At 40.6% G+C, this 46,921-nt stretch carries 35 protein-coding genes and 2 pseudogenes; 29 read left to right on the top strand and 8 right to left on the bottom strand.

The window, feature by feature from the left end; genetic code table 11:
- Window positions 1-405 precede the first annotated feature (405 nt).
- Window positions 406-4,695 (bottom strand): EAL domain-containing protein, encoded by a 4,290-nt coding sequence (locus Q4600_RS19580; RefSeq protein ID WP_303517954.1) that lies wholly within the window; start codon window positions 4,693-4,695, stop codon window positions 406-408.
- A gap of 272 nt (window positions 4,696-4,967) precedes the next feature.
- The gene (locus Q4600_RS19575) at window positions 4,968-7,781 is read right to left on the bottom strand and encodes an insulinase family protein (RefSeq protein WP_303517956.1); all 2,814 of its coding nucleotides are present in this window, start codon (window positions 7,779-7,781) and stop codon (window positions 4,968-4,970) included.
- Window positions 7,782-7,973: 192 nt separating this feature from the next.
- On the opposite strand from Q4600_RS19575, the gene sixA reads away from it, so the two are divergent.
- On the top strand, window positions 7,974-8,447 hold the full coding sequence (gene sixA / locus Q4600_RS19570; RefSeq protein ID WP_303518017.1) for a phosphohistidine phosphatase SixA: 474 nt from the start codon (window positions 7,974-7,976) through the stop codon (window positions 8,445-8,447).
- A gap of 169 nt (window positions 8,448-8,616) precedes the next feature.
- Here the strand turns inward: sixA and smrB are convergent, their stop codons facing one another.
- The gene (gene smrB / locus Q4600_RS19565; protein WP_102529496.1) at window positions 8,617-9,144 is read right to left on the bottom strand and encodes an endonuclease SmrB; all 528 of its coding nucleotides are present in this window, start codon (window positions 9,142-9,144) and stop codon (window positions 8,617-8,619) included.
- A gap of 80 nt (window positions 9,145-9,224) precedes the next feature.
- Between smrB and prmB the strand changes: the two genes are divergently transcribed.
- From prmB to Q4600_RS19535, 6 genes and pseudogenes are all read left to right on the top strand, one after another.
- Window positions 9,225-10,169: a 50S ribosomal protein L3 N(5)-glutamine methyltransferase gene (gene prmB, locus Q4600_RS19560; RefSeq protein ID WP_102529495.1), complete on the top strand. Its 945-nt coding sequence runs from the start codon at window positions 9,225-9,227 to the stop codon at window positions 10,167-10,169.
- Window positions 10,170-10,212: 43 nt separating this feature from the next.
- Window positions 10,213-11,307, top strand: coding sequence for a chorismate synthase (gene aroC, locus Q4600_RS19555; RefSeq protein ID WP_102529494.1), 1,095 nt, complete (start codon window positions 10,213-10,215; stop codon window positions 11,305-11,307).
- Window positions 11,308-12,480 carry an MFS transporter gene (locus tag Q4600_RS19550; protein WP_102529493.1) on the top strand — a complete coding sequence of 391 codons (1,173 nt, stop codon included), beginning with the start codon at window positions 11,308-11,310 and terminating at the stop codon, window positions 12,478-12,480.
- Window positions 12,481-12,563: 83 nt separating this feature from the next.
- Complete coding sequence (locus Q4600_RS19545) at window positions 12,564-13,733, top strand: ATP-NAD kinase family protein (protein ID WP_303517966.1); 1,170 nt, start codon at window positions 12,564-12,566, stop codon at window positions 13,731-13,733.
- Window positions 13,734-13,736: 3 nt separating this feature from the next.
- Window positions 13,737-14,012 carry a YfcL family protein gene (locus tag Q4600_RS19540; protein ID WP_102529492.1) on the top strand — a complete coding sequence of 92 codons (276 nt, stop codon included), beginning with the start codon at window positions 13,737-13,739 and terminating at the stop codon, window positions 14,010-14,012.
- Window positions 14,013-14,065: 53 nt separating this feature from the next.
- Window positions 14,066-14,578, top strand: a pseudogene (locus Q4600_RS19535) (RNA methyltransferase); the annotation flags it as partial.
- A gap of 78 nt (window positions 14,579-14,656) precedes the next feature.
- Here the strand turns inward: Q4600_RS19535 and Q4600_RS19530 are convergent.
- Both Q4600_RS19530 and mnmC read right to left on the bottom strand, forming a co-directional pair.
- Window positions 14,657-15,121, bottom strand: coding sequence for a hypothetical protein (locus tag Q4600_RS19530; RefSeq protein ID WP_303517970.1), 465 nt, complete (start codon window positions 15,119-15,121; stop codon window positions 14,657-14,659).
- 30 nt (window positions 15,122-15,151) lie between these two features.
- The gene (gene mnmC / locus Q4600_RS19525) at window positions 15,152-17,122 is read right to left on the bottom strand and encodes an FAD-dependent 5-carboxymethylaminomethyl-2-thiouridine(34) oxidoreductase MnmC (RefSeq protein WP_303517972.1); all 1,971 of its coding nucleotides are present in this window, start codon (window positions 17,120-17,122) and stop codon (window positions 15,152-15,154) included.
- A gap of 327 nt (window positions 17,123-17,449) precedes the next feature.
- On the opposite strand from mnmC, the gene fabB reads away from it, so the two are divergent.
- The 11 genes from fabB (at window position 17,450) to Q4600_RS19470 (ending at window position 31,638) form a co-directional block, all read left to right on the top strand.
- Window positions 17,450-18,661, top strand: coding sequence for a beta-ketoacyl-ACP synthase I (fabB, locus tag Q4600_RS19520; RefSeq protein ID WP_102529488.1), 1,212 nt, complete (start codon window positions 17,450-17,452; stop codon window positions 18,659-18,661).
- Window positions 18,662-18,877: 216 nt separating this feature from the next.
- On the top strand, window positions 18,878-20,026 hold the full coding sequence (locus Q4600_RS19515; protein WP_303517975.1) for a 4-phosphoerythronate dehydrogenase: 1,149 nt from the start codon (window positions 18,878-18,880) through the stop codon (window positions 20,024-20,026).
- A 2-nt stretch (window positions 20,027-20,028) separates the two neighbouring features.
- On the top strand, window positions 20,029-21,045 hold the full coding sequence (locus Q4600_RS19510) for an aspartate-semialdehyde dehydrogenase (RefSeq protein WP_102529486.1): 1,017 nt from the start codon (window positions 20,029-20,031) through the stop codon (window positions 21,043-21,045).
- Between the two features lie 179 nt (window positions 21,046-21,224).
- Complete coding sequence (locus Q4600_RS19505; protein ID WP_303517977.1) at window positions 21,225-25,121, top strand: FimV/HubP family polar landmark protein; 3,897 nt, start codon at window positions 21,225-21,227, stop codon at window positions 25,119-25,121.
- Between the two features lie 115 nt (window positions 25,122-25,236).
- Window positions 25,237-26,022 carry a tRNA pseudouridine(38-40) synthase TruA gene (gene truA, locus Q4600_RS19500; RefSeq protein WP_102527174.1) on the top strand — a complete coding sequence of 262 codons (786 nt, stop codon included), beginning with the start codon at window positions 25,237-25,239 and terminating at the stop codon, window positions 26,020-26,022.
- A gap of 144 nt (window positions 26,023-26,166) precedes the next feature.
- Window positions 26,167-27,471 carry a bifunctional tetrahydrofolate synthase/dihydrofolate synthase gene (gene folC / locus Q4600_RS19495; RefSeq protein WP_102527173.1) on the top strand — a complete coding sequence of 435 codons (1,305 nt, stop codon included), beginning with the start codon at window positions 26,167-26,169 and terminating at the stop codon, window positions 27,469-27,471.
- Window positions 27,472-27,484: 13 nt separating this feature from the next.
- Complete coding sequence (gene dedD / locus Q4600_RS19490; protein WP_102527172.1) at window positions 27,485-28,126, top strand: cell division protein DedD; 642 nt, start codon at window positions 27,485-27,487, stop codon at window positions 28,124-28,126.
- Window positions 28,127-28,241: 115 nt separating this feature from the next.
- Window positions 28,242-28,730, top strand: a complete 489-nt coding sequence (locus Q4600_RS19485) for a CvpA family protein (protein WP_102527171.1) — start codon at window positions 28,242-28,244, stop codon at window positions 28,728-28,730.
- 33 nt (window positions 28,731-28,763) lie between these two features.
- Window positions 28,764-30,275, top strand: a complete 1,512-nt coding sequence (gene purF, locus Q4600_RS19480; RefSeq protein ID WP_303517983.1) for an amidophosphoribosyltransferase — start codon at window positions 28,764-28,766, stop codon at window positions 30,273-30,275.
- 93 nt (window positions 30,276-30,368) lie between these two features.
- Window positions 30,369-30,614: a DUF2164 domain-containing protein gene (locus Q4600_RS19475; RefSeq protein ID WP_102527169.1), complete on the top strand. Its 246-nt coding sequence runs from the start codon at window positions 30,369-30,371 to the stop codon at window positions 30,612-30,614.
- A gap of 118 nt (window positions 30,615-30,732) precedes the next feature.
- A complete protein-coding gene (locus Q4600_RS19470) occupies window positions 30,733-31,638 on the top strand; it encodes a dienelactone hydrolase family protein (protein ID WP_303517986.1) in 906 nt (301 codons plus the stop codon).
- Window positions 31,639-31,806: 168 nt separating this feature from the next.
- On the opposite strand, the gene Q4600_RS19465 is transcribed toward Q4600_RS19470, so the two are convergent.
- Complete coding sequence (locus tag Q4600_RS19465) at window positions 31,807-31,989, bottom strand: hypothetical protein (protein ID WP_102527167.1); 183 nt, start codon at window positions 31,987-31,989, stop codon at window positions 31,807-31,809.
- 414 nt (window positions 31,990-32,403) lie between these two features.
- Here Q4600_RS19465 and Q4600_RS19460 point away from each other — a divergent pair, with 414 nt between their 5' ends.
- The 6 genes and pseudogenes from Q4600_RS19460 (at window position 32,404) to Q4600_RS19435 (ending at window position 38,067) form a co-directional block, all read left to right on the top strand.
- Window positions 32,404-34,419: a DNA topoisomerase III gene (locus tag Q4600_RS19460; RefSeq protein WP_303517989.1), complete on the top strand. Its 2,016-nt coding sequence runs from the start codon at window positions 32,404-32,406 to the stop codon at window positions 34,417-34,419.
- Window positions 34,420-34,502: 83 nt separating this feature from the next.
- On the top strand, window positions 34,503-35,288 hold the full coding sequence (locus Q4600_RS19455; RefSeq protein ID WP_303517992.1) for a heparin lyase I family protein: 786 nt from the start codon (window positions 34,503-34,505) through the stop codon (window positions 35,286-35,288).
- Between the two features lie 352 nt (window positions 35,289-35,640).
- A complete protein-coding gene (locus Q4600_RS19450) occupies window positions 35,641-36,093 on the top strand; it encodes a hypothetical protein (RefSeq protein ID WP_303517995.1) in 453 nt (150 codons plus the stop codon).
- Window positions 36,094-36,151: 58 nt separating this feature from the next.
- Window positions 36,152-36,363: pseudogene (locus tag Q4600_RS19445) on the top strand (hypothetical protein).
- Window positions 36,363-37,349, top strand: coding sequence for an HlyD family secretion protein (locus Q4600_RS19440; RefSeq protein ID WP_303517998.1), 987 nt, complete (start codon window positions 36,363-36,365; stop codon window positions 37,347-37,349). The pseudogene Q4600_RS19445 and the gene Q4600_RS19440 overlap by 1 nt, the downstream one beginning before the upstream one ends.
- A gap of 217 nt (window positions 37,350-37,566) precedes the next feature.
- On the top strand, window positions 37,567-38,067 hold the full coding sequence (locus Q4600_RS19435; RefSeq protein WP_102527162.1) for a hypothetical protein: 501 nt from the start codon (window positions 37,567-37,569) through the stop codon (window positions 38,065-38,067).
- A gap of 227 nt (window positions 38,068-38,294) precedes the next feature.
- Here the strand turns inward: Q4600_RS19435 and Q4600_RS19430 are convergent, their stop codons facing one another.
- Window positions 38,295-39,593 carry an alpha/beta fold hydrolase gene (locus Q4600_RS19430; protein ID WP_303518001.1) on the bottom strand — a complete coding sequence of 433 codons (1,299 nt, stop codon included), beginning with the start codon at window positions 39,591-39,593 and terminating at the stop codon, window positions 38,295-38,297.
- Window positions 39,594-39,936: 343 nt separating this feature from the next.
- On the opposite strand from Q4600_RS19430, the gene Q4600_RS19425 reads away from it, so the two are divergent.
- The 5 genes from Q4600_RS19425 to Q4600_RS19405 all read left to right on the top strand — a co-directional run bounded on the left by Q4600_RS19425 (window position 39,937) and on the right by Q4600_RS19405 (window position 45,372).
- Window positions 39,937-40,581, top strand: a complete 645-nt coding sequence (locus Q4600_RS19425) for an MBL fold metallo-hydrolase (protein WP_102527160.1) — start codon at window positions 39,937-39,939, stop codon at window positions 40,579-40,581.
- A 359-nt stretch (window positions 40,582-40,940) separates the two neighbouring features.
- Window positions 40,941-41,999, top strand: coding sequence for an XdhC family protein (locus Q4600_RS19420; protein WP_303518004.1), 1,059 nt, complete (start codon window positions 40,941-40,943; stop codon window positions 41,997-41,999).
- Window positions 41,999-42,655: a nucleotidyltransferase family protein gene (locus tag Q4600_RS19415; RefSeq protein WP_303518007.1), complete on the top strand. Its 657-nt coding sequence runs from the start codon at window positions 41,999-42,001 to the stop codon at window positions 42,653-42,655. The genes Q4600_RS19420 and Q4600_RS19415 overlap by 1 nt, the downstream gene beginning before the upstream one ends.
- 3 nt (window positions 42,656-42,658) lie before the next feature.
- The gene (locus Q4600_RS19410; RefSeq protein WP_102527157.1) at window positions 42,659-43,126 is read left to right on the top strand and encodes a (2Fe-2S)-binding protein; all 468 of its coding nucleotides are present in this window, start codon (window positions 42,659-42,661) and stop codon (window positions 43,124-43,126) included.
- Between the two features lie 2 nt (window positions 43,127-43,128).
- Window positions 43,129-45,372, top strand: a complete 2,244-nt coding sequence (locus tag Q4600_RS19405) for a molybdopterin cofactor-binding domain-containing protein (RefSeq protein ID WP_303518013.1) — start codon at window positions 43,129-43,131, stop codon at window positions 45,370-45,372.
- Window positions 45,373-45,545: 173 nt separating this feature from the next.
- On the opposite strand, the gene Q4600_RS19400 is transcribed toward Q4600_RS19405, so the two are convergent.
- Window positions 45,546-46,502, bottom strand: coding sequence for an integron integrase (locus Q4600_RS19400; RefSeq protein WP_303518015.1), 957 nt, complete (start codon window positions 46,500-46,502; stop codon window positions 45,546-45,548).
- Window positions 46,503-46,921 lie beyond the last annotated feature (419 nt).

Below are 46,921 nucleotides of genomic sequence, written 5' to 3'. Positions count from 1 at the left end.
TGCGTGTTTGTGTTGCTGAATTTGATGTTTGGCAGACCAGCAACTTGTGTGTTTGTGTTGCTGAACTTGATGTTTGGCAGGCCGGCTACTTGCGTGTTTGTGTTGCTGAATTTGATGTTTGGCAGACCAGCAACTTGTGTGTTTGTGTTGCTGAACTTGATGTTTGGTAGGCCAGCGACTTGGGCATTTGTGTTGCTGAACTTAATGTTTGGTAGTCCTACTGTCTTAACCATTTCAGGGTGAATAGTAGGGAGTACTTCCATTGTAGTGTTAGCAGCAGAAGTCGAAGTTAGAAGTGCAGCTATGATAATTCCGTTAATCATTGTTTTAGTCTCTCAGTTCAGGGTTAATAAAAAAGTTTTTTATTTGACGTCTGAACTGCTAGTTGCACTTGTTGTGCCAATGTTAACTGATAATTTGCTTTTCTTCTTGTTTGTTGAAATTGATATTCAATAACTTGGTAAATTCAACTTCTGGTACTGGCTTACTAAAAATGTAACCTTGGATCTCTTCACATTTTAGCGCTTTCAATATATTGAGTTGAGCATCATCTTCAACCCCTTCACCGACAACTGATAAGCCCATGTTATGTGCGATGGTGATAATACTGTCTACCATTTTCAGATCTCTATCTGATTTACTGATGTCATCAACAAATGACTTATCAATTTTTAAACAGTGGATTGGGAAACGCTTTAAATAAGATAATGATGAATAACCAGTACCGAAATCATCCAACGCTAAGGTCACGCCCATTTGGGCAAGTTGGTTCATAACTTTAATTGCATTTTCTGGGTTTTTGATGATTGTACTTTCAGTGATCTCCAATTCTAAATGACAAGCAGGTAGCTTAGTAAGCTGTAAGACGCTGGAGATACGTTGTTGTAGATCGGGAAGGGCAAACTGTCTAGATGATAAATTAATGGCGACACGGCCGTTAAAAATGCCTTGTTCACGCCATTTCTGTGCTGCAAAGCAAGCTTTTCGTAAAACTAAATCACCGATTTCAACAATAAGACCGTTTTCTTCAGCTAATGGAATAAATTCATTAGGAGCAATAATTCCGTGTTCGGGGTGAACTAGCCTAACCAAAGCTTCCATGCCAACGAGGCTGTCTTGTTTCAAATCCACTTTAGGTTGGTAGTAAACTTCAAAGAGATCCTCTTTAAGACCTTCTCGAATTAAGTTTTCAATTTCCAGTTGACGTAATGCATTCTGATTTAATGATTCTGAATAGAATTGATAACGATTGCCACCGCCTGACTTTGCGTGATACATGGCAATATCTGCTTTACGTAGCAAGGCTTGTTCATTTTGTTCGTCTTCTGGATACAGCACAATACCAATACTCAAGCCCACAACTAATGACTCATCGTCAATTTTAAACTCTTCTTTTAAAGCATCAATGATCCGTGAGGCAATTGCTGCACAAGACCCAATATCAGGGTTGTGATCAACTAAAATTGCAAATTCATCGCCGCCTAAACGATATAAACTCACATGTTTAGGCACATTGTTTTGAATACGTTTGGCAACATCAACAAGTAACTCATCACCAATTTGATGACCAAGAGAGTCATTAATCCGCTTGAAGTTATCCAAATCTAAAACCATCAAAGTGTGATGAATATCTTTTTTAACTAAATTATTCAAGGTAACTTGAAGGCTAGAACGGTTAGGAAGGCCCGTTAAAATATCACTGTTAGTGAGCTTTCTTAATTCTTCTTCTTGTTGTTTACGACGGGTAATGTCTGAGAATACACCAACATAATGAGTGGTTTCGCCTTGTTGGTTGTATATTGCATCAACAGTGAGTTCCATCAGGAAATGACTACCATCACCTTTATTTGCTTCTAGTTCATTACTCCAACAACCTTGTTGTGACAGTGAAGCATGGATTTGATTTGAATATGATTCAGGGTAGCGGCCAAAGCTGAATAGTTGACCAATAAACTCTTCGCGTGATTGGTTTGTAAGTTCACAACAGGCATCATTGACTTCAACAAAACGATATTTTTCATCGAGGATAAACATACCCTCTGAGATATTTTCAATGGCGCGCTCAAACAAACGTAATTGTTCTTCAGTTTGTTTTAAATTATTAATGTTTTTTATTGTTCCTGTCATTCGAACAGGGTTTTCTTTCTGATCTCTTTCTACTATTTTTGCTCTATCTAAAATCCACATCCAAAGGTTTTCACGACTTTTGACACGATAAGCAACTTCAAAATGATCTGTAAGGCCTTTAAAGTGGTCATTAAGCGCTGTTTTAACTCGGTTTTGATCTAATGGATGAATATTACTTTCTTCGCCAGGTTTACCTGAACGTTGACCATCTTGAGGGAATTCTAAAGTTCCCCAGATATTAGAGCGGTATATCTCTCCCGTTTCGATATCCCAATCCCACATTTCATCGCCACTCCCCCAAAGAGATAGCTTTAATCTTTCTTCGCTTAGTGCGATTTGTTTTTGTATTTGACGACGGCGAAGAATTATTTTAGTTATAATAAACAGTACAATAAAGCATAGTAATGTATAGGAAAGTTTTGCTTCAAAAGAGTAATACCAAGGAGGGGTGACCGTTATTTGAATAGACTTGGTCTCACTTTGTTTTCCTGAAAGTTTATTAATAGCATAAACATGGAAGTTATAAATTCCAGCAGAAAGGTTAGTGTATGTTGCTGAGTTTATATTTTGCGAGGGCAACCAACTATCATTTAATCCTTCCATTTGGTAATAAAAGTCAAACTCTTCTAGAGGTTGTCCTGGAGTAACAAACGTGAAGGTAAAAGGGTAGTCAGAGTATTTTAAGGTGATATTGCTCTGTTTGTTTATTGGTTTGTTTAAGATTGTTCCACCAATTTTTTCTGAAACATTAAATAATGAGAAATCAATCAAAGCTGCATTAGTGCTTCCTGACATTAAAATATCATTATATATTTCATTCGGGTTTACAATGCTGATTCCTTTAGTGCCTCCAAATAAAGAATAATCTCCAATATGTAATGAAGCTAAAGAGTTGTAATCGCTTTGAGAACCGTTTCTATTTGTTAGTTTTAAATTTTTAAAGCTGGTTTTATTCGTTATATTTAGTTCCATCGCTGAGGCTGAAACTAAAAAGTTATCGAAAATCTCTATCGAATATATTAGTTTGTTATGTCTAAATATTTCTTTTAACTCGTTAGTTTTGATATTCAGCTTTAATAAAGAGTTTCTTGTACCAAAGTAGAGATCGTTTTCATCAAATTTTAATGTGGTAACCATGCTTTCAGAGAATATTTTCTCTGTATTACCATCTTTAATTTTGAATAACCCACCTTGAGATGCTATCCAAAGTTCATTGTTTTTTTCAATTAAATCGAATATTGGATATCTTTCACCAGTAGTAAGCGTGTTGATAACTTTAGAGTTTTTTATAACAAATACTTTGCCATTGATAGTCGAAGCATATATTTTATCTTTACTCTCACTTATTTTTACGTTGCTAATATGTCTATTTAATATTTGAACAGTCTCTAAAGTCGAAAGGTCTGTTTTAGTTAAACCTGTAATATTTCCTGTATAGAGTTGGTTGTTTAAAACTTTTATCGATTTTGGGCCTGATGCGTTTTCAATCGTTACTGAGTATAAATATTTTAGCGATTTATCTAAAACTCTAACATCCAAAGAGTCTGTTGCTAAAAATATATTTTCATCTGTTTGTGTAATAGCCCAAATGTTTTCTTTAATAAATTTTGAGTTTTTTATAAGATTTCGATTTCTATCTATTTTAATGACACCTAAATTGACATCGGTTATAAATATGGCAGATTTAGTTTCTTTTATATAAGGACGTTTTCTTGATGCATCTTGATCGATAAACCCTATTTTCTTTATTCTGTTAGTACTATCTATCCTTACAATGTCAGAGTCTATTATTGAAGTTAACTCATCACCGCTTCTTGATGGTTCAAGGTAGGTCATAACAATATCTGACACTTTTTCTTTGTTATTATTTTTTATACTGTACAAACCATCATTAGTAGATATAAATAATTTATTTGAAATGATTCCAATGTCATTAGATTTATAAGCAACCGTTGATAGCTTATTATCTTCCAACTTAAAAACAATACCATTATAATTTCGAATAAAGAGGCTGTTACCTACTTCAATGACCTTTTTGACCTCTTGTAAAACCTCACTATTAAACTCCCATAATACTCTAGTAAGGTTATCACTTAATATTATAATTTTATTATTTAAACCTATAGCTATCCCCTTAGAAAGAGGTGCTATTGACCAAATGGCTTCTGACAAAGGCTTATTATCAATTTCTATTGTTGTAAATGATTCGGATTCATCATCGTACATTGCTAAACCTAAATCAGTACCAACAATTATCCTGTTTTGGTTGTCTACAATTAAAGTTTTAATGAAAGAGCTTGGTAAGTTTGAGCGGCCATCTTCAGCAAAAAAGTGTTTAAAATTTGTTCCGTCAAAACGATTTAACCCGTTTACAGTTCCCAACCAGACAAAGCCATCTTTGTCTTCAATAATGCTAGTAACTGTGACTTGTGATAAGCCATCTTCGGTATTATAAATTTCGGTATTAAGAGTGAGATCATAATTAGTACCAGAATCAGCAAAAGCGAGCCCCGTTAAAGCATGGGCTAGGAGAAATGTACAAATTACCAACCGACTTATCATTTGCATAAAAATTATACTTTTATCTTCTGTAAACGAGATTTATTCAATGTAATACTCCACTTTTTCAGAAAGTTAATAGTTTGTCAAAAATTGGTAAGAATAAAAAAAGTCCCACTCGAACACTTGTGCTTATTTTGTACAACCAATGTGTTTGTTTGATTCAAAAACATCCTTAAAACACTGTATTTTGATGTCTAATTAGATTTTTATACTGCAAATTTATTCCCATTGGTGTTTTTATAAAACTTGTAAAAGTTTATAAACGCTAGGCTGTTTTTCTAGAACTCAAATTTATCAGCGTCATGTTTAAAGCCTTTTAAATCTGTAATGACCTGTGCTGTTGGCATTGGTTCTAACTGATTATGCTGCTCACCAGCATTAAACATCACTAATCTGTCACTGTGTTTACTACGCATATTACTAACAATAAACTTAATCAAATCTGCACGGGTAAATTGCTTAATTTCTTCAACGACTCTTTCACGCTGTTTGAAGTCGTAATCTCTATTGCCAAGACAGACCCAGTAACGCTGGCTTCGACTCTTAAGATTGGCATCTTTCTCTAAAATTTGATTTATTAATCCAAGCTTAGTGGCTTCCCATTGCTCTTTGGTTATTTGCATAACAGCGTAATTAAAGTCTGCAATGAACTCATCGATAGCTTCGAGTAACTTGCGAGGTCCGGTGGTTGGAGATTGTATGTAGAATATCATCCCTGGATGGCGATTGAGTGGCAGATATCCTGTTCCTACCATGTAACCAAGCTGTTTCTCTGTCCTAAGCTCATGGAAAAAAGTAGACGACATTGTGTGGTTTAGCAAACTAAATAAACCAATATTATGAGCGCTAGTTTCATTTGATTGGTAGTAAACAATAATGGCGCTATCTTGATGTTCGACTGAGAGTTCACGCATTAACGTGCCTCTATCGGTAAGATTAATCAGTTCTCGGCTTGATTCTGAACTGGGTTTTGTTACCAGTGAAAGCACGAGTTTCAAACGTTTTGCTAGCTGCTGCGTTTCACTGACTAGCCAATCTCCATAAACCAATCCTTCGACATAGATTTTCTCGTAAAATGCGCTTACATGGTCATGTAGTTCATCTAAGGTGACATCTTCAAGCATTTCGGCCATCTTAGCGGGTTCATATGAACGTTTTTGCAAGGTAACCGTTAAGCTGGAGAATAATTGAGCGATAGGTTTTGCTTGTGCAACATTAGTCCAGCTTCTGAGTAATTGTTTTTTGATGAGTTTAAAACGGTCTTGGGTAAAGTTTCTTTCTCTAGCTTTATCTATGACCAAGGCCAACAAAGTTTCTTGATTACCGGTAAACCCAGTTAAATGTAAGGTAATGCCACCTTGATGAGGATATATATTGTAATTAAGTCCTGCTACTTCAGCTTGATAGGTTGACTCAGTTAAATAATCTAAAACCATTTCAACATACAAACGGGTTAACGCGGCATGCTTAGGGGTAGGGCTTGCATTTTCAGAGTCTAACGAAAGATATAAATGACCTTTAGGAACATTAAACTCATCATCTTTACGATGCCAAATTCGATAACCTTCATCTTCAGCTACAACTACAGGTACATCACTCTTACTCGATTCAATACGTGATTGTGGATCGCTGACGATGAAAGGATTTTTAGTCGGCAGTGATAACTCTTTTCTTGGTTCGGCTTGTTGCCAGAGAGCAATTTTGGTTTCAGGTATTTCCTCAATTGAGTAAGGTGTGAAATACCATTTAGCTTGCTGGTTAGTACTGACTTCTCTTGAAACAAGCTGAGTACGCATATTGCTTGGTACGAACATAGCTAAAAGAGCGAGTGCTTCATCTGCATCTAATCCATCCATGCGATAATCACCAAATACAATATCTTCAACCTCATAGTGCTGCATGTTGATACTGAGATGGCTGGCTAAATCAAGGATTTTAATTTGTTCTTGGTATTTAAACGCGGTAGACAAAAGGCTCGCTCTTTCATCATAACGCCAAGACTCTATTCCTGAAGTACGAATTAATTGAATATACTCGAAAGTGCACTCAATTATGGAGTCTATTTGCTGTAACCCTTTCTCAGTAAGCTGAATACTGATGCTGTAATCTTTGAAGTTATAACCATTGACACCACCACCCGCTGACAGGTTGTTTGCCAAGCCTTGCTCTTTTAAATAAGAAAGTAAACTGCCAGGGCTTTCATTGCCGAGTAAATGACTAATAAACGTCAGTGGTTTACGTTGATAAAAGGGTTCAATGCAAGGGAGCTCAAAACTGATATTTAATCTTTTTTGATCTTTAACGGGGGCGATGTTGATATGTTTTAACTTTGCATTGTCATCGAGATAGGGAGTATCAGGATAGCTTGCTTTAACATTTCGATTGTTAATTGAACTGAAAAAATGTTCCGCATATTCAGCCTGCGCATCCAGTGACAAGGGGGATACCAAGCAGAGCGTCATAATATTTGCACTGTATTTCGATTGGTAAAAGTCTAATAACTCTTGTCTCACTTCAGCTTCATTTCCTGCAAGGGTTTGCAGGTTGCCCACAGAAAACTTACTAAAAGGATGAGCGGGGTTAACGGACTCTTTTTGAACTTGATATACCCGTCGAATATCATCTTTAAGCTTTAAACTATATTCAGAGTCAATGGCGTGTCTTTCTCTGTCTACTAGTTCTAAATCGAATTTGGGTGCGATAAAAAATTGACTGAATCTATCTAATGACTCTTCAAAGTGGTCAGCATCGATACTGTAAAAAAAGTTTGTTTGCTCGGTGCCTGTCCAAGCATTATTTGAACCACCATGTTGATTAATAAACTGATGGTACTCGCCAGAATCCGGAAACTTATCTGTGCCTAAAAACAGCATGTGCTCTAAAAAGTGAGCCATACCAGGACGTGATATCGGATCATCAAAATGACCAACAGAGACTGTCATCGATGCAGCAGCTTGAGTCGCTGCTTTATCCTCAACGAGTAATACCCTTAATGCGTTATCAAGCACAATATGTCGGTATTGGCGATGATCATTTGGGCTGGTGACTATGCTATTTAGTTTGTTTTGTGCTGTGTCTGGTTTTATGGTCAAGATAATGCTCCAGATAAGAAGGCTTGTTATATATTGATCTCGTTGGCGGCTTTTAGCAAATATCTAATGAAAATATCGACTAAAGACTAATTAAATTTACTTCATTGTTACTTTGTAGATGCGATATTTAAGGCTACAATTGGAAAACAAACACAATAATAATGAGTAGCGATAATGAGCAGCAATAGAAGTATGCAGCTATTTTTGATGCGACATGGTGAAGCTGGTTTTGATGCACCATCAGATAGAGAAAGAATGCTATCACAATTAGGGCGCACTCAATCTAACGCCATGGCCAATTGGTTAACTGAAAAAGTCAGCAGTGTAGACTTAGTGATTGTTAGTCCTTACTTACGAGCTCAGCAAACCTGGCAAGAAGTTGCTAAACATCTACCTGAACCAAGTAAATGGTTAGTGTTAGATGATATTACACCATCAGGAAGCCCACAAATTGCTGTCGATGCTATTTTGGCATATGCCGAACATTATCAAGCTAAGAAAGTGTTAGTGATTGCACACATGCCTATTCTTGGCTACATGGTCAGTGAGTTAGTCGCAGGCATGGAACCGCCCATTTTTGCAACGTCAGCCATTGCCTCAATTAAGCGTAATGAGCATGGCGGTCATTTTGACTTAATGCAGACACCCGCTCAAATAAGTGCATAAAGCGAATTGTTATGTATTTAATACTGAATTCATGACCTTAAAATTCATAAGCCTAGAGCTCATAACCTTTGAGTTCATAACCTTTGAACTCATAAATACAGAGCTCTTAAAGTAGAGCTCTTAAATTAAGGGATCGAAATTAAGAGCACTGGTAAATAAACATCACAGCTTATCTTCGATGCGCATGCTCGCCAATATCAATCAAAATCAATAATGCAGCATCCGCTCCCCATTCTTTAGGGGCTTGATGAAACGCTTTAACTTTAGGGTGTTGAGCCAGCCACATCGGTAATTGCTGTTTTAATATTCCCGAGCCATAACCGTGCATGACACAGCAACACAAAATGTGCTGTTTTACACAAGCCTGTAGCAATGCAGCCAATTCCAACTTAGCTTCTGCTTGGCGCATGCCATGTAAGTCCAGTAGCAAATCAGGCTGATAATCTCCGCGGCGCAAACGCTTTAATTCAATTTTCTCTACGCCTTCATTGAGCCAACGCATAGGGCCTTCAACAGGTAATATCGGATGATAATTATCTGAAAAATAGCTATCAGCGTAAACTTGTTGTTCTTTTACTTCGACTTGTTGTTTGGATTTGACCGACTGCTTAAAGTGATGTTTATCTTGATTTAACGGCTTAACACCGCCAAATTGCTCTGAAAACAGTGCAAAGTCAGGATTATTTTCTTTATTCATGGCGCTATTGTATTGAATTCTAGGTCATCTTAATAGACTTCAGTTACAATGGTCAGGAACAATTTTTCAGGAGTTATGTTTTGGATAAAATCTTTGTAGATGAAGCTGTCACCGAATTAAGAACCGTTGGCGATATGTTGCGTTGGGCTGTAAGCCGTTTTAATGATGCGAACATTTATTATGGGCACGGAACTGATAATGCTTGGGACGAAGCTATTTCTTTGGTTTTCCATGCTTTACATCTTCCTGAAGAAATTGGTCAGCAGGTGGTTAACTCCAACTTGACCAGCAGTGAAAAACACAAAATTGTTGAGCTAATTATTCGTCGTGTTCGTGAGCGTTTACCCGTTCCATATTTAACCAACAAAGCACGTTTTGCTGATTTAGAGTTTTACGTTGATGAACGTGTGTTAGTGCCGCGCTCGCCAATCGCTGAAATGATCAACAATGGTTTCAGTCCTTGGTTATATAACAAGCCTGTTACTCGAGTGATGGATTTATGCACCGGTAGTGGCTGTATCGCCATTGCATGCGCTTATGCATTTGAAGATGCTGAAGTTGATGCGTTAGATATTAGTGAAGATGCATTAGAAGTGGCACAAATAAACATCGAATCACTGAATGTATTAGATCGCGTGTTCCCTATTCAATCGGATATTTTCTCCGCAATTGAAAAAGGCCCACATTACGATTTGATCGTATCGAACCCACCATACGTAGATGAAGAAGACATTGGCGATATGCCAGATGAGTATCATCACGAGCCAGCCATTGGCTTAGCATCAGGTCGTGATGGTTTAGATTTAACTAAGCGTATTCTGGCTAATGCTGCTGATTATCTGACACCTGATGGTTTACTTGTTGTTGAAGTCGGTAATTCAATGGTGCATTTGAATGAGCAATTCCCTGATGTGCCATTCACCTGGGTTGAGTTTGAACATGGCGGAGACGGTGTGTTTGTACTTACATATGATCAGCTAGTTGAAAATGAATCACTTTTCGCCATCTATAAAGATAGTGAATAATAACGATTAGAAAAAATAAATTACGTTGAGGTTATCAGATAGCATGTCGGGAAATAGCATAGGTCAAAATTTTGTCGTGACGACGTTCGGCGAGAGTCATGGTGTTGCATTAGGTTGTATTATTGATGGTTGCCCACCAGGTCTTGAACTTACCGTTGAGGATATGCAACACGATTTAGATCGCCGCCGACCTGGTACCTCACGTTATACCACTGCGCGCCGCGAGCCTGATGAGGTGCGTATTTTATCTGGTGTGTTTGAAGATAAAACCACAGGTACTTCCATTGGCTTATTGATTGAAAATACCGATCAGCGCAGTCAAGATTATTCCAATATCAAAGATTTATTCCGTCCGGGCCACGCTGATTACACTTATCAGCAAAAGTACGGTTTACGTGATTATCGTGGCGGTGGACGTTCGTCTGCTCGCGAAACTGCAATGCGTGTTGCTGCTGGCGCTGTAGCGAAAAAATACTTAAAGCAAGTTCATGGTATCGAAATTAACGGTTACATGTCTCAGCTCGGTCCTATTTGCGCAGAATCAGTAGATTTAAATGAAGTTGAACAAAATGCTTTCTTCTTTCCTGATGCGTCTAAATTAGAGCAACTGGATGAGTACATGCGTGATTTGAAAAAATCAGGTGACTCAGTCGGGGCTAAAATTACCGTTGCGGCAACAGGCGTACCTGTTGGACTCGGTGAGCCAGTATTTGACCGTCTTGATGCTGATATTGCTCATGCATTAATGGGCATTAATGCTGTTAAAGGCGTTGAAATCGGTGATGGTTTTGGTGTGGTAACCCAAAAAGGTTCTGAGGGGCGTGATTTAATGTCTCCAGCAGGCTTTGAGTCAAACCATGCTGGTGGCGTGTTAGGTGGTATTTCTTCTGGTCAACCTATCGTTGCTCATATTGCACTTAAGCCAACTTCAAGCATTTCAGTTCCTGGTCAAAGCATGACTGCTCAAGGTACTACGGCTGATGTGGTCACAAAAGGGCGTCATGATCCTTGTGTTGGTATCCGTGCTGTGCCGATTGCAGAAGCAATGCTTGCAATTGTATTAATGGATCACTTACTTCGCCACCGCGCACAAAATCAGGACGTGGTTTCTGAAACTCCCGTTATCGGTATGAAATAAATGCCTAATGCGTCATCAGCTGAGCCTAACGTTCGTTGGCTCAGCGCTTGTTACTTTTTCTTTTTTTCAATTCTTGGCTTAATGGTTCCATACCTTGGTGTGTTTTTTGATAACCGAGGTTTTAATGCCCAAGAGATTGGCTTTCTGATGGCAATCCTTATGGGAACGCGAATTATTGCTCCCAATGTTTGGGCTATGGTTGCCGATAGAACCGGTATGCGTTCTGAGTTAGTTAAATTCGGATCTGCAGCCGCTGCGATTACCTATGTCAGCTTTTTCTTTGATGGCAGCCTCACATATTTAGCTATCAGTTTGATGGTATACACCTTTTTTTGGAATGCGATTTTGGCTCAGCTTGAGGTCATAACGCTCGAAAGTTTAGGGGATGAGTCCCATCGATATGGTGCAATACGTAGCTGGGGAAGTGTCGGGTATATTTGCTTAGTCATCATTGCAGGTTTTTGTATCAGTGAGTTCGGTGCTGAAATTGTCCCTTCAATTGGGATGGTACTTTTTATCGGCATGTTCTTATGTGCTTTGGCATTACCCAATAATAGAGCGTCCTTAGCTGACGTAGGCTCAAGACCGCCTTTAACACTGTCTCCTTCTATCATTTGGTTTCTTATATCAGCGATATTACTGCAAATGAGTGTAGGGCCTTTCTATGGCTTTTTTGTTTTATATCTTAAACAAGCAGGTTATACCGAGGGCATAGCAGGTTTATTCGTTGCTTTTGGCGTGGTGGTTGAAATTTTAATGTTCATGCTTGCGCCAAGATTATTGGGTCGGTTTGGGGTTAAATTACTCTTGATAGTCAGTATGGGTTTTACGGTTGTAAGGTGGATCTTATTGGCATATGGCGTAGATAATATTTTACTGTTGTCCATTAGCCAAGCACTTCACGCATTCACTTTTGGTTTAACACATGCAGCGTCAATTCAGTTTATTCATCGTAATTTTGATATTGCGCATCGAAGCAAAGGCCAAGCGCTCTATGCTAGTTTAAGTTTTGGTTTAGGCGGCGCGATTGGAATATGGGTGAGTGGTATGATTTGGGGTGATGGTTCAGGTGCTAGTCAAACTTGGTTATTTGCTTCTTTTTGCGCTGTGTTAGCATTATTAGCTACATTGGCTATTCGTGAGCCAAAACCTTATTTGAAAGTCAAAAGCTAATACATAACATATTGCCCGTGAATAAGATTAACTTAACTAGCATTGTTAAAGTTCATTAGAAAAGTGATAGAGGATTGATTGCAGTGAAGCGTTTTCGATTAGGTTTGATTATTAACCCATTAGCAGGATTAGGTGGCAGTGTAGGCCTCAAAGGTTCTGATAATGTGGCGCAATTGGCAATTGAAAAGGGCGCAGAGCCAAAAGCTAACTTAAGAATGGAACAAGCATTAGCCGTAATTGAGCCGTTTAAAGATCAAATTGATATTATTACCGCATCCGGTGATATGGGCCAAAACCTCGCGCAGAAAATGGGGTTTACAGTGACCTGTGTGCATTCGACTGCGGCAAACGAGACTTTGACACCAGATAAGCAAGCACAACATCATCAACTTACTCACGCTCGAGATACACAACTCACAGTAGAAGCGTTAATGAACGAGTCACTCGATTTATTACTTTTCGCGGGTGGCGACGGTACTGCGCGAGATATTTTTGCCGTAGTTGATGACGCTATACCAGTACTTGGCGTGCCAGCTGGAGTGAAGATTCACTCTGGCGTATACGCGATAACCCCGCATGCTGCTGGTGTGGTAGTCAATATGCTACTTAAAGGCGAGTTAGTGAGCTTGATGACGGCTGATGTGATGGATATCGATGAGCAAGCATTTAGGCAAGGCACAGTTAAAGCGAAACGCTTTGGTGAAATGCTAGTACCTGCCGAGCCACGTTATATTCAAGCAGTTAAAATGGGCGGTAAAGAGGTCGACGAGTTAGTGCTTGCTGATATCGCTGCTGATGTTATTAATCAAATGGAAGATGAGCTTTATATCATAGGCAGTGGCTCAACGGTTGCTGCGTTAATGGAAGAGCTTAATCTAGACAACACATTATTGGGTGTGGATGTTATCCAGAATGAGCAAGTGGTTGCTGCTGATGTCACCGCTAATCAGTTACTTGAATTGACGACTAATAAACCGACGAAGTTAGTCATTACCTTAATTGGCGGTCAGGGGCATATTCTTGGTCGTGGTAATCAGCAACTCTCGCCAGAGCTAATTAAGCAGGTCGGAAAAGACAATATTATTATCTTAGCAACAAAAACTAAGCTAAAAGCACTTGAAGGACGGCCATTAATTGTGGATAGTGGCGACCCTGAATTAGATAGTGCACTTACTGGTTATTATAAAATTACCACTGGATACCACGATTACGTGATGTACCAAGTTGCCAACCCAGATTTATCGGAGAGTTAGACCATGTTAGAGAAGTATGATGCAGCTTTAGAAGGTTGGATTGAACACACTGTTGCCAATGGTAATGATGACGCGCTATTTGCCAGCGGTTACTTACAGGGTCATATTGCAGTGGTTTTTTCTCAGCTTGAACAAGAACAACTTAGCGGTATTGATGCCCTAGATGACAAAATGGTCGATTGTTTAGCATTGGCAGATGATGAGTTAGAAGCTGCCGACTTTGCTTTAGTGCAAACGGCTTGGCAACAATTACGTCAAATCATCAGCGATATAAAATAAGTATTAGTAAGCGAATTGGCATGACAGAACAAAAGAATATATCAACAGCTTCAATCGGGCTGGTTAATCCTAAAACACCTGTAAATGTGGGTGGGATTATGCGCGCAGCAGGTTGTTATCAAGCGAATGCGGTATTTTATACGGGTAATCGTTATGAATTGGCGGCTCGCTCAGGTGAAGCACAATATGATGTTGATACTAAAAATGCAGCCAAAACGATCCCGTTAACACGGGTGGAATCGTTGCTAGAACAAGCACCCAAAAACGCTAAAATAATCTGTGTTGATTTAGTGGTTGGCGCAACACCGTTGCCGTTATTTGAACATCCTGCAGATGCTTTTTATATCTTTGGCCCTGAAGATGGCACCATTCCGCAGCAAATTATTGATGCAGCAGATGAGGTGGTTTATGTGCCAACGGTGGGATGTATGAATTTAGCGGCCTCAGTCAATGTATTGTTATATGATCGACTGGCTAAAAGTGCACAAATCGCAGCGGATGATGAACTGATCCGCGAGAGTCGAGATAATAATAATCGCACTAAAGTCAAAACGTGGAAGAAATAGCACTAATTTGAGCTAACTAGGCGCTTAGTCTACAGGCTGTTTAATAAACTAAGCGCTCGCTAATGAATTAAGCACGCTCTAATGAATAAGCTGCTTAATATAATGGTCAAGTTCTACTTGACCATTTTTTTGTGCTAATTCAGCCCGGAAACAATCTAGAATAGCGGTTTCATGGGCTGCAATTAAATCAAAAATCTTATTATGCTCAGTGCAATCTGTTGCCCACTGACGATACTCTTCTTCGTAAGGGATTACCCAATTAACCAAAGTTTGCAGTAATTCTGTCCATGACAAATCAAGCCATTTTTGTGCGTCATCATGGCCTTTTTGTGTCATGGTTTCGACAGGAAAGCTGAATCGCTCCGTCTGCTTGAGTAAGTGAGATAACAGTAACTCAGCAGTGAGAGTTTCTACTTCAATCAGTTTCTTCCAGAGTTCTATTCGCCGTTCATCTTCTTCAACATTTTGCAGTAAACTAAAAAAGGCAATACCGTATAGCTCGCCTAAATAAGCTTGATGTATCTTTTCATTTTTCGTGCTCATCTGTCATTCCTTTGGAATAATCGCCATCGATTAGATTAGCGATTTGCCTTTAAGCAATTTTCTTAACCACATTCTATTTGGATTGAGCATGGCAAACATATCGTAACTGATGGGTGGCGTTTGCTTGCAAATAATAGATGCTAATGCTTCTGCAGCTAATGGCCCAGAACTTAACCCTCTTGAGCCTAAACCGCCTAATACATATAAGCCTTGATGTGATGGTGCAGGTTGATGCCGCCAAAATTTTCGGCTTGTAACGGTAAGCTGATGGTCTTTTAATGGTTCAGTATTGTAGCGCTTGAAGATCGCATCTATATCCGGAGCTAAACCCATCATAGGGCAATGGTCGCGGGTGACCATTCGCACGCCGACTCTTGCATTTTCATCTGAAACATCTATGTCATTAACCCATGTTCTGTCTGGAAAGCTATGATGCATTTTTTGGGCATTTTCTAACTGTTCATCAGGGCAGTAATCAAGGTTTTCAGGTGACTTGACGTAACTTGCCCCTACACAATGATGTTGATTATTTTCAGGGGTGAGATAACCATGAGCGCAAATCACCGTTTTTAATTCGGCCAGTTTACCTTTTGACGGGATATGACTCACTTGGCCGCGAAACCCAGTGACTTGAAGTGCACGGGTTTGTGTAAACTCCGTTAGCTGTGCCCCAGATGCTGCAACAACTTCGGGATGTTCATAATGTTGCTTACTTACTTCATTATGCTCAGTCGAGGTTAATCGCCAATTCGTTCCTGATTTAGTTAATGCTGAAATCTCACAATTCAGCTTTACCATCACCTCATTACCTTTACTGCCGGCTATCTGCTGTGCTTGCTTAATTGCCGCATTTGCAAATTCATGGGGACAAATCCAACCTGCTAATGGGTAATAAAATGCTGGCTTGTCGATTTGAATCTTGGCAATGTTATTGGCTTGAAGTGGGCTAACGGCAAATGCAATTTCACTTGGCCAATCTTGACCATCAATTATTTTATTTAATCTCGCGTCGCTTCTTTCATCAAAGCCTGTTTGCAGTACGCCACAAAATTGATGGTCGATTTGATGCCCGGCAGCGGTGAGTTCTTGCAAGCGGCGACGACTATACAAAAAGGCCTGTTGGAAGTACTGGCTCATTAAGCTGTTATCTGGGGTTAACAGCGGGTAAATCGCCCCTTGTTTGTTACCTGAAGCGCCATCAGCCAGCATTTTGTCTTTACAGTAAATTGTGACACTTTTTCCTTTCTCTGCCAGCGACAAAGCAAGGTGAGCTGCTGCAATGCCACCGCCTATAATCGCAATTGAGTCATTAACATTGTTTGTATCTGAGCTTGCGGTTACAGCACTTGTAGCTAAAGCGCTTGCAGTTAAATCGTTTGTGACAAAAGCACTTGAAGGCAGTGAATAGGCATATTCACTTTGCAAAGACTGACGTAATGCTCTGCGCTCACATAAAGGGATCTCTTGCAGCATTCTGGTCTGTTCATTCGCCTTAATAGCTTCTGGGCTAGAAACAAGATTAAAGCCTGTGAGCTGTGTAAACGGTGCTAATTGCTTGGAGTTTGCATCAGTATCAAAAGCGTAAATATTGGCATTATCTAGACTTATTCGACCCATTTGCCAGAAAAGTTTTTCTGTTAGGTGTTGATCAAAATACGCCGCTTCAGTCGTATGAGGTAAGCAATGCCAATGGCTTATTTGACCTTGCTGACTGAATGGCAAGCTCTGAGCGTTGCGGGCATAATCACCAAAGTATAAGTCGATGATAAATTGACCGCGATTGAAACTGAGTCGCTGACAACCCTCGATATTAGCAATACATGCATTTTGCAGCAGCTGTGCATAATGATGAAAGCAATGTGATGATTGATTGATTTCACTATCAGCAAGCGTCATTAACTTAACGAGCTCAAATGCATTTAAGCCATAATGTTCAAAAACATTTAAGTGTATTGTTTGATTAAATTGTTCAGATAATTGCCAAAGTAGCATGGCCTCCATACCAACTCCGAGCCCAATTTGCCCAATACACAGGGTTTTGCTCGAGATTGGCTTATGAGACAAGACACTTTCATAATAATGCCTTATGCTTGCTGCATAATCAGGGTTTTGACAGTAACTACTTGGAAAATTGGCCGATATTGATGCACAATCTCGGGTAACTATAGGGAAGTCAGTGGTTAATTGGGTCAAAGCTCATACTCAAATTGGTTTTATTGAGATTATTTTACCTATGTTTACTGAAAGCTGACCACTTTATTCGTCTAAAGCGGATATCATTGCGGCAGCAAAATTAGGTACTGACACGTACAAAATGGATAGCAAAAAATGAAAAGAGTCGTAATAACAGGTTTAGGTGTTGTTTCAAGCATCGGTAATAACAAGCAAGAAGTGACAGATTCACTAAAAGCTGGACGCAGTGGTATTACCCATTCTGACCAATTCGAAGAAATGAAATTACGCAGTCATGTGTGGGGCGATATTAAATTAAACCCAGCAGATCACATTGACCGTAAAGCGTTACGTTTTATGGGTGATGCAGCAGCATACGCATACATTGCGATGCAAGAAGCAATCAGTGATGCAAATTTAACAGAAGAGCAATATTCTCATCATCGTGTGGGTTTAGTTGTCGGCACGGGTGGTGCTTCTTCTAAAAACCAAGTTCAAGCGGCAGATACGTTACGCGAAAAAAGCGTTAAACGTGTAGGTCCATACATTGTACCGCGCATTATGGCGAGTACGGCGAGTGCATGTTTAGCAACGCCATTTAAAATTAAAGGCATGAACTACTCAATCAGTTCAGCTTGTGCGACATCAGCTCACTGTATCGGCCATGCGGCAGAACTTATCCAAATGGGTAAGCAAGATATGGTATTTGCTGGTGGTGCTGAAGAATTAGATTGGACCCTGACTATGGGGTTTGATGCAATGGGCGCGTTATCAACTAAGTACAATGACACACCAGAAAAAGCATCGCGTACATACGATGCAGACCGTGATGGATTTGTTATCTCTGGCGGCGGCGGAATCGTTGTTGTTGAAGAGTTAGAACACGCATTAGCCCGTGGCGCTAAAATCTATGCCGAAATTATTGGTTACGGTGCATCTTCTGATGGTTACGATATGGTAGCTCCATCTGGTGAAGGCGCTGTGCGTTGTATGCAAATGGCTTTAGCTGATGTTGATACGCCAATTGATTATATTAATACTCACGGTACATCTACCCCAGTGGGTGATGTACGTGAACTTGAAGCATTGCATGAAGTTTTCCCTGAAAACATGCCGCCAGTGGCTTCAACTAAATCAATGACAGGTCATGCTTTAGGCGCTGCAGGTGTTCATGAAGCGATTTATAGCTTAATGATGATGGAAAACAGTTTTATCGCCCCAAGTATCAATATTGATACGCCGGATGAGAAAGCGGCTGGCATTCCATTAGTCACAGAATATCGTGATGCTGAACTAACGACTGTGATGAGCAATAGCTTTGGCTTTGGTGGCACAAACGCCACGTTAGTGATGCGCAAATATAAATAGCCTTATTATTTGAGCTCATGCCAAATTAGATTTGAAGCCTTTAACGGAAACGTTAAAGGCTTTTTGTTTTTAGGCCAGTAGAAATGAAGAAAATGTTGCTCAATTCATAAGCTTTTATAAACAAAACACATTATTTCGTTTTTGTAGGTAACGAATGCCATTAATAACTTGATAGAATAAGCCCATTAAGTCGTTTTATGATGGTAAATCCCAAATATGAAGATTGTTGCTGATGAGAATATGCCCTATGTCGAAGCGTTATTTGGCGAATTAGGCGAAATAACCCGTGTTAATGGTCGTCAGTTAACGCCTGAACAATTGGTTGATGTTGACGTTTTATTGGTACGTTCTGTCACTAAAGTGAACCAGCAACTGTTAGCACAAGCTAATAAGCTTAAATTTGTCGGTAGTGCCACTATCGGTACTGATCATATCGACTTGGATTATTTACAGCAGCAAAATATTCCTTTTACCAATGCGCCTGGTTGTAACGCAACCGCAGTGGGTGAATTTGCTTTTATTGCAATGCTTGAGTTAGCTAAACGATTTAAGCGGCCATTACAAAACAAAGTGGTTGGCATTGTTGGTGCTGGCAATACTGGCTCCGCTCTTGAACATTGTTTAAAAGCATACGGCATTGAGGTGCTATTGTGCGATCCTGTATTAGCGCGAGAGCAGACGCAAATTGGCAACAGCAATACCCGTGAATTTGTATCCCTTGATACGATCATCGAGCAGGCCGATATCATCAGTCTTCATGTGCCAATTACACGAGTTGGTGAAGATAAAACATGGTATATGTTCGATGAAACGCGCCTTAACCAATTAAAACCCAATACTTGGCTGTTAAATTGCTGTCGCGGCGAAGTAATAGATAACCGCGCTTTGATAAAAGTGAAGCAACAAAGAGCTGATTTAAAACTGGTCCTAGATGTATGGGAAGGCGAGCCAACCCCTATGCCTGAACTCGTGCCCTTAGTTGAATTTGCCACACCGCATATTGCCGGCTACAGCCTTGAAGGCAAAGCGCGAGGCACGCATATGTTGTTTCAAAAACTGTGCGAGATTATGAATATTGATGTTGATAAAAGCGTCAGTAACTTGTTACCTGCTTTTAGTATTAGCAAGCTTGATATCAATGATGCGTTATCAGAAACACAGCTGCTTAATATTGCCAGATTGGTCTATAACCTCAATGATGATGACTATTTGTTTAGAAATAGCTTCCTTAATAACCATGGGTTTGACCATATGAGAAAAAATCACACTCATAGACGTGAATTTAGTGCATTGTCGCTAGTCAACACGGGGCAATCTGAGGTAAATTGGATGCTTAAATTAGGTTTTTCAGGAGTCGAGCGTTAATTATGTCACAGGAATTTAATGTTGTTGTTTTAGGTGCGTCGGGTGCAGTGGGTCAAACTATGATTGAGATCCTCGAAGAACGAAAATTCCCAGTCGCGAACTTATACCCATTAGCAAGCAGCCGAAGTGCTGGCGATACCGTTAGCTTTAATGGAAAACAAGTAGAAATTCTTGATGTGGACACGTTCGATTGGAGCAAAGCACAAATTGGCTTTTTCTCTGCTGGTGGTGATGTCTCAGCTAAATGGGCACCAATTGCGGCAGAGCATGGCTGTGTTGTGATTGATAACACATCGCACTTCCGCTACGACATCGATGTACCACTTGTTGTGCCTGAAGTGAACCCACAAGCAATTGCTGACTTCCGTAACCGTAACATTATTGCTAACCCTAACTGTTCGACGATTCAAATGTTAGTGGCGCTAAAACCTATTTATGATGCATTCGGTATTTCACGTATTAACGTTGCAACATACCAATCTGTATCAGGTTCTGGTAAGCAAGCGATTGATGAGTTAGCAGGTCAAACATCTAAGTTACTACAAGGTCTACCTGCGGAAAATAAGGTATATCCTAAGCAAATCGCATTTAACGTATTACCGCAAATCGATGTGTTTATGGAAAACGGCTACACCAAAGAAGAAATGAAAATGGTGTGGGAAACACAGAAGATTTTTGGCGATCACGATATTGTGGTTAACCCAACGGCAGTGCGTGTTCCTGTGTTCTACGGACATTCTGAAGCTGTGCATTTAGAAACTCGCCAACCTGTTGAAGCAGAAGAAGTTAAAGCTGTTTTACGTGATGCTGAAGGTATTGTTTTATTTGAAAATGATGAAGACTACCCAACAGTAGTGACAGACTCAGCAGGTACCGATCCAGTATTCGTTGGCCGAGTGAGAAAAGATATTTCTCACGATTACGGTATAAATTTATGGGTTACGGCCGATAACATCCGTAAAGGTGCTGCATTAAACAGTGTTCAAATAGCTGAAGTTCTTGTTAGAGATTATTACTAATCTACTATGAATAGAGTTATTTAGACTAAAAAGCCTGCAGCCTGCAGGCTTTTTTCGTTTTACCGCTGTCAGCAGTAGCAGGGTGACTAAATCTGGTTTATAGTCTTAATTAATAAAAATAAATGACCTAAAGCCCGTTGTCATGAAGACAACTCGATTGCGCTCAAAGGGAAAGATTGATGATTTTTCGTACCTCTTATTTTGTTGGCATTATGGCCTGTGCACTGGCCGTTGTTTCTGCTTCTCATATTATCGAGCCTGCTCATGCAGAAACGCTCAGAATTACTGGCCCTAATGGTGAAGTAAGTTCAGCGCCAACCCGTCAATATGGTCCAACAACATCTTCAGATACTTTTTGGAGCATTGCTCAAAAAGTCAGACCTAATCAAGATATCTCTGTTTACCAAGTGATGGCAGCATTGTTTGATGCGAACCCTCACGCTTTTAGTAGTAATAATTACAATTCATTAGAACGCGGTATGACGCTATTAGTGCCATCTGCAGATGTCATGGCGCAAATAAGCCGTGCTGACGCTAAAACTCGGGCTGAAAATAATGATAAGCGCTTGCCTAATGCCAACCCGAGAACCACAACAGCAGCAACAATTCCCGCCACGAACAATCAAGCAGCGACAAACATCGCACCTTCAGCGCAAAAGCCGTTACAAATCGTGGCACAAACTCAGCAACCAACTGCAGAAGAGCTTGCTAAACAAGCTGCTGAAGAAGTTCAGCCTCAAATTGATGAGCTAACGGTCAAGCTTGAAGATGAGCAAACTAAAGTGCTGTCACTGACCGATGAGTTAGCACGCTCAGAAGATATGTTGATGGTTAAAGATGCTGACAACACGGCACTAAAAGCAAAAATTCAAGAACTCACTTTGCAGCTATCTGCAATGCAAGAAGACTTTCAGCTACTGACTGAAAAACATCAAGCGTTAGAAGCATCACACCAGCAACTTATTGAGCAAAACAATAAACCTGAAGTACTAGAAGAGCCGACTGACTTTTGGCGTTCGATTTCTGACAACATGATTTTATTGGCCGTTTTAGCTGCGTTGCCTCTTATCGTTATTTTCTTAATTATATTTTGGTTAATGCGCCGTAAGAGTAAAGCGGCAACTGAACCAGAAAACGTTACAGCTCCTGTTGCTGAACAGGCTGTCACAGAGGTTCAGCCAGAAGTTGATGACATTGAAAACTTGGCTATCCATTTGGATGATGACGAGGCCGGTGCTGACAATATTGATGATTTACTGGATTTAGACAGTGCAGCAACAGAAGAGTTAAGTCTTGATGACTCATCCGATGCTGATATGTATATCACTGAAGATGCAGAAACAACTGAGGAAGAAGCTGAAGGGACATCACTTGATGACCTTTGGGCTGAAGCCATGGAAGAGCAAGAGGAAGACCTACAGCCGCTTGAAGCGGATGAAGATGACCTTGATAGCCTACTTGAGGGACTTGATACCCCAGCAGAAGAAGCCGTATCTGAAAGTGTTGCCGATGAAGACGATTTAGACAGTTTATTGGCTGGGCTAGATGAGCCAGAAACTCGTTCAGATGAAGCGATTTCTGAAACAGAAGAGGCTATCGATCCACAAGATGATATTGACAGTCTTTTAGCTGACTTTGATGTGCCAGAAGGCGATGTTGCTTCTGACCCCGATGCTGAAAAAGCAGCGGATACAGATCCACAAGATGATATTGACAGTCTTTTAGCTGGATTTGATGTGCCAGAAGACGATGTAGCTTCTGAGCCAGATGCAGAAAAAGCAGCGGATACAGATCCGCAAGATGATATTGACAGTCTTTTAGCTGGATTTGATGTGCCAGAAGACGATGTAGCTTCAGAGCCAGATGCAGAAAAAGCAGCGGATACAGAACCACAAGATGATATTGATAGCTTATTAGCTGGATTTGATGTGCCAGAAGGCGATATAGCTTCAGAGCCAGATGCTGAAAAAGCAGCGGATACAGATCCACAAGATGATATTGATAGCTTATTAGCTGACTTTGATTTGCCAGAAGACGATGTAACTTCAGAGCCAGTTGCAGAAAAAGCAGCGGATACAGATCCACAAGATGATATTGATAGCTTATTAGCTGATTTTGATTTGCCAGAAGACGATGTACCTGGTGAAGCGCCAGTGGAAACAGAAGCAGTAACTGAGACTGATACTGATACTAATACTAATACTAATACTAATACTAATACTAATGCTAATGCAGTAGCGGATGAAGATGATCTCGACGCTTTATTAGCATCTATCGATGCACCAACTGAAGAAGAACATGATTTCACAGCAGAGATTGCAGCTGAGTTAGAGGATGATGTTTCAGTTAGCCTAGATGAAACCGCCAATATTGATGAACTTATTGCTGAAGTTGATCCAGAAAAAGAATTTGCTCCACTGAGCAACGAAGGGCTTGATGTTGAGCAAGTACTGAGTGCAGAACTTGAGGAAATTGAATCAGAGCTTCATATTGAATCTGATAATGATGATATTGACTCGCTACTTTCTGAGCTTGAAAGCGCTTCTAGTGAAAACACAGAAGTAGAAAGTGTTGCTGTTGATGAATCAGATGTTGATGAGTTAGAGGCTAAAAGCTCAACCCTTGATGCTGAACTGGCTGAACTGGCTGAACTGGCTGAACTGGCTGAAACTGAAGCAGATTCTAATGCCGATATCGACGACATTATTGCCGATATCGAAGCAGAAGACTCTCATCTTTCGGTTGTTAATGAACCTATTGCTAGTGAACCTATTGATAATGAATCTGTTAATAAAGAGTCTGTTAATAAAGAATCAATCGATGAAGATTCAGAATTAGGCTCTTTTGAGAATACTTCACAATCCGAACTTGAACCTGAACCAGAACCAGAACCAGAACTTGAGCCAGAGTCAGAGTCAGAGCCAGAGCAACAACTTGATTTATCTACGCAGAGCCCTGCGATAGCTGATGCGGATTTAGATGAGTTACTGGCTGATTTAGATGTTAGTAATCTAGAGCAGACAGAGCTACAGGATGAAACATCGGCTGAATCTAGTGAACTTGAATTAGATGCAACAGAACTTAAGTTTGCCCCAGGCGATGAGTCAGCATTAGATATTCAAGATGATACTCAAGCAGCAACGCAAGCAGAGACTGATGAAGATCCGTTAGTGGCTGAGTTATTAGCCGCTGAGCAACAAGATCAACTGTCGCAGCAAAGCAATGATGAACAAGATTCTGATATCGATGAACTCGATGCTCTTTTAGCAGATTTTGACGTTGATAAAATCGCTGATGAAGAAGAGGCGTTATTTTCAAACGATGATGAAACGATTTCAGAACAAGATTTCGATACCATGCTGGCTGACCTTTCAACCACCGATGAATCCGATACAACTGAAGACAAAAGCATTAATGCGACTAACAGCGCATTAAATGTTGAAGAGCAACCTGACAGTGAACTCGTCGCTAAAGAGTCTGGTTTCTTCGATGATCTAAAGTCTAAAAAAACCGGTGCGCCAGGTATTGATTGGGAAGCAGATTTATTTCAACAAGCTTCTAATCACCCAGCAGCTGAGCAATCTGAAGCAATAAATAACGACGATGATAGCTATCAATTAGTTGATGATAACTTAACTGTCGATGAAGCATTGGCCGCTTTAGATGCTCAAGAAAGCCTTAAAGCGAAAGGTGGTAGCGAAGACTTAGTCGGTCAAACTCCTGAAACCAGTCACGCAGCTGAGCCTTCAGAAGACATGCTGAATACCTTTGAGCAAGAAAATGGTTTCATCGATATCGACAAATTACTTAATGACGCAGACGAAGATGTTGAGTTGAGTGATCAATATAAAGATGTTGATGTAGATATGGGTGAAGTGAATGCACTCATAGGCAACGCCGAAATGATTGATGTTGACGATGAAGAAAATTCGGTTAATGCCAAATTAGACTTAGCTCGCGCTTATATTGAAATTGAAGACGAAGATGCAGCTAAAGCCATTTTAAAAGAAGTGCAAATTGATGGTAATGAGCGCCAACAAACTGAAGCGGGTAAATTACTTAACGATATGAGCTAATATTCAGCGAGTGTAGTGTGTTAAGTAGGCAACAAACATGATCAAACGGCGCAGCATGCATGCGCCGTTTTTTTTGTGCTAAAATGCGCGCTCTTTAAACTTGAGGGTTATTTCAATGCGTGTGGCGTTAGGTGTCGAATACGATGGTAGTCAATATTTCGGTTGGCAGCGACAGAAAGAAGTTACTTCTGTGCAAGCGAGAATCGAAGCGGCTTTATCATCAATAGCCAATGAACCAATTGAGATAATTTGTGCCGGTAGAACCGACTCTGGTGTTCACGGCACAGGTCAAGTTGTGCACTTTGATACGCAATCAACGCGTCAAATGTCGGCATGGACACTAGGCGTTAATGCCAAACTGCCTGATGACATTGCTATTCGCTGGGCAAAAGAGGTGGATGATACCTTTCATGCGCGTTTTTCTGCTACGGCACGTCGTTACCGTTATATTATTGATAACAGTGAATTTAGACCTGGCATTCTGCGTAATGGTTTAAGCCATTATCACTATGAACTTGACCATGAGTTAATGCATCAAGGCGCGCAGTTATTTGTGGGTGAGCATGACTTTACCAGCTTCCGTGCACTTCAATGTCAGGCCCACAGCCCAGTGAGAACCATTGAGTTCGTTAATGTAACTCGTCAAGGCAGGTTCATCATGATTGATATTAAAGCCAATGCTTTTTTACATCACATGGTGCGTAATATTGTTGGTACTTTGATTGAGATTGGTCAATCAAACCAAAAAGTGGAATGGGTTAATGAGCTGCTTGCATTAAAAGACCGCAAGTATGCTGCGCCAACATCAAAGCCTAATGGCCTTTATTTAGTTGATGTGACTTACCCTGAGCATTATGGGCTACCCAAACCACCAATGGGTCCATTGTTTATGCTCGATTGAGTTTATTGCTAAATTAACACTCGAATAAAATCAGCTGCACGAATATATCCAGCACGAATATATCCAGCACGAATATACTTAGCTCGAATATACTTAGCTCGAATATAAATAGAACAAATAAGCATTGTTGCGTTAAGGAATAACATGGTTTCAGTGAATAGCAATCAAGCTATATCGGCCCCAGCAAAAGAGGCAAATTTGTCTCAATGGTTAGATTATTTACTTTCTATTCATCCAACTGAAATAGAAATGGGCTTAACGCGCGTCACTGAAGTGGCACAACGATTAGACCTGTTACACCTTAACTCAACGGTAATCACGGTCGCAGGCACAAACGGCAAAGGCACCACTTGTGCCATGATTGAGTCAGTGTTATTGCAAGCTGGTAAAACGGTTGGCGTGTATAGCTCGCCTCATTTAGTTCACTTCAATGAACGAGTACGTCTTAATCATAAAGATGTATCAGATGAGCAGTTAATTGCCGCTTTCACAGCGATTGAACAAGCTAGAAGTCAGCCGCAACAAACAGAAATTTCATTAAGCTTTTTTGAATACGCCACACTTGCAGGTTTATATATTTTTAAACAAACGAAACCTGATGTGGTGTTACTCGAAGTTGGCTTAGGCGGACGTTTAGACGCCACTAACATTATCGATGCCGATGCTTGTGTGATTACCTCAATTGATATCGACCATCAAGAGTACCTTGGTGATACCCGAGAACTCGTTGGCCGTGAAAAAGCAGGTGTCTTTAGACGTCATCGTTTAGCCGTTATTGGCGAGCCCGACGTACCGCATACGGTATTGGATTACGCAGCTGAAATTAGCGCGAATGTTTATCAGGTGAATAAAGACTTTAGTTATCATCTTAACGGTGATAAATGGCAATTTAGCGGTAAAAATGGCGCAATAAATTCACTCACTTTACCTAAGTTACCATTAGCCAATGCTGCTACGGCCATCGCTGTGATAGAACAAACTTGGCCTGAAATCAGTACTGCAGCTATCACTACAGGCATTGCCACAGCAAGGTTATCAGGCCGATTAGAACAAGTGTCAGATTCGCCAAGAGTGTTAGTTGACGTTGCTCATAATCCCCATGCGGCAAAGTATTTAGCGTCTCAATTGCAACAATATAAGCCGGCTCGCATTATTGCTTTGTGCGGCATGCTAAAAGATAAAGATGCATCAGCAGTGCTTACAGAGCTTAACGATACTGTGGATGAGTGGTACTTTACTAGCTTAGATGTTGAGCGCGGTTTAGATGCCAATACACTGGCAAGTTGCCTTGCAGCTAATAACGCAACCAATACAACTGCTGTGAAGGCATTTCAGTTTGATTCGATAGATCAAGCTTGGCAAAGTGTCAGTGCAAATATTACTGCAGATGATGTGGTAATTGTTTTTGGCTCATTTTACACTGTGGCTGGCTTTAGCAAAATTTTATAAAGGAAATAAACATTTGTCTGCTCAATTTCAAAACCGATTAGTGGGAACGGTTGTTATCGTAGCGCTTGGGGTGATTTTTTTACCTGACTTGCTCGATGGCAAAAAACAACGTGAAATCGAAGAGTTTACCGAAATTCCGCTGCGCCCAGTGATTAATGAGCAAACCAGCGATGTCATTGGCGAAGGCTACACACCTGAAACATTTGAAGTGGAAGAAATTGCCCAAACTCAAGACTTAGGAGCCTCTGAAGATTCGTCTGAAAAAGTCACTCCAGCTGCCACTACTGCCTCTGATAGAACGTCCTCAGATAAAAATGCATCAACGAGTGCCAAAGCAGCATCTGCGACATCAACACCTGTACAAGTCGCTAAAGCAAAGCCAGAAGTTAAAAAAGTCGAGCCTATTAAAGCGGGTTATACCTTACAACTTGGCGGCTTTAATAATGCTAAAAATGTTGAAGAGTTAGTCAAAAAACTCAGACAAAATGGTTTTACCGCATATACCTTGCCAGCTAAACCGATAGATGGCTCGCTAACAAAGGTATTCGTAGGGCCTGAACTTTCTGCTGAAAAACTCAAAACATACCAGAAAAAAATCAATAAACTAAATGGTCTTCAAGGCAAAATTGTTCAATACAATCCCCTAGAAAACTAACTATTCACTATTGTTTGGTACAGCGCAAAGTCAATTTATCTAGCAGTTGGTGAGAAAGTTTTCTGTCTCTGTTAGAATCGCGCCGTCTTAACATCTATACCGGATCCCCATCTCAATGGTTTGGATTGATTACGCTATTCTCATCGTCATCGGCTTATCAACTGTCATCAGTTTGATCCGCGGATTTGCCAAAGAAGCCATGTCTTTAGTGGTATGGTTCGCTGCCTTCTTTATTGCCAGCCAATTCTATCAAGACTTAGCCGTTCATTTAACCCAAATGAACGATGAAATGACCCGCAATGGTGTTGCCATCGCCGTGTTATTTGTCGCCACGCTTATCTTGGGCGCATTAGTTAATTATTTATTAGGTCAACTGGTTTCTAAAACCGGTTTATCAGGCACCGATCGAGTCTTAGGCTTGTGTTTCGGTGCGCTTCGCGGGGCATTAATTGTCAGCGCTATCTTATTTTTTCTGGATGCTTTTACTGGTTCACCAAGTCAAGACTGGTGGAAAGAGTCAGAACTTGTACCCCAATTTGGTGTCGTTATTCAGTGGTTTTTTGACTACTTGGAAAACACATCTAGCTTTGTACCCAAAATATAAATATAAAACATCTTACAATGAGGAAGCTTACCCATGTGTGGTATCGTCGGAATAGTTGGTCAGTCATCGGTTAATCAAACCATTTATGATGCATTGACCGTGCTTCAGCACCGTGGTCAAGATGCAGCAGGTATTGTGACTGTTGACAAGAGTGCGTTTCGTTTACGTAAGGCAAATGGATTAGTTAAAGACGTTTTCGAAGTGAAACATATGCAGCGCCTGCAAGGCAAAGCAGGTATTGGACACGTTCGTTATCCAACTGCGGGTAGCTCAAGTGCTTCAGAAGCGCAGCCGTTTTATGTTAATTCACCGTTTGGTATTTCATTAGCCCATAACGGTAACTTAACCAATACAGTTGAGTTAGCTGAAAGCTTAGTGAAAAAACGTCGTCATGTTAACACCACCTCAGATTCTGAAGTGTTATTAAACCTACTTGCTGATGAGCTTCAAGAGACTCGCAGTTTAACCTTAAGTGCCGATGAAGTATTTGACGCTGTTGCTAAAGTGCACGCGCAAACTCGTGGTGCTTACGCCGTAGCTGCAATGATCATTGGTCAAGGCTTAGTGGCATTTCGCGACCCATTTGGCATTCGTCCGTTAGTGTTAGGTAAGCATGAAACACCAACGGGTACTGAATACATGGTGGCATCAGAAAGTGTTGCATTAGACGCTGTTGGCTTTGAAGTCATGCGTGATGTTGCACCGGGTGAAGCGATTTATATTTCATTAGATGGTCAGCTATTTACTCGCCAATGTGCAGTAGACCCAAGCTATGCACCGTGTATTTTCGAGTTCGTATATTTTGCTCGTCCAGATTCTGCGATGGATAAAATTTCAGTTTACGGCAGTCGCGTAAACATGGGCGCAAAACTAGGCGCTAAAATTCAAAAAGAATGGGAAGATCATGACATTGACGTGGTTATTCCAATTCCTGAAACCTCATGTGATATCGCATTAGAAATCGCACGCTGTATGGAGCTTCCTTACCGTCAAGGTTTCGTGAAGAACCGTTACATTGGCCGTACGTTCATCATGCCAGGTCAACAAGAGCGTAAGAAGTCAGTACGTCGTAAACTCAACGCCATTAATACTGAGTTTAAAGGTAAAAACGTATTGTTAGTCGATGACTCTATCGTACGTGGTACCACTTCAGAGCAGATTATTGAAATGGCACGTGAAGCTGGCGCGAAGAAAGTGTACTTTGCTTCAGCAGCACCTGAAATTCGTTTCCCTAACGTGTACGGTATCGATATGCCAACGACCAATGAGCTCATTGCTCACGGCCGTGATGCTGACGAGATTGCAAAAATCATCGGCGCTGATGGCATTATCTTCCAGGACTTAACTGACTTGGTCGATGCTGTCGGTATGGAAAATCCAGACATTAAACGTTTTGAAACTTCAGTGTTTGATGGTCAATATATTACTAATGATGTTGATCAAGCTTACTTAGATCACTTAACTCAGTTACGTAACGATGATGCTAAAGCCAACAGCAAAGATATCGGCACTAACTTAGAAATGCATAACGTTTGTCATCCATAAAGTGAAATGACAGATTTGTGTGTTATTGAAAGCCAGCGCAAGCTGGCTTTTTTATTTGAATCAATAAACGATTGATATATGGAGTGATTATTAATGTCTAAAATTGAGTTTACTGCAGAACAGCGCGAACTGATGGTGCAAAAAATTCAAACCTATTTTGAAGATGAACTAGACCAAGATTTAGGTCAGTTCGATGCCGAATTTTTATTGGATTTCTTTGCCAGTAATATTGGTGCGCACTTTTATAACCGTGGCTTACATGATGCACGAGCCATATTCGAAGCTCGTATCGAGACCATTGATGAAGATATATACGGTATTGAGAAAGATATAAAATAGCTTCTCAAGTAAATCAATCATTTACTATTTGTACGACAAACTATTTACATTGTGCTTTTCCTCCCCTAGGTTAGTCAAAGAAACTCAATCTTAAATGATTCAAAATGGAGGAAAGACAATGTCTCAGCCACTTCGAGATGATATCCCACAAGAAGCATTTGATTGGTACGATGAATATGCCCACGGTGGCATGGATCGTCGAACCTTCATGAAGAAACTAGGTACCTTAGTCGCAGTCGGTTATTCCATGACTGTACTCACCTCAGCTTTGCTGCCAAATTACGCACTGGCTGAGCAGGTGTCGTTTAATGATGCTGACATTAAGGCCACTTATGAAAAGTTTACATCTCCATTAGGCCATGGCGAAGGCCAAGGGTATTTAGTTGTTCCCGCTAATGTTGATTCAAACAAAACTGCAGTTTCTTTACCTGTGGTGTTAGTCATACACGAAAACCGAGGCTTAAACCCTTACGTTAAAGATGTTGCACGCCGTTTAGCTAAAGCAGGTTTTATCGCCTTCGCACCCGATGCACTTTATCCTCTGGGTGGATACCCAGGTAATGATGATGAAGGCCGAGCGATGCAAAAATCTATGGATCGCGATAAAATCCAACAAGATTTTGTCGCTGCAGCAAAGTTTTTAAAATCTCATGAAAACAGTAATGGAAAACTCGGCGCTGTAGGTTTTTGTTTTGGTGGCTATATCGTCAATTATCTTGCTGCAGTCGAATCTGATTTGCTTACCGCAGGCGTGCCTTTTTATGGAACACCCGCTAAGAAAGAACTCCGAGAAAATATTAAAGCCTCATTGATGGTACAACTTGGTGAAGAAGATGAACGGGTTAATAAATCTTGGCCAGATTATGAAGCTGACTTAAAGCGGTTAAATGTGCCATACCAAATGCACATGTATAAGAATGCCAAGCATGGATTTCATAATGACTCTACATCACGCTTTGATGAAGCGAATGCAAAGCTTGCTTGGGACAGAACCATTGCATTTTTTAATCAAGAATTGGCTTAAGTCGCACTTGATGGCTCACTGAGATGTGGTGATGACAAGACATAAAAAAGCAGTGCAAGCACTGCTTTTTTTTATGCCATTGACTTAAGTGTTAACGCAACGGTGTAAGTCTTTTAATCCTGATAGATGTAATGCGTGTTAATACACCCTTTAAGCTATCACCGACATTTAAAATACGCAGGTGAGCATATCCACAAGTTCAGTTTCAGTTGTTGGCATTTTAGCCAGCTCAATCATTTCAGGCGAACCGCCATTTAGCATATAAGCACTGGTTGTTAAGTGGTCATGGTGAAACCATTTACCGTTAACACAAACGTCGGTATAGCACTTCTCACATTGCTTCAATTCCATAACGGGCTCCTGACCTCATTTTCTGCGTTAACTAAAACTATCTCAAGAATTTGTTCGCAATCATGATCTGGATCAACTTTATTCCAGCTTTAATCAAGCAGGGGGAAGATGATTTGATTGTTTAAAGAGGCTAAATAAGTCAATTGTATGGCTATTGGAGCTAATTTATATTGTTTATAAATCGATTATGAAAATTTACTACAATAATTGGCACGCGTTAGCGCGAGAGTTAGTTAGATTTGCTTTATAAATGTTATCTGGTGTTCGACACGAGTTATTTATATTCATTTATTGTTTTTGATAAATTATTTCTTGAATGACTATTAAAATGTACTGTAATTATATACAGTAAACTAATTCTGATGAAAAAGCCTGCTTAAAAGTGCTTTAACGATTTTTGATGGTTTGAACTAAATGATCCTTTATATTGCCGAAAAGCCTAGCTTAGGTCGTGCCATAGCCGATGTATTACCTAAGCCTCACAAAAAAGGTGATGGTTACATCATGACAGCCAATGGTGATTGCGTGTCTTGGTGCGTGGGACATTTATTAGAACAAGCAGAACCCGACGCTTATGATCCCGCTTATAAGTCGTGGCAATTAGCTCACTTGCCAATTGTGCCACAACAATGGAAGTTAAAACCTAAATCAAAAACACGCTCTCAGCTAAGCACATTAAAAAAACTGATAAAACAGGCATCAAGTCTGGTTAACGCAGGCGATCCTGATAGAGAAGGGCAATTACTGGTTGATGAAGTGATATCCCATTCTGGTATTAAAGCCGATAAGATTAGCCAAACTCAGCGGCTACTCATCAGCGACTTAAACCCCTCTGCAGTGAAAAGAGCATTAAACCAAATGCGCAGTAATAAAGAGTTTGTGCCGCTTTCAACTTCAGCGCTGGCGCGTAGTCGCGCTGATTGGTTATACGGCATGAATATGACTCGTGCATATACCATTCAAGGTAGAAAGGTCGGTTATCAAGGGGTTTTGTCGGTCGGTCGGGTGCAGACGCCAGTGCTTGGTTTAGTTGTTAGACGTGACGAAGAAATTGCTCATTTTGTGCCAAAACCGTTTTACGATGTGTTAGCTCATCTTATCACTCAAGAAAATCAAACCTTTCCGGCTAAATGGAAACCCAGTGAAGCCTGTCAGCCCTACATGGATGAAGAAGGGCGAGTGCTGGCTAAAGGGCTTGCGGAAAATGTGGTTGGCCGTATCACTAATCAACCTGCAGAAGTCACAAAACTGGAAGCTAAGAGTAAACGTCAAAACCCACCATTACCTTACAGTTTATCTGCGTTGCAAATTGACGCTGCAAAGCGTTTTGGGATGAGCGCCAAGGACGTGTTAGATACGTGTCAAAGCTTGTATGAACGCCATAAACTGATTACTTACCCACGTTCTGATAGCCGTTATTTGCCGGTTGAGCAACATGGTTTAGCGCCGCAAGTTATTAATGCAATATCCAAAAATGATCCGTCACTAACTGCAAAAGCGGATTCACCAAATAGCAAACTTAAATCCAAAGCGTGGGATGACAAAAAAGTCGATGCTCATCACGCGATTGTACCAACAGAAAAAGTCACTAATTTGGCCAATTTATCCAGTAAAGAAGCCAAGTTATATTCACATATTGCAAGGCAATATTTAGCCCAGTTCTATAAGGCTTACTTATACGATGAAACTCAGGTAGAAGTGACTATTGCAGGCGGTTTGTTTACCACCAAGGCCAAGCAAGAAACCTCGTTAGGTTGGAAACAGCTGTTTGCTGCAAGCGATACGACTAAAAAGGATGATGATGAACTGGCGACCTTACCAGCACTCACTCAAGGTCAGTCGTTACATTGCACTCAGGGTGAGCTTCTTGAAAAGGTGACTCAACCGCCTAAGCATTTCACTGATGCGACGTTATTGGGTGCGATGACGGGTATCAACCGCTTTGTGACCAACAAAGACGTTAAAAAAATCCTTAAAGATACTGATGGCTTAGGCACTGAGGCCACCCGTGCGGGGATTATTGAATTACTGTTTAAACGCGGTTATTTGCAGCGCCAAGGTAAATCGATTGTAGCAACTCCTGTGGGTATTGGTCTGGTGAACTCATTACCAGAGTCAGCCACAACACCGGATATGACCGCATTATGGGAAAGTAGCCTGGATGCCATTAGTCAAAAGCAATTACGCTATGATGCATTTATGTCTCCTTTGCTAAACCAGTTGAATGACTTGATTACTCAAGCAGCGAATCAATTACCTAGTGCTCTGTCAGGTGTCACAGGCCCTGGTTATAAAAAGCGTCGCAGCAGTAGTTCAAGAGGCAGTAGTACAAAAAGCAGTGGTTATAAAAGAAAAGCGTCTTCTTCCTCTTCTGGCAATAAAACGATAAAAAATACCACTAAGCGAGTATCGAAAAAAACCGCTAATTAGCTTAAATTAACTTATTCAATCGGAAGTATGTGCTTAGTTAAATTATTACTCCTGAGCTTAAATGAAATTTATGGATGAGTTACATGCAGCAAGGCGTTCACTTTTTTATTAAATCAACTTTAGTCATCTTAAGTGTATTGATGAGTAACATTTGTTGGTCGGCTGGAGTTTGGCAAGAAACATTTGCTGAATTGAATCTAGATAATTGGTCATACGTGCTTCACCCACAAGGCATCAATATTCTTCCTAAGCCTGCAGGGTTAAATCTGATTAATTCAGAATCAATTTCAGATATTACGAGTGAACCTAGTTCAAATTACGGTGCATTATTAACAATTAAAGGTGAACAATCTTATCTATGGCGTGGGATTGAAGCACTTAACCGAGTAGAACTACAACATAAACCCACCCATACTCGCCCAGGTCAAACAACCACTGTTAGCTGGCAATTTCTACTACCTCAACTATTTAGTGAAGATACCCATCAGATTGCTTACTGGGAGTCAGATAAAACCTACCGGCAAAGCTATCGTTTACAGCTTAATGGTTCACGCATGAGTTTGGTTTCTAATATCGCAAAATCAGTTTTTATAGATGGCGAAGCTGCGCAACCTAATACTAAGCAAGCCTTGTGGTATCTTGACGATATTAAAGCTAATACTTGGTATACGGTGACATTAGAAACATACTGGTCGATGACTGAAGGTCGCATAATGATGGCGATAAATAATCTGCCTCAAGTACATTTAACCCTGCAAACGCTTGTGGCACACGATGAGAATATGTTTATCCAGTTAGGCATTCTACGAGAACGTGCAGACCGAGTTGAATCTATTTGGCTAGATAACGTGAAAGTTGACCATTTTTAATCTTCTGATTAATTACCGAACATTCATACTTGTATATTCTATATGACGACACGTTAGCTAAATTCCTGTTAGTCATTACTCACTGCTCATTACTCACTGCTCATTACTCACTGCTCATTACTCATTACTCATTACTCATTACTCATTACTCATTACTCACTACTCACTACTCATAACTCATAACTCACTACAAACACCTCACTCCTCATTTCTAGTTCGAGTCACTGTGGCTGATTTTGTTCATTTCGATACTAAATAATGCGTGGCGTAAAATGGTAACTTTGCCGTAGATTCTCTCCTTATAATTTCTGCCATACCAAGATGATTCAACAACATCAAAATAAGGCAGGCTATGACAGAACAAATATCTTCGTCTATTGATACCTCTGCAGCTAATGCTAAAGCAGGTTTTTTTAATCGCCATAAAACAAAATTTTATATTTTATTGACGCTGCTGGCGGTCATTTGCGGCTCGGTATTACTAGCAAATGGTTTTACCGTTCACCACAAAGATATTCCAGCGGATTATTGGACTACCACTTCAGCGTTAAAGGGTAAGTTGCTGGACACTGAAATCTTTATTGGTGCATTAACCATGATGTTGGTCGTGACTATTTGCTTAGCAATTTGGGGCTACTGGAAACTTCATTCTCTACCCAAAAAGCATGCTGAACATACGGGGCAAGCAAAATTGATTTTCTGGTTATGTACTATCGGTTTTTTTTACAATGAATTGTGGATAGCTGCCATCTTAATTGTTGTCACCGATTGGAAAAAAATTTCGGCAGTGATTAGGGCCTGTTGATCTTTGCAGATTAAGTTTTGTTCGAAATATAAGCGTTTTAATTGAGGCGAATGGATTGATGCCTAGTCATCTAAGCAAAATTCATTCAACAAAGAGTAAAACGCTTTTAGTCGAACCCTTTGGGCAGCGTTTGTTGGCTATTTTTACTGCATTATCGACTTTTTATGTAGAGCACTACACCACAAAGTCTCTGCTTTGTATAAATGGCCAACAATTCGTTGCAAAAATAACCTTGAAAAATCAACAGGCCCTATAGGGAGACAAGCATAATGAAAGAACTATTGTACCCATATGTACTTATTTGCTGGATTTTAATTAAAACTGGCTTAGCAAAACGCACGACGGCTAATTATATTTCTATGATTGTTGTAGGTGTGCTGATTAACCTTGCAGTGTTCTTTGCTCATCGATTCTATTCTCCTGTGGACTTAACTGATTCATCGGTTGTGAGAGCACAAACAGCGGTTTTAAGCCCGATTACAGAGTCAATCGATAAGTATTATGTTAAGCATAATCAGAAAGTTAAAGAAGGCCAGTTACTCTACACTTTGGTGAATAATGAAGAAACCAATAGCCTTCGCCAGATTGAAGCTGAGATTAATAGCTTAGACGCTGATATAGCGCAAACTGAGCAGGATTTAACAAGGTTAACTCAAGTTAAAAATGTCGTGGCTAAACGAGACATTGATAAGTATCAAACAAGGTTAAATGCGATGAAATTTGATCGTGAATCATTAGTTGCCCAGCAACAACAAGCTGAGTTTGAAAATAGCCAACTAGAAATTCGCGCTCCTTTTGATGGCGCAGTAACACGTATTGATACAGCAGCAGGGTCAAGAATTGGTAATATTCAACTGTGGAATACTGAAACTAAAATCCTTGAGATGCGTATACCCGATCAGCTATGGAACCGAGTAAAGCAAGGTCAATTTGCCGAGTTTTATGTAGATGCATATCCTGGGCACATTTTTAGAGGGCGAGTTCACTCAATATCTTTAGCTACGGGGGAGGCAAGAGGCAGTCACGGCAGTCAAGAACAAGGCGTTGCTCAGCAGTTAGTCAATAACTCAAAAAATATTGGCCGAACAGTGCTGATTGAGTTTAGCGACCCAGAAGGCATTGAAATTCCGATTGGCGCACGAGGCTCAGCCTGGATTTCTACTGAGAAACCTTTTTCACTGCTAGGCCCGATTGATATGTTAGGGGCCGCAACACTCAGGCTTAAAGCATTGAAAAGCTTCTTTGGCGCTTTTTAGGTATTAGCTTAATAATGGGTAAAATAATATAGCGGCTTAAGCACTGGATTGAATGACTGAAACGAACAGCTGAAACGAATAGCTGTAACCAACAGCTATTCGAATGAGTTAGTCAGGTGCTTCATGCAGTAATATGTTTGTGTATTGTTGTAATGTGGTTAATATAAATGAGTGATTAATCTTTTTTTATAAAGTATCAATATATTAGAGGTTTATAATGTCAGCAGAAACTACCAGTATTGCCACACCTTTGCATGGTTTTAATAGTCCCCAACGTTATTTTGTTGGTTATACTCTCGCTGTTTTAGTCGATTTGACGGTGTTAAATCTACTTGCTGAGTACTGGCAACATATTAGTGTCTCGTCTTTCTCAATTTCATTATTAGTCGCCATTCTGTTGCAGTTGCTGTTAAAGCTAACCATAGCCTTTGAACATAAGTTAGCTGACTACTTCAAAAGTAAACCTGGCACTGCACCTAAGGTTTATCGCGCGCTAAGTACTTGGGCGATTTTGTTCTTTTCGAAAATCATCATGCTTGAAGCCATTAACTTAGCCTTCGGCGACAGTATTACCTTTACTGGCCCATTTGACGGCATCGTTGCTTTCTTTGTTTTAGTGTTTGGTATTTTGATTGCAGAATTTATGGTATCGAAGATTTATTTCTCGCTTCGTGACAAACCTAACGATGAAACTGAAGGTGCGGCCGCAGCCAGCTAGCGATGAGGGAATTTAGCTTTGTTGGTGAATGGTTGAAATAAAGCATATTGACCACTGAATTTGAGGCAAAAAAAATGAGTAATTCAATTAAGGATTACTCATAAAAAATTCACTAGTTCACAACATAAAGGGCGGAACAGGCTAGATTATGCCCGTTCTTACTTAACTGAAAATTAAATTAGCCTTTCATATTGTGATCACAAGCAGGTTTTAGCTTAAATATTATATTATCTAAGACTCTTTTGGCGATTCAATGAGATTAGCTTATCTAACACCCGCTCGCCATCGATACGAATTCCATTGTGCTCATATTCTGATGTGAGCCAATATTTCAAGTTATCAACTAATTGCACCGTTTCTAGGCTGTAGTTCATATCGACATACATGTCTTCGCTATAGATGGCAGCACTGACAGGAACAGTGTTTTGCATCAGCACATCAACATCATATAAATTGCTCCAATCAGCTTTTTCGGCAATGGCATTTGCTAATGCTTTAAGAGGTTTTAATTGATTAAATTGCTCAAACATCCACGGGTAAATCATCTCGCCAGTAAATAATAAACGTTGTCCTCGCTGATAATTAAATTGTTGGAACTGTTCTCTAACACGATGGGCAGACCAATTTGCACCTTGCTGATGGAACTGTTGGCAGTAAATCGACTCATGCATTAAAGCGAAAATAGGGTTGGTGTTATAGTCTAAAAATTGACTAAATTGATGTAAGAAAAGCGGATTAATCTGTTTACCTGAGCCTGTTTCAATCAAGGCTTGTTCTAATAAATAGTAAACGGCTTCAGGCCCTTGCTCCATACCGATATTCACACCCAGTAATTGCAACATCTCAACGGTGAGCTGTTCGCCTGTGGCTAATGTGACCTGATTATTATCGATAAACTCAGCTAATTCAGCGGTTAATTGCTCAGCATCTTTAAAGCGGTGATAAAAGTCATTATTCTTTTTTATCACTCGCTGGTAAGTGGCTTTATAAACATCATCAGCTCGACGGGTTAACGACGGAATACCACCAGTAATGAAGGCTTCTTTAATTGAATCAGGTGCAGCAGATAGATAATGCAGTACGCAGAAACCACCAAAGCTTTGGCCTAAAATACTCCACTGGGTATTGTTGGTTAATTTAAGGCGAATGAATTCAGCATCTCGAATGATATTATCAGCGCGAAATTGACTGACATAATCCACTTGTTCATCGACAGATAAATGCTCAAGGGTTGCGTGGTTGATAAGGCTTGAAAGCCCTGTGCCGCGTTGGTCTAGCAAGATCACTCGATATTCTTGTAGCGCACGTTTAATCCAACCTGAGTTTTCAATCGGTCTAACAGCCCCAAATCCTGGGCCACCTTGAAAATAAACCAGAAAGGGGAGATCTTTTTGCTGGTTTTCTGTGCTGACAATTTCACGGGCAAAGACGGTGATTTTTTCCCCTTCTGGCTGCTTATAGTTGAGCGGAACCGAGAAAAAATGTTTCTTGGAAACAATACCTGAAAGAATGCTGTCCATTTGCATGCTGTACCTGTGATGTGAATAGAGTCTTAGAAAGGGGCTATTGTAGAAAGCTTAACTATCGATCACAATGAAAACTTATCGCAACCAGTGTAAGTTTTGTTAGCGAAAGCTAATTTATGTTCCTTTAAATTTACACTAGCTAGAAGTCTATTCACCGTGAGTCAATTAAAGCTGATATTCCCTTTAGCAACGCAGCACTAGCAGTTTAAGCTACGACTTTGCATCATACGTAAGGGCTAATCTGAGTTTTTTATAAATATTTAAAAGATAGATCAAACTTTTTTGTGCTATTTGAAGCATAATAAGCTCAAAGCAAACGCCTGCTACTGTAAGGAAATAAGCAATGAAATATCAAATCATTCCAGTCACCCCGTTCCAGCAAAATTGTAGTGTGATTTGGTGTGACAAAACCAAACTTGCAGCAGTGGTTGATCCTGGCGGAGATATTGACAGAATCGTATCTGAAGTCAGTAAGTTAGGCTTAAAATTAGAAAAAATTTTATTAACCCATGGCCATATTGACCATGTTGGCGGTGCTAAAACTCTCGCTAATCAACTTAATATTCCCATTATCGGCCCTCATGTGGCTGACAAGTTTTGGTTAGAAGGTTTGGCTAAACAGAGCCAAAACTTCGGATTTCCGCACATTGACTCGTTTGAACCGACGCAATATCTCAATGAAGGTGATAATGTCACTGTCGGTGAGCAAACGTTATCAGTGCTGCATTGCCCAGGACACACACCAGGACACATTGTATTTCATTCGTCTGAGTCACAAATTGCTTGGGTAGGGGATGTTTTGTTTAGAAGCTCAATAGGTCGCACTGATTTCCCGCAGTCTGATCATAAGCAACTGATTAATTCAATTACTCAAAAATTGTGGCCATTAGGAGAGAAAGTTAACTTTATTCCCGGACATGGCCCAATGTCGACCTTTGAAGAAGAACGTCAACATAATCCATTTGTTGCTGATCAGTTGTTGGCCTAATCGCTTACATTAAACTGGCTTTTATTAAAGTCGCTTATATTAAAGCCGCTTACATTAAAGTCGCTTAAGACAGTTTGTTCAACCGAGTCAGTTTCGCATAAACAGTTACATTTTTTATCCTTTCCTTCGTATATTAGCAAACCAGCGAGTAGCTTGACTCGCTGGCAAGTTATATTGATATATCACCTCGAGTTACAGCATTAAATTCCCAGTAATCTTTGCATTATTGACATCCTTTGTTAGCTTATGTTGAGCCTCGCTGAAATGTGAGGGCTACGACTGGGTAACGATTTGATGCTCCCTCTGGACAAATTGCTGCTACAGAAGTGAATTATGGACTGATTTAGCAGGCAGGGACTATGGCGCATCACTTACTTTCATTACTCGACTCATGGGCTGAAAAACCGCAATTGGAATGGGCGTTAGCTGTCATCACGTCAGTTGAAGGTTCATCTTATCGCAAAGCGGGCGCTATCATGTTGTTTGACCCACTCGGTAAAACGTTGGGAATGCTCAGTGGTGGCTGTTTAGAGGCAGATTTACGTCGCCATGCTCAAGATGCGATCCAAACTCAACGCATTGCACATATTACCTACGATGCCACCGACGAAAACGATACGAGTTACCAACTCGGTTGTGGTGGGCTTGTTAATATCATGATGGTGCCATTACTGGCAGATAACCAATACCTTGGTTTGCCAGAACTTCATCAGCAACTTACCCGCGGTAATCAGGGGCATTATCAATTATCTCTCAATGACAACAAGAGTCATGCAGGAGAAATGTCAGGTAAATTCATTGCATCCAATGCTGCGAAACATGACAGCTTCGAACCCTCCTCAAAAACGCAGCAGCTCACTAAACAGATCACAAAGCGGATATCATTAGATGGGCAAGATTATTTATCTGTCCCTGTGAGAGCGCCTTATCATCTGGGGATATTTGGTGGTGGGTTAGATGCTCAGCCGTTAGCCGCAATAGCTGCCGAGCTTGATTGGAAAATTACCGTATTCGATAGTCGCTCCGCCTATGCGCGCAGCTATGACTTTCCTGCTGCAAAAATCAATAAAACACCGCTTACTCAATTGAAAACAGAAGAGCTTACTCAACTCGATGCTGCAGTGGTGATGAACCATAACTTAGACCTCGACTGCGACGCCCTTAAAGCGCTGCAGCCTACCAATATTGATTACATTGCATTGTTAGGTCCAGGGCATAGGCGGGATAAAGTGTTTGGCTTAGCTGAGTTAACAGAACAAGATTTCAGTGGTTTCTTTTCAGCGCCTGCAGGGCTTGCACTGGGCGGTGAACTGCCTAGTTCTGTGGCATTAAGTATTTTATCTCAGTGCCATGGCGTGTTACATCACCGCATTAGCAAGCAAGCAGAATTGAGCCGTTTAGATAAGGTGATGTCCTAGTGACGTTTTTATCTAAGTCCCCTAAAGTGGTCAGCGTGATGTTGGCTGCAGGTCAAAGCACACGATTTGATGGTGCAAAGCTTGCTGCCACAGTATCAGGCCCAGAAGTGAATGACCCAGATCCACACGCTTTACCCCACAGTTTACTGACTCACAGTCTATTGGAATTAACCCAGGCGGCTGAGCAAATAGATATTGGTAAACCTTGCGTTATCTTAGGCGGTCATATCGATGTGTTATCGCCATTAGTGCCAATGAATACACCGATACTCATCAATAAAGACTGGCAATCGGGCATCGCCAGTTCGGTCGCCATGGCGGCAAAATATGCCCAGGCCGAAAAAGCCGACGCTTTGCTATTAAGCCTTGCAGATCAAGTGGCTGTTTCCCATTTACATTATTTAAGTCTATACCGTGTGTTTTGCCTTTTTGGTCAAACCACAGCGGCTTATTATCAACAAAACCCGGGTGTACCTGCGATATTTGTAGCTGAAGACTTTGATGCCCTTCAGCAGCTCGAAGGTGATGCTGGGGCTAAAAAACTATTAAAACAACATTTAACTAATCAAACCTTGGCCGTACTTCCGTTAGAGCAAGCCGCCATTGATATTGATACCCAAGCCGATCTTAGCTGGTGGTTGGCCAACAAGGAGTAAGTGATGACGCAACAAACGCAAACACTTGAAGTGAACGGTAAAAGCTTCACCTTAGATGCAGATCCAAATATGCCAATTTTATGGGCGCTGCGAGATATTTTAGGCTTAACAGGCACCAAATATGGTTGCGGTGCAGGCCTTTGCGGCGCGTGTACCGTCCACATTGATGGTGCGCCAGTTCGCGGCTGCTTAACCAGCATAAAACAAGCGGCGGGTAAGTCAGTAACGACCATTGAAGGGCTTGAAGCCGATAAGCTAAAAGCCGCATGGGAGAAACATAACGTACCGCAATGTGGCTACTGCCAAGCAGGGCAACTTATGTCTGCAGCTGCGTTACTTAACACCACAGCCAAACCGTCTGAAGCGCAAATTGATGATGCCATGTCGGGTAATATTTGCCGCTGTGGCACTTACCCTCGCATAAAAGCTGCAATTAATACCGCTGCTGAAAACAGTAAAGTGGAGGCATAACCATGACCACATTTACCGCAGTTGAAAACATTAGCCGTCGTAACGTGCTAAAACTGTTTGGCGCAGTGGGCGGAGGCTTAGCCTTAGGCGCATCTGGCTTAGCGTGGAGTCCCATGGCAATTGCTCAAGGCAAGCAAGCGCAGCTGAACATCTTTATCGCCATTGGTGAAGACAATAAGGTGTATTTAACCTGTCACCGCTCTGAAATGGGGCAAGGTATTAGAACAGGTGTGCCACAAGTCTTAGCCGATGAGCTAGAAGCTGAGTGGGATCAAATCGTTGTGGTTCAAGGTTTGGCTGACGAGCAATATGGCAGTCAAAACACCGATGGTAGCCGCAGTATCCGTAAGCATTATCAAAAAATGCGTCAAATGGGCGCAACAGCAAGAAGCATGCTTGAGCAAGCAGCCGCTAACCAGTGGCAAGTGTCACCGGCAGATGTGTATGCCAAAGCAGGTAAGATTCATCATAAAACTAATGGTAAAAGTCTGTCATTTGGCGAGCTTGCCATTGCAGCCTCAGCACTTACAACACCAGCACTTGATAGCGTGGCGTTAAAGCCAGCGTCGAAATTTACTCATATCGGAAAATCGCCCACCATCGTAGATATGGACGATATGCTTAACGGCAAAGCTGAATATGGTTTTGATGTAAAAGTAGCAGGTATGGTACACGCCTCAATTACTCGACCACCAGTATTGGGTAGCGATGTAGCGACTTTAGATGATAGCGCAGCTCGCAAAGTGGCAGGGGTATTGGATGTGATTCAAATTCCGATATCAAAAGGTGCGCCGTTATTTCAGCCCCTTGGTGGTGTTGCGGTTATTGCTACTAATAGCTGGAGTGCGCTGCAAGGCCGTAAAGCACTAAAAATCACCTGGACAGACTCTGCAAACAGTCAATATGACTCGGATACCGATTTAGCAGCGCTTGTTAAACGCGTTGGTGAGTCAGGTACGGTTATTCGTCAATTGGGCGAATCAGTCAGTGATTGGAGTGACAACAATAGTTTATCAGCAGTTTATACCGTGCCGTATTTGACCCATGCCATGATGGAGCCGCCAGCGGCAGCTGCATCAGTGACTAAAGACGGCTGCGAAATTTGGGCATCAACTCAAACACCGCAAAGCACCCAGAAAAATGTTGCTGGGGTTTTAGGCTTAAAAGATGAGCAAGTGAAAGTGAATGTCACCTTGCTAGGTGGTGGTTTTGGCCGCAAGTCAAAACCTGACTTTAGCGCCGAGGCAGCGTGGTTATCACAAAAAATCGCTAAACCAGTCAAACTGCTATGGAGCCGCGAAGATGAAATTCAAAACGGTTACTACCATGCTATTAGTGCGCAGCATTACCAAGCTAAGTTAGATGGCAATAAAGCGCCAACGGCGTTACTTGCCCGCACAGGTTTCCCATCGATTAGTTCAACCTTTGCCGAAGGCGTTGATATGCCATCAGCAGGGGAGTTAGACCTTGGCTTTTCTGATATGCCGTTTAATTTAAGCCAAATTCAGCTTGAATCAGTCAAAGCCACTGCCCATTCACGAATCGGTTGGATGCGCTCAGTGTGTAATATTCAGCATGGCTTTGGTGTCGGCAGTTTTGTCGATGAGCTTGCAGTAAATGCAGGTAAACCTTGTATTAGTATGTGGCGTGAGCTGCTGGGCAAACCGCGACATGAAAAGCTTGAAAACCAAGTGGTGAAATACGGTAACTATGGTGAAACCTTAGAGGATTTCCCTATTGATATCGGCCGCTATTTAAGTGTGATTGACGCAGTAGAAAAGGCCATGGCAAAACAGCCTAAAATCGAAGCCAATCAAGGTTGGGGCTTTGCAGTACATCGTAGCTTTGTCAGTTATGTTGCAGTAGCCACATTAGTTGAAATGGACGGCGATAAGTTGACTGTATTAAAAAGCATTGCGGCGATTGACGCAGGCACTGTGGTCAACCCTGATAGGGTACATTCGCAAACCGAAGGCGCCATCATATTCGGCTTAAGTTTGGCGATGATGGGCGAAATTAGTTATAAAGACGGTAAAGTCGAGCAATCTAATTTCCATAACTATCCACTGCTACGCATCGGCCAGTCACCTGAAATCGAAACCATTATTGTCGAGTCAGATGCAAAGCCTGCAGGCGTGGGTGAACCCGGCGTGCCACCCGTGGCACCGAGTTTAACCAATGCCATATTTGCTGCCTCAGGCAAACGTTATCGTGATTTACCACTGAGTAAAGTGCTGAAAATCTAGTTTCAACATTTAAAGTACTATCAATGCCCAAGCTAGGTTATAGCTTGGGCATTTTTTTATGAAATGAATAGGTGGGAATATATAGGTGGAAATGAGTAAATGAAATGAGTGTTGATGGTCGTAATTTATCTACTAGCCTACCTTCTCGTCTATCTACTAGCCAATCTACTAATCTACCTATCAACAGGGCTTACCGTATGGCTAAAACGACTTCCAATAACGTGAGTATATAACTCAGTAGTTTTTAGATCTGTATGGCCTAATAGTTCTTGAACGGTTCTAATATCAGTACCTTGAAGTAATAGTTGAGTGGCAAATGTGTGTCTAAAGGTATGTGCTTTGACTTGTTTTGCTACCTTAGTAGTCATTACCGCTTTTCTAAGCTGTTTTCTAAAGGATGTTTCATGAATATGATGACGACAAATATATCCATCGTAGGGATGAGTACACCGAGTAGAAGAGGGAAACAAATACTGCCATGAAATGTCTTTAGCTGCATTTCCATATTTTCTTATTAATGCTGGAGGTAAGGAAGTTAGCCCAAACCCTTGAGATAAATCTTGTGTATGTTTAGCTTTTACTTGGCTAATTTGTTCTGAAATATGAAATTTCAGTGTTTTAGGTAGTAATGTGTAACGGTCTTTCTTACCTTTACCTCTAAAAATGAATAGCGTGCTATCGTCTAAATTAATATCTTTGATTCTTAGTTGTAGCGCTTCATTTATTCTTAACCCACAACCATATAAAAGTGATGCGATTAGCCAGTATTTCCCAGTTAATTGAGAGATGATTAGCTTGGCTTCATCATGGGTAAGCACCGTTGGCATTGCCTTTTCGCGTTTAGTGAATGAATACTTTAAGTCTATAATTTCTCTTTGAATAATATATCGATATAAAAAAATGATGGCGCATAATGCTTGATTTTGAGTTGAGCCACTAACTTGTTTATTGACTGCTAAGTGATTTAAAAACCGCTCAATCTCTTGGTTTCCCATGATATCCGGATGTTTCTTGTCATTAAATATAATAAATGCCTTAATCCAAAATAAGTAAACCTTCTCAGTTTTTATACTGTAGCGTCGAGTCCGTAATTCTTTTCTAACAGATTCAATAAATGGCGATGAAGACATAAAAAACCTACTGGCACATAACTGTATGTATATACAGTTATATGTCAATGTAGCTTAAATGCAAACTTTGCTTCTCGTTATGTAAATAAGAAAATTCTCACTTTCTATTATCATCACGCCTTAAGCTTATGAAAATGAATAACTTTTTTAATATGGATATTTACATAACGACCCAAAATAATTCTCGGTTATCTCAATTCTCGGTTTTATCCACTATTTAGTCGATTGATTTAAATTTTGATGGCTGTTAAGTTATTAAAATTATTAATAAATTAAGCTGAAAAGTGATTGAGTATTGGTAAGTAGCCTAGGGGTGTTTATCGGAATTCTCGCTAATAAGCTGTTCTTGACCTGCGGTAGACGATTTTTTAGTAAAAAGAAGTGATATTTTAGTCTAGCCGAGGGAGTAGATAGAACCA

Source organism: Shewanella sp. 2_MG-2023 (assembly GCF_030548905.1).
Classification (GTDB): Bacteria; Pseudomonadota; Gammaproteobacteria; order Enterobacterales; family Shewanellaceae; genus Shewanella; species Shewanella electrodiphila.
Note: the sequence above shows the minus strand (reverse complement) of the source record. Positions and strands in the feature narration are given on the sequence as shown.

What these genes read in the sequence shown, in the direction of transcription:
- Q4600_RS19425 (WP_102527160.1), top strand. Translation starts at nt 39,937, where the DNA reads ATGAAATATCAAATCATTCCAGTCACCCCGTTCCAGCAAAATTGTAGT.
- Q4600_RS19550 (WP_102529493.1), top strand. Translation starts at nt 11,308, where the DNA reads ATGCCTAATGCGTCATCAGCTGAGCCTAACGTTCGTTGGCTCAGCGCT.
- Q4600_RS19420 (WP_303518004.1), top strand. Translation starts at nt 40,941, where the DNA reads ATGGCGCATCACTTACTTTCATTACTCGACTCATGGGCTGAAAAACCG.
- mnmC (WP_303517972.1), bottom strand. Translation starts at nt 17,122, where the DNA reads ATGGAGGCCATGCTACTTTGGCAATTATCTGAACAATTTAATCAAACA.
- fabB (WP_102529488.1), top strand. Translation starts at nt 17,450, where the DNA reads ATGAAAAGAGTCGTAATAACAGGTTTAGGTGTTGTTTCAAGCATCGGT.
- Q4600_RS19475 (WP_102527169.1), top strand. Translation starts at nt 30,369, where the DNA reads ATGTCTAAAATTGAGTTTACTGCAGAACAGCGCGAACTGATGGTGCAA.
- Q4600_RS19455 (WP_303517992.1), top strand. Translation starts at nt 34,503, where the DNA reads ATGCAGCAAGGCGTTCACTTTTTTATTAAATCAACTTTAGTCATCTTA.
- Q4600_RS19430 (WP_303518001.1), bottom strand. Translation starts at nt 39,593, where the DNA reads ATGCAAATGGACAGCATTCTTTCAGGTATTGTTTCCAAGAAACATTTT.
- sixA (WP_303518017.1), top strand. Translation starts at nt 7,974, where the DNA reads ATGCAGCTATTTTTGATGCGACATGGTGAAGCTGGTTTTGATGCACCA.
- Q4600_RS19435 (WP_102527162.1), top strand. Translation starts at nt 37,567, where the DNA reads ATGTCAGCAGAAACTACCAGTATTGCCACACCTTTGCATGGTTTTAAT.
- truA (WP_102527174.1), top strand. Translation starts at nt 25,237, where the DNA reads ATGCGTGTGGCGTTAGGTGTCGAATACGATGGTAGTCAATATTTCGGT.
- Q4600_RS19510 (WP_102529486.1), top strand. Translation starts at nt 20,029, where the DNA reads ATGTCACAGGAATTTAATGTTGTTGTTTTAGGTGCGTCGGGTGCAGTG.
- Q4600_RS19485 (WP_102527171.1), top strand. Translation starts at nt 28,242, where the DNA reads ATGGTTTGGATTGATTACGCTATTCTCATCGTCATCGGCTTATCAACT.
- Q4600_RS19405 (WP_303518013.1), top strand. Translation starts at nt 43,129, where the DNA reads ATGACCACATTTACCGCAGTTGAAAACATTAGCCGTCGTAACGTGCTA.
- Q4600_RS19450 (WP_303517995.1), top strand. Translation starts at nt 35,641, where the DNA reads ATGACAGAACAAATATCTTCGTCTATTGATACCTCTGCAGCTAATGCT.
- Q4600_RS19465 (WP_102527167.1), bottom strand. Translation starts at nt 31,989, where the DNA reads ATGGAATTGAAGCAATGTGAGAAGTGCTATACCGACGTTTGTGTTAAC.
- aroC (WP_102529494.1), top strand. Translation starts at nt 10,213, where the DNA reads ATGTCGGGAAATAGCATAGGTCAAAATTTTGTCGTGACGACGTTCGGC.
- smrB (WP_102529496.1), bottom strand. Translation starts at nt 9,144, where the DNA reads ATGAATAAAGAAAATAATCCTGACTTTGCACTGTTTTCAGAGCAATTT.
- purF (WP_303517983.1), top strand. Translation starts at nt 28,764, where the DNA reads ATGTGTGGTATCGTCGGAATAGTTGGTCAGTCATCGGTTAATCAAACC.
- folC (WP_102527173.1), top strand. Translation starts at nt 26,167, where the DNA reads ATGGTTTCAGTGAATAGCAATCAAGCTATATCGGCCCCAGCAAAAGAG.
- Q4600_RS19400 (WP_303518015.1), bottom strand. Translation starts at nt 46,502, where the DNA reads ATGTCTTCATCGCCATTTATTGAATCTGTTAGAAAAGAATTACGGACT.
- Q4600_RS19530 (WP_303517970.1), bottom strand. Translation starts at nt 15,121, where the DNA reads ATGAGCACGAAAAATGAAAAGATACATCAAGCTTATTTAGGCGAGCTA.
- Q4600_RS19505 (WP_303517977.1), top strand. Translation starts at nt 21,225, where the DNA reads ATGATTTTTCGTACCTCTTATTTTGTTGGCATTATGGCCTGTGCACTG.
- Q4600_RS19440 (WP_303517998.1), top strand. Translation starts at nt 36,363, where the DNA reads ATGAAAGAACTATTGTACCCATATGTACTTATTTGCTGGATTTTAATT.
- Q4600_RS19515 (WP_303517975.1), top strand. Translation starts at nt 18,878, where the DNA reads ATGAAGATTGTTGCTGATGAGAATATGCCCTATGTCGAAGCGTTATTT.
- Q4600_RS19580 (WP_303517954.1), bottom strand. Translation starts at nt 4,695, where the DNA reads ATGCAAATGATAAGTCGGTTGGTAATTTGTACATTTCTCCTAGCCCAT.
- Q4600_RS19540 (WP_102529492.1), top strand. Translation starts at nt 13,737, where the DNA reads ATGTTAGAGAAGTATGATGCAGCTTTAGAAGGTTGGATTGAACACACT.
- Q4600_RS19470 (WP_303517986.1), top strand. Translation starts at nt 30,733, where the DNA reads ATGTCTCAGCCACTTCGAGATGATATCCCACAAGAAGCATTTGATTGG.
- Q4600_RS19410 (WP_102527157.1), top strand. Translation starts at nt 42,659, where the DNA reads ATGACGCAACAAACGCAAACACTTGAAGTGAACGGTAAAAGCTTCACC.
- Q4600_RS19460 (WP_303517989.1), top strand. Translation starts at nt 32,404, where the DNA reads ATGATCCTTTATATTGCCGAAAAGCCTAGCTTAGGTCGTGCCATAGCC.